Origin of the sequence: Glycomyces niveus, assembly GCF_017592475.1 — a bacterium.
GTDB classification, from domain to species: Bacteria; Actinomycetota; Actinomycetes; order Mycobacteriales; family Micromonosporaceae; genus Glycomyces; species Glycomyces niveus.
The window spans coordinates 151126-207687 of sequence record NZ_JAGFNP010000011.1 but is presented as its reverse complement, the minus strand read 5'-3'; the positions used below and the strand labels follow the sequence as shown (position 1 = coordinate 207687).

At 69.8% G+C, this 56562-nt stretch carries 56 protein-coding genes (2 of these 56 cut by a window edge); 6 read left to right on the top strand and 50 right to left on the bottom strand.

Translation table 11 applies throughout. The annotated features are described in order from the left end of the window. The 30 genes from J5V16_RS18925 to J5V16_RS18780 form a co-directional block, all read right to left on the bottom strand. Nucleotides 1-1104 carry the 5' portion of a phosphoglycerate kinase gene (locus J5V16_RS18925; RefSeq protein ID WP_208498433.1) on the bottom strand. Its footprint begins 93 nt before the window's first position, so the window shows 1104 of its 1197 coding nt (coding positions 1-1104); its start codon is at nucleotides 1102-1104; its stop codon lies off the left edge, out of view. A 7-nt stretch (nucleotides 1105-1111) separates the two neighbouring features. Then, nucleotides 1112-2107 carry a type I glyceraldehyde-3-phosphate dehydrogenase gene (gene gap / locus J5V16_RS18920; protein WP_208498431.1) on the bottom strand — a complete coding sequence of 332 codons (996 nt, stop codon included), beginning with the start codon at nucleotides 2105-2107 and terminating at the stop codon, nucleotides 1112-1114. A 283-nt stretch (nucleotides 2108-2390) separates the two neighbouring features. After that, nucleotides 2391-3377, bottom strand: coding sequence for a DNA-binding protein WhiA (whiA, locus tag J5V16_RS18915; RefSeq protein ID WP_208498423.1), 987 nt, complete (start codon nucleotides 3375-3377; stop codon nucleotides 2391-2393). 3 nt (nucleotides 3378-3380) lie between these two features. Beyond that, nucleotides 3381-4298 (bottom strand): gluconeogenesis factor YvcK family protein, encoded by a 918-nt coding sequence (locus J5V16_RS18910; RefSeq protein ID WP_208498422.1) that lies wholly within the window; start codon nucleotides 4296-4298, stop codon nucleotides 3381-3383. Between the two features lie 91 nt (nucleotides 4299-4389). Then, nucleotides 4390-5289 (bottom strand): RNase adapter RapZ, encoded by a 900-nt coding sequence (rapZ, locus tag J5V16_RS18905; RefSeq protein ID WP_408612492.1) that lies wholly within the window; start codon nucleotides 5287-5289, stop codon nucleotides 4390-4392. Nucleotides 5290-5382: 93 nt separating this feature from the next. Beyond that, entirely contained in the window at nucleotides 5383-7266 is a 1884-nt protein-coding gene (uvrC, locus tag J5V16_RS18900) for an excinuclease ABC subunit UvrC (protein ID WP_208498419.1), read from the bottom strand. 37 nt (nucleotides 7267-7303) lie between these two features. Continuing rightward, on the bottom strand, nucleotides 7304-8236 hold the full coding sequence (locus J5V16_RS18895) for a serine protein kinase RIO (protein ID WP_243901422.1): 933 nt from the start codon (nucleotides 8234-8236) through the stop codon (nucleotides 7304-7306). Nucleotides 8237-8457: 221 nt separating this feature from the next. Continuing rightward, a complete protein-coding gene (locus J5V16_RS18890) occupies nucleotides 8458-9243 on the bottom strand; it encodes an ABC transporter permease (protein ID WP_208498418.1) in 786 nt (261 codons plus the stop codon). A gap of 2 nt (nucleotides 9244-9245) precedes the next feature. Next, nucleotides 9246-10064: an ABC transporter permease gene (locus J5V16_RS18885; RefSeq protein ID WP_208498416.1), complete on the bottom strand. Its 819-nt coding sequence runs from the start codon at nucleotides 10062-10064 to the stop codon at nucleotides 9246-9248. Nucleotides 10065-10129: 65 nt separating this feature from the next. After that, complete coding sequence (locus tag J5V16_RS18880) at nucleotides 10130-10579, bottom strand: type II toxin-antitoxin system VapC family toxin (protein ID WP_307793018.1); 450 nt, start codon at nucleotides 10577-10579, stop codon at nucleotides 10130-10132. A 16-nt stretch (nucleotides 10580-10595) separates the two neighbouring features. Further along, nucleotides 10596-11402, bottom strand: coding sequence for an ABC transporter permease (locus tag J5V16_RS18875; protein WP_208498414.1), 807 nt, complete (start codon nucleotides 11400-11402; stop codon nucleotides 10596-10598). Then, nucleotides 11392-12180, bottom strand: a complete 789-nt coding sequence (locus J5V16_RS18870; RefSeq protein WP_208498412.1) for an ABC transporter permease — start codon at nucleotides 12178-12180, stop codon at nucleotides 11392-11394. The genes J5V16_RS18875 and J5V16_RS18870 overlap by 11 nt, the downstream gene beginning before the upstream one ends. Before the next feature lies 1 nt (nucleotide 12181). Beyond that, nucleotides 12182-13003 (bottom strand): ABC transporter permease, encoded by an 822-nt coding sequence (locus J5V16_RS18865; RefSeq protein ID WP_208498410.1) that lies wholly within the window; start codon nucleotides 13001-13003, stop codon nucleotides 12182-12184. Next, nucleotides 12996-13775, bottom strand: a complete 780-nt coding sequence (locus J5V16_RS18860; RefSeq protein ID WP_208498409.1) for an ABC transporter permease — start codon at nucleotides 13773-13775, stop codon at nucleotides 12996-12998. The genes J5V16_RS18865 and J5V16_RS18860 overlap by 8 nt, the downstream gene beginning before the upstream one ends. A 14-nt stretch (nucleotides 13776-13789) precedes the next feature. Then, nucleotides 13790-14788 (bottom strand): ABC transporter ATP-binding protein, encoded by a 999-nt coding sequence (locus J5V16_RS18855; RefSeq protein ID WP_208498407.1) that lies wholly within the window; start codon nucleotides 14786-14788, stop codon nucleotides 13790-13792. 51 nt (nucleotides 14789-14839) lie between these two features. Further along, nucleotides 14840-15793, bottom strand: coding sequence for a hypothetical protein (locus tag J5V16_RS18850; protein WP_208498401.1), 954 nt, complete (start codon nucleotides 15791-15793; stop codon nucleotides 14840-14842). Continuing rightward, nucleotides 15790-16251 (bottom strand): hypothetical protein, encoded by a 462-nt coding sequence (locus J5V16_RS18845; RefSeq protein ID WP_208498399.1) that lies wholly within the window; start codon nucleotides 16249-16251, stop codon nucleotides 15790-15792. The genes J5V16_RS18850 and J5V16_RS18845 overlap by 4 nt, the downstream gene beginning before the upstream one ends. A gap of 43 nt (nucleotides 16252-16294) precedes the next feature. After that, entirely contained in the window at nucleotides 16295-17212 is a 918-nt protein-coding gene (locus J5V16_RS18840) for a hypothetical protein (RefSeq protein ID WP_208498397.1), read from the bottom strand. Then, nucleotides 17209-17673: a hypothetical protein gene (locus J5V16_RS18835; protein WP_208498396.1), complete on the bottom strand. Its 465-nt coding sequence runs from the start codon at nucleotides 17671-17673 to the stop codon at nucleotides 17209-17211. The genes J5V16_RS18840 and J5V16_RS18835 overlap by 4 nt, the downstream gene beginning before the upstream one ends. A gap of 42 nt (nucleotides 17674-17715) precedes the next feature. Then, nucleotides 17716-18105, bottom strand: coding sequence for a thiol-disulfide oxidoreductase DCC family protein (locus J5V16_RS18830; RefSeq protein WP_208498394.1), 390 nt, complete (start codon nucleotides 18103-18105; stop codon nucleotides 17716-17718). A gap of 31 nt (nucleotides 18106-18136) precedes the next feature. Beyond that, entirely contained in the window at nucleotides 18137-18955 is an 819-nt protein-coding gene (locus J5V16_RS18825) for a shikimate dehydrogenase (protein WP_208498392.1), read from the bottom strand. Then, on the bottom strand, nucleotides 18955-20133 hold the full coding sequence (mltG, locus tag J5V16_RS18820; RefSeq protein WP_208498390.1) for an endolytic transglycosylase MltG: 1179 nt from the start codon (nucleotides 20131-20133) through the stop codon (nucleotides 18955-18957). Before mltG ends, J5V16_RS18825 begins: the two co-directional genes overlap by 1 nt. An 8-nt stretch (nucleotides 20134-20141) precedes the next feature. Continuing rightward, nucleotides 20142-20633 carry a Holliday junction resolvase RuvX gene (ruvX, locus tag J5V16_RS18815; RefSeq protein WP_208498388.1) on the bottom strand — a complete coding sequence of 164 codons (492 nt, stop codon included), beginning with the start codon at nucleotides 20631-20633 and terminating at the stop codon, nucleotides 20142-20144. Then, nucleotides 20634-23315, bottom strand: coding sequence for an alanine--tRNA ligase (gene alaS, locus J5V16_RS18810; RefSeq protein ID WP_208498386.1), 2682 nt, complete (start codon nucleotides 23313-23315; stop codon nucleotides 20634-20636). Nucleotides 23316-23335: 20 nt separating this feature from the next. Then, the gene (locus J5V16_RS18805; protein WP_208498384.1) at nucleotides 23336-23623 is read right to left on the bottom strand and encodes a hypothetical protein; all 288 of its coding nucleotides are present in this window, start codon (nucleotides 23621-23623) and stop codon (nucleotides 23336-23338) included. A 33-nt stretch (nucleotides 23624-23656) separates the two neighbouring features. After that, entirely contained in the window at nucleotides 23657-24163 is a 507-nt protein-coding gene (locus J5V16_RS18800) for a DUF948 domain-containing protein (protein ID WP_208498382.1), read from the bottom strand. Next, nucleotides 24156-25046 carry a hypothetical protein gene (locus tag J5V16_RS18795; protein ID WP_208498380.1) on the bottom strand — a complete coding sequence of 297 codons (891 nt, stop codon included), beginning with the start codon at nucleotides 25044-25046 and terminating at the stop codon, nucleotides 24156-24158. Before J5V16_RS18795 ends, J5V16_RS18800 begins: the two co-directional genes overlap by 8 nt. Beyond that, nucleotides 25039-26403, bottom strand: coding sequence for a replication-associated recombination protein A (locus J5V16_RS18790; protein WP_208498378.1), 1365 nt, complete (start codon nucleotides 26401-26403; stop codon nucleotides 25039-25041). The genes J5V16_RS18795 and J5V16_RS18790 overlap by 8 nt, the downstream gene beginning before the upstream one ends. Nucleotides 26404-26533: 130 nt before the next feature. Further along, on the bottom strand, nucleotides 26534-27427 hold the full coding sequence (locus J5V16_RS18785) for a hypothetical protein (protein WP_208498376.1): 894 nt from the start codon (nucleotides 27425-27427) through the stop codon (nucleotides 26534-26536). Nucleotides 27428-27524: 97 nt separating this feature from the next. Next, nucleotides 27525-29714 (bottom strand): immunoglobulin-like domain-containing protein, encoded by a 2190-nt coding sequence (locus J5V16_RS18780; RefSeq protein WP_208498375.1) that lies wholly within the window; start codon nucleotides 29712-29714, stop codon nucleotides 27525-27527. A 259-nt stretch (nucleotides 29715-29973) separates the two neighbouring features. Between J5V16_RS18780 and J5V16_RS18775 the strand changes: the two genes are divergently transcribed. Next, a complete protein-coding gene (locus tag J5V16_RS18775; RefSeq protein WP_208498373.1) occupies nucleotides 29974-31044 on the top strand; it encodes a PQQ-dependent sugar dehydrogenase in 1071 nt (356 codons plus the stop codon). A gap of 63 nt (nucleotides 31045-31107) precedes the next feature. Here the strand turns inward: J5V16_RS18775 and J5V16_RS18770 are convergent, their stop codons facing one another. The 6 genes from J5V16_RS18770 to metF form a co-directional block, all read right to left on the bottom strand. After that, the gene (locus tag J5V16_RS18770) at nucleotides 31108-32475 is read right to left on the bottom strand and encodes a serine/threonine-protein kinase (protein WP_208498371.1); all 1368 of its coding nucleotides are present in this window, start codon (nucleotides 32473-32475) and stop codon (nucleotides 31108-31110) included. Between the two features lie 183 nt (nucleotides 32476-32658). Continuing rightward, nucleotides 32659-34446, bottom strand: a complete 1788-nt coding sequence (gene aspS / locus J5V16_RS18765) for an aspartate--tRNA ligase (RefSeq protein WP_307793015.1) — start codon at nucleotides 34444-34446, stop codon at nucleotides 32659-32661. 290 nt (nucleotides 34447-34736) lie between these two features. Then, complete coding sequence (locus J5V16_RS18760) at nucleotides 34737-35165, bottom strand: SAV_6107 family HEPN domain-containing protein (RefSeq protein WP_208498367.1); 429 nt, start codon at nucleotides 35163-35165, stop codon at nucleotides 34737-34739. A 347-nt stretch (nucleotides 35166-35512) separates the two neighbouring features. Beyond that, nucleotides 35513-35893 (bottom strand): tetratricopeptide repeat protein, encoded by a 381-nt coding sequence (locus J5V16_RS18755; protein ID WP_208498365.1) that lies wholly within the window; start codon nucleotides 35891-35893, stop codon nucleotides 35513-35515. A 44-nt stretch (nucleotides 35894-35937) separates the two neighbouring features. Then, nucleotides 35938-36546, bottom strand: a complete 609-nt coding sequence (locus tag J5V16_RS18750) for a hypothetical protein (RefSeq protein ID WP_208498363.1) — start codon at nucleotides 36544-36546, stop codon at nucleotides 35938-35940. Between the two features lie 118 nt (nucleotides 36547-36664). Next, the gene (gene metF / locus J5V16_RS18745) at nucleotides 36665-37570 is read right to left on the bottom strand and encodes a methylenetetrahydrofolate reductase [NAD(P)H] (RefSeq protein WP_243901419.1); all 906 of its coding nucleotides are present in this window, start codon (nucleotides 37568-37570) and stop codon (nucleotides 36665-36667) included. Between the two features lie 66 nt (nucleotides 37571-37636). Between metF and J5V16_RS18740 the strand changes: the two genes are divergently transcribed. Both J5V16_RS18740 and J5V16_RS18735 read left to right on the top strand, forming a co-directional pair. Further along, on the top strand, nucleotides 37637-38719 hold the full coding sequence (locus tag J5V16_RS18740) for a polyprenyl synthetase family protein (RefSeq protein WP_208498361.1): 1083 nt from the start codon (nucleotides 37637-37639) through the stop codon (nucleotides 38717-38719). Between the two features lie 150 nt (nucleotides 38720-38869). Next, the gene (locus J5V16_RS18735; protein WP_208498359.1) at nucleotides 38870-39550 is read left to right on the top strand and encodes a hypothetical protein; all 681 of its coding nucleotides are present in this window, start codon (nucleotides 38870-38872) and stop codon (nucleotides 39548-39550) included. A 34-nt stretch (nucleotides 39551-39584) separates the two neighbouring features. On the opposite strand, the gene J5V16_RS18730 is transcribed toward J5V16_RS18735, so the two are convergent. The 8 genes from J5V16_RS18730 to J5V16_RS18695 form a co-directional block, all read right to left on the bottom strand. After that, entirely contained in the window at nucleotides 39585-40760 is a 1176-nt protein-coding gene (locus J5V16_RS18730; protein WP_208498357.1) for a PrsW family intramembrane metalloprotease, read from the bottom strand. Further along, nucleotides 40757-41350 (bottom strand): hypothetical protein, encoded by a 594-nt coding sequence (locus tag J5V16_RS18725; RefSeq protein WP_208498355.1) that lies wholly within the window; start codon nucleotides 41348-41350, stop codon nucleotides 40757-40759. The genes J5V16_RS18730 and J5V16_RS18725 overlap by 4 nt, the downstream gene beginning before the upstream one ends. A gap of 118 nt (nucleotides 41351-41468) precedes the next feature. Continuing rightward, nucleotides 41469-42566: a branched-chain amino acid aminotransferase gene (locus J5V16_RS18720; RefSeq protein WP_208498353.1), complete on the bottom strand. Its 1098-nt coding sequence runs from the start codon at nucleotides 42564-42566 to the stop codon at nucleotides 41469-41471. 181 nt (nucleotides 42567-42747) lie between these two features. Beyond that, nucleotides 42748-43785, bottom strand: coding sequence for a 3-isopropylmalate dehydrogenase (locus J5V16_RS18715; RefSeq protein WP_208498351.1), 1038 nt, complete (start codon nucleotides 43783-43785; stop codon nucleotides 42748-42750). 220 nt (nucleotides 43786-44005) lie between these two features. Beyond that, on the bottom strand, nucleotides 44006-45604 hold the full coding sequence (gene serA, locus J5V16_RS18710; protein ID WP_208498350.1) for a phosphoglycerate dehydrogenase: 1599 nt from the start codon (nucleotides 45602-45604) through the stop codon (nucleotides 44006-44008). Between the two features lie 205 nt (nucleotides 45605-45809). Then, entirely contained in the window at nucleotides 45810-46346 is a 537-nt protein-coding gene (locus tag J5V16_RS18705; RefSeq protein ID WP_208498348.1) for a regulatory protein RecX, read from the bottom strand. Continuing rightward, entirely contained in the window at nucleotides 46321-47373 is a 1053-nt protein-coding gene (gene recA / locus J5V16_RS18700) for a recombinase RecA (protein ID WP_205325792.1), read from the bottom strand. The genes J5V16_RS18705 and recA overlap by 26 nt, the downstream gene beginning before the upstream one ends. 135 nt (nucleotides 47374-47508) lie before the next feature. Further along, nucleotides 47509-47712 (bottom strand): DUF3046 domain-containing protein, encoded by a 204-nt coding sequence (locus J5V16_RS18695; RefSeq protein ID WP_208498346.1) that lies wholly within the window; start codon nucleotides 47710-47712, stop codon nucleotides 47509-47511. A gap of 112 nt (nucleotides 47713-47824) precedes the next feature. On the opposite strand from J5V16_RS18695, the gene J5V16_RS18690 reads away from it, so the two are divergent. Beyond that, entirely contained in the window at nucleotides 47825-48397 is a 573-nt protein-coding gene (locus J5V16_RS18690; protein ID WP_208498345.1) for a TetR/AcrR family transcriptional regulator, read from the top strand. A gap of 254 nt (nucleotides 48398-48651) precedes the next feature. Then, nucleotides 48652-49110, top strand: coding sequence for a DoxX family protein (locus J5V16_RS18685; protein WP_208498343.1), 459 nt, complete (start codon nucleotides 48652-48654; stop codon nucleotides 49108-49110). A 53-nt stretch (nucleotides 49111-49163) separates the two neighbouring features. Here J5V16_RS18685 and J5V16_RS18680 read toward each other — a convergent pair whose 3' ends face one another. Beyond that, on the bottom strand, nucleotides 49164-50048 hold the full coding sequence (locus J5V16_RS18680; RefSeq protein ID WP_408612498.1) for a transketolase family protein: 885 nt from the start codon (nucleotides 50046-50048) through the stop codon (nucleotides 49164-49166). A gap of 62 nt (nucleotides 50049-50110) precedes the next feature. Continuing rightward, a complete protein-coding gene (locus J5V16_RS18675) occupies nucleotides 50111-50785 on the bottom strand; it encodes a thiamine pyrophosphate-dependent enzyme (protein WP_208498339.1) in 675 nt (224 codons plus the stop codon). An 84-nt stretch (nucleotides 50786-50869) separates the two neighbouring features. Between J5V16_RS18675 and soxR the strand changes: the two genes are divergently transcribed. Next, nucleotides 50870-51301 (top strand): redox-sensitive transcriptional activator SoxR, encoded by a 432-nt coding sequence (gene soxR, locus J5V16_RS18670; protein WP_243901418.1) that lies wholly within the window; start codon nucleotides 50870-50872, stop codon nucleotides 51299-51301. A gap of 187 nt (nucleotides 51302-51488) precedes the next feature. Here the strand turns inward: soxR and J5V16_RS18665 are convergent, their stop codons facing one another. The 4 genes from J5V16_RS18665 to J5V16_RS18650 form a co-directional block, all read right to left on the bottom strand. After that, the gene (locus tag J5V16_RS18665) at nucleotides 51489-53591 is read right to left on the bottom strand and encodes a DEAD/DEAH box helicase (RefSeq protein WP_243901417.1); all 2103 of its coding nucleotides are present in this window, start codon (nucleotides 53589-53591) and stop codon (nucleotides 51489-51491) included. Nucleotides 53592-53847: 256 nt separating this feature from the next. Beyond that, nucleotides 53848-54873, bottom strand: coding sequence for a GNAT family N-acetyltransferase (locus J5V16_RS18660; RefSeq protein ID WP_208498335.1), 1026 nt, complete (start codon nucleotides 54871-54873; stop codon nucleotides 53848-53850). A gap of 78 nt (nucleotides 54874-54951) precedes the next feature. Then, nucleotides 54952-55965: a GNAT family N-acetyltransferase gene (locus J5V16_RS18655; RefSeq protein WP_208498334.1), complete on the bottom strand. Its 1014-nt coding sequence runs from the start codon at nucleotides 55963-55965 to the stop codon at nucleotides 54952-54954. Nucleotides 55966-56031: 66 nt separating this feature from the next. Beyond that, a protein-coding gene (locus tag J5V16_RS18650) for a GNAT family N-acetyltransferase (protein WP_208498331.1) crosses the window boundary here: on the bottom strand, nucleotides 56032-56562 show its 3' portion. It continues 489 nt past the right edge of the window; the window shows 531 of its 1020 coding nt (coding positions 490-1020); the start codon falls outside the window, past its right edge; the stop codon is at nucleotides 56032-56034.

Genomic DNA, 56562 nt, shown 5'->3' with positions numbered 1-56562 from the left:
CTCGGGCAGGCCGAGGGTGCGGACAGCGGCGGCGGAGTCGCCGCCGCCGACCACCGAGAACGCCTCGGAGTCCACGAGCGCCTGCGCGACGGTCTTGGTGCCGGCGGCGTAGTCGGGGAACTCGAAGACGCCCATGGGGCCGTTCCAGAACACGGTCTTGGCCGCGGCGATCCGGTCGGCGAAGAGCTTCGCGGACTCGGGGCCGATGTCGAGGCCCATGCGGTCGGCCGGGATCGCGTCGACGCCCACGGTGAGCGGCTCGGCGTCGGCGGCGAACTCGGCCGCGGTGGTCGTGTCGACCGGCAGCAGGAGCTCGACGCCGAGTTCGGCGGCGCGCGCGAGGTAGGACCTGCAGGTCTCGACCTGGTCCTTCTCGAGCAGCGACGACCCGACCTCGTAGCCCTGGGCCGCGAGGAAGGTGAACATCATGCCGCCGCCGACGATGAGCGTGTCGACCTTGTCGAGCAGGTTGTCGATGACCGCGAGCTTGTCGGAGACCTTCGCGCCGCCGAGGATCACCACGTACGGCTGCTCGGGCTTGCCGGTGAGCTTCGAGAGGACCTCGACCTCTTTGGCGATGAGCCAGCCCGCGTAGTGCGGCAGGATCTGCGCGACGTCGTAGACGGAGGCGTGCTTGCGGTGCACGGCGCCGAAGGCGTCGTCCACGTACACGTCGCCGAACGCGGCCAGCTGGCCGGCGAACTCGGCCCGCTGGGTGTCGTCCTTGCTGGTCTCGCCCTTGTTGAAGCGCAGGTTCTCCAGCAGGAGGACGTCGCCGTCGCCCTGGGCGACGGCCTTGTTCTCGGCGTCCGTCCCGACGGTGTCGGTCGCGAAGGCGACCTCGCGGCCCAGGACCTCGCCGAGGCGCTGCGCCACGGGGGCCAGCGAGAAGGCGGGGTCGGGCTCGCCCTTCGGGCGGCCCAGGTGCGAGCACACCACCACGCGGGCGCCGGCCTCGGCCAGCGCCTTGACGGTGGGCGCGACGGCGCGGATGCGGCCGTCGTCGGTGATGTTCTTGCCGTCGAGAGGAACGTTGAGGTCGGCGCGCACGAGTACGCGCCGACCGTTGACGCCCTCCTTCAGGAGTTCGTCCAGCGTCTTCATGAGACTGCTAGCCGACCAGCTTGACGAGGTCCACGAGGCGGTTCGAGAAGCCCCACTCGTTGTCGTACCAGCCGAAGACCTTGACCTGGTTGTCGATGACCTTGGTCAGGAGGCCGTCGATGATGCACGAGTGCGGGTCGGTCTCGATGTCCTTGGAGACGATCGGGTCCTCGGTGTAGTACAGGATGCCCTTGAGCGGGCCCTCGGCGGCGGCCTTGAGCGCGGCGTTGACCTCTTCGGCAGTCACGTTGCGGGAGGCCTCGAAGGTGAGGTCCGTGATCGAGCCGGTCGGGACCGGGACGCGCAGCGAGTAGCCGTCGAGCTTGCCGTTGAGCTCGGGCAGCACCACGCCGACGGCCTTGGCGGCGCCGGTGGTGGTGGGCACCACGTTCAGGGCGGCGGCGCGGGCACGACGCGGGTCGCTGTGCGGGCCGTCCTGGAGCATCTGGTCCTGGGTGTAGGCGTGGATCGTGGTCATCAGACCCTTTTCGATGCCCACGGACTCGTTGAGAACCTTCGCCATCGGCGCCAGGCAGTTGGTGGTGCACGAGGCGTTCGAGATGATGTTGTGCTTCTCGGCGTCGTACTTGTCGTTGTTGACGCCCATCACGATGGTGATGTCCTCGTTCTTCGCCGGAGCGGAGATGATGACCTTCTTGGCGCCGCCGTCGAGGTGGGCCGAGGCCTTCGTGCCGTCGGTGAAGAAGCCGGTGGACTCGATGACGACGTCCGCGCCGACCTCGCCCCAGGGCAGGTTCTTCGGGTCGCGCTCGGAGAACGCCTTGATGGTCTTGCCGTTGACGGTGATCTCACCGTCGCCGACCTTGACCTCGTACGGCAGGCGGCCGAGGATCGAGTCGTACTTGAGCAGGTTGGCGATGGTCTTGAGGTCGCCAAGGTCGTTGAAGGCGACGATTTCGATGTCGGCGCCAGAGGCGAGAACCGCCCGGAAGAAGTTGCGCCCAATGCGGCCGAAGCCGTTGACGCCCACACGGATGGTCACGTGGCCATCTCCTCGCTTGAACAGGATCGAATATCTGACTGAGACCGGGAGCGGTCTCGTACGCGATCCGTTCAGCCGAATAGCGACGGTGGAACAGATCGCTGTTCGGCCTCGTCGCCGAGCACTCTTTGACCCTACCGCTGCGGTTCCTGAACCTGTCGCGGCCGGTTCCCCCCGATCATGTCACACCCGGAACAGGGGTGTGACATCGCGGTTAAGCGTAGCGGTTGATCGCCCGCCGGTGCGGGTTTCCGCGCGGGGCGGCGGGCGGGTCCCGCGGGCCTCACGCGACGAGCATTTCCTCTTCGGCGACAACGTCGTCGGGGCCGGGGATGCCGTGCTCCTGGGCGCGTTTGGCGGCCATGTTGATGAGCCGGCGGATGCGCCCGGCGATGGCGTCCTTGGTCAGGGGCGGGTCGGCGAGGGCGCCGAGCTCTTCGAGGGAGGCCTGGCGGTGGTCGAGGCGCAGGCGCCCGGCGGAGGCCAGGTGCTCGGGGACGTCGTCGCCGAGCACCTCGAGGGCGCGGGTGACCTTCGCGGCGGCGGCGACGGCGGCGCGCGCGGAGCGGCGCAGGTTGGCGTCGTCGAAGTTCGCGAGGCGGTTGGCGGTGGCGCGCACTTCGCGGCGGACGCGCCTCTCCTCCCAGGTCAGGACCGAGGAGTGGGCGCCGAGGCGGGTGAGGAGCTCGCCGATGGCGTCGCCGTCGCGGATGACGACGCGGTCGACCCCGCGCACGTCGCGGGACTTGGCGGCGATGCCGAGGCGGCGGGCGGCCCCGACGAGCGCGAGCGCGGACTCGGGGCCGGGGCAGGTGACCTCGAGCGAGGAGGAGCGGCCGGGCTCGGTGAGCGAGCCTCGCGCGAGGAAGGCCCCGCGCCAGGCGGCCTCGGCGCAGCACGGGTAGGCGCCGACGACGTGGTTGGGCAGGCCCCGGACGGGGTAGCCGCGCTGGTCGGTGAGGCCGATCTGCTTGGAGAAGGCCTGGCCGTCGGCCATGACGCGCAGCAGGTAGTGGTTGTTGCGGCGCAGCCCGGCGGCCACGAGGACGTGGATCTCGGACTCGTAGTGGTAGAGCTTGTCGATCATGCGCTTGGCGCGGCGGGCGACGTTCCCGGCGTCGACCTCGGCCTCGACGACGACGTTGCCCTGGCCGACGAGGTGGAGACCCCCGGCGAAGCGGAAGAGCGCGCCCAGTTCGGCGCGCTGGCAGCAGGACTTCGTCACCTCGATGCGACTGAGTTCGTCCTTGACCTCCGAGGTCATCGCCATTCGTTAACCACCATCTTCGACCAGCAGGTTTCCCAATACGGCAGCCAGCGCGGCGACATCGTGCGTCACGCCGTCGGAGGCGAGGTCCGCCGCGACCAGCCGGGCCTCCAACGATTGTGCCGCACTGTTCAACGATCCGGGATCGGCGAGGGTTCGGGTGTCGCCTGAGACTACGTAGTGAAACCGGACACCTTCGGCGTATCGGCGCAGCGTGTCGACGTGACCGGCGAGTGTCAGGCCGTCCGTCTCCTTCTCCTCGGAGAGGTTGAGGACCACGATGCGGCGGGCCTTCGCGGCGCCGATGGCCTCGCGGAGGTCGGGCAGGAGCAGGTGCGGGATGACGGACGTGTACCAGGAGCCGGGGCCGAAGACGTGCCAGTCGGCCTCGGCGACGGCGTCCAGTGTCTCGGGGCAGGCGGTGGCGGCGGCGGGGAGGAGGCGCACGTCCTTGACGCTGCCGTCGGCGACGGCGATGTCGTGCTGGCCGACGATCGTGCGGGTGCCGGGGCCTTCGGCGAGGTCGGCCTCGATGTCGAGCGGGGTGCAGGACATGGGGAGGACGCGGGCGCGGGAGCCGAGGAGGCGGGCGGCGAAGTCGAGGGCGTCGACGGGGTTGGCGTGGAGTTCGAGGAGGCCGGTGAGGACGACGTTGCCGACGGGGTGGCCGGTGAGGAAGTCCTGGCCGCCGAAGCGGTGGGAGAAGAGCCGCGCGGTCTCGGAGCGGTCGGGGTCGGCGGTGGCGACGAGGGCCTTGCGCAGGTCGCCGGGGGGCAGGACCGGGCGGGTGGCGCGGATGTCGCCGGTGGAGCCGCCGTCGTCGGCCACGGTGACCACGGCCGTGAGGTCGAGGTCGAGCTTGGAGAGGGCGCGGAGCGAGGCGGACAGGCCCCTCCCGCCGCCGAACGCGACGACGCTGGTCATGCGGTCACCTCGGGGATGGGGCGGCGGGGTACGGGGGCGTCCGGGGGACCCGCGGGCGCGGCGGCTCGATCGGGTCCCGCGGGCGCGTCGGTCACTCGTTGCCCCGGTCGCGGTGGTGGGTGTTGGCGGGGAACCCGGCGGCGTTGAGGCGCTTCGCCAGCGATTCGGCGATGGCGACGGAGCGGTGCTTGCCGCCGGTGCAGCCGATGGCGATCGTCATGTAGCGCTTGCCCTCCCGTTCGAACCCTTGCGTGGTGCCGAGCAGCAGGGAGGCGTAGGCGGCGACGAACTCCTCGGCGCCGTCCTGGCCGAGGACGTAGTCGGCGACGTCCTGGTCGGTCCCGGTGTGCTCGCGCAGGGTGGGAACCCAGTACGGGTTGGGAAGGAATCTTACGTCGGCGACGTAGTCCGCATCCCGCGGGATGCCGTACTTGAACCCGAATGACATGCAGGTGAACTGGAGTCCCGGGGTGGAGGGGGCGAGGAAGGCCTCCTCGACGCGCGAGCGCAGCTGGTTCTCGTTCAGGTGCGTGGTGTCGAACAGGGTGTCGGCCGAGCCGCGGGCCGGCTCGAGGATGCGGCGCTCGGCGGCGATGCCGTCGGCGAGCATGCCGTCCCCCTGGAGCGGATGGGCGCGGCGGACCTTCTCGAAGCGGCGGATGATGATGTCGTCGTCGGCGTCGACGAACACCAGGTGCGGTTTGAAGCCGCCCTTGCGGAGGTCTTCGATGACGCCCACGAGGTCGGTCATGAACGCGCGCGAGCGCACGTCGAGGACCATCGCGGTGCGCCGCACCTCTTCTCCCCCGGCCGCGGCCAGCTCGGCGGCCTGGCCGACGAGTGATTCGGGGAGGTTGTCGATGACGTAGTAGCCGACGTTCTCCAGTGCGCGGGCCACGGTCGAGCGGCCGCCGCCGGAGATCCCGGTGACGATCACGAGGTCCAGTTCGCTGCGGTCGGTCCCGCCCTCTTGCACTGCTGCCACACCCATAAGTCCAGTATCCCCGAGTTCGTTCCTGCCGCCGTGGTGACACGGCTTCGACGTGCTTGTCGAGCTGACAAGCGTATTACTACCCAGCGCTTCTCAAGCCCCGTTGTCATCGGGATTACGCAGATGTGTCTGCAAGGCCTCGGCCAGTTTCGGACCGATGCCCGGAACCGCCTCCAGATCGGACAATTCGGCCTCGCGGATGCGCTTGACGGAGCCGAACTGCTTGAGGAGGGCCTTGCGCTTCGACTCGCCGAGGCCGGGCACGCCGTCGAGGGCCGAGGTGATGAGCCCCTTGCGCCTCCTGGTGCGGTGCAGGGAGATCGCGAAGCGGTGGGCCTCGTCGCGGACGCGCTGCATGAGGTACAGGGCCTCGGAGGTGCGCGAGAGGATCACCGGGTAGGCCTCGCCGGGGAGCCAGATCTCCTCGAGGCGCTTGGCGAGCCCGGCGAGGTTGATCGTGTCGATGCCGAGCTCGGCGAAGACGGCCTCGGCGGCGGCGACCTGCGGCTGGCCGCCGTCGACGACGAGCAGCTGCGGCGGGTAGTGGAAGCCGCGCTTGGGCTCGTCGTCCTCCTCGGTCGGGGAGCCGGCCGGCTGGTCGGCGAGTTTGGAGAGGCGCCGGCGCAGGGTCTCCTGGAGGCTGGCGAGGTCGTCCTTGCGCTCGCCTTTGATGACGAAGCGGCGGTACTCGCTCTTGCGCGGCAGGCCGTCCTCGAAGACGACCATCGACGCGACGACGTCCTCCCCTTGGGACTGCGAGACGTCGTAGCATTCGATCCGCAGCGGCGCCTCGGGAAGGTCGAGGGCGTCGGCGAGCTCTTCGAGGGCCTTGGAGCGGGCCGTCAGGTCCCCGGCGCGCTTGAGCTTGTGGCGCTGCAGGTTCTCGATCGCGTTCTTCTCGACGGTCTCGGCCAGCGCGCGCTTGTCGCCGCGGCGGGGGATGCGCAGGTCGACCTTCGCGCCGCGGCGCTCGGACAGCAGCTCGGCGAGGGCCGGGGCGTCGTCGGGGAGGGCCGGGACGAGCACTTCGCGGGGCACGACCTCGTTCTGCTCGCCGTAGAACTGGAGGCAGAAGCTCTCGACGATGCCGGCGAGGTCGACCGGTTCGGGCTTGTCGATGACCCAGCCGCGCTGGCCGCGGATGCGGCCGCCCCGGACGTGGAAGACCTGGACGGCGGCCTGCAGCTCGTCGTCGGCGACGGCCATGACGTCGCAGTCGACGTCTTCGGCGAGGACGACGACCTGCTGCTCGAGGACCTTGTCGAGGGCGGCGAGGTCGTCGCGGAGGCGGGCGGCCCGCTCGAACTCGAGCGCTTCGGAGGCCTCCTGCATCTCGTTGATGAGGCGGCGGCGGACGGGGGCGTGGTCGCCGGACATGAAGGCGCAGAAGCCGTTCACGAGTTCGCGGTAGTCCTCGGCGGAGATGCGGCCGACGCACGGGGCGGAGCACTTGCCGATGTCGGCGAGGAGGTTGGGGCGGCCGATCCGGTTGCAGCGCTTGAACTCCGTGTCGGAGCAGGTGCGGATCGGGAAGACCCTGGTGAGGAGGTCGAGGGTCTGGCGGATCGCCCACGCGGAGCCGAAGGGCCCGAAGTAGCGCACGCCTTTGCGGCGGTTCCCGCGCATGACGGTGGCGCGCGGGAACTCCTCCCCCACGGTGACGGCGAGCCAGGGGTAGGACTTGTCGTCCTTGAACATGACGTTGAACCTGGGGTCGTACTCCTTGATCCAGGTCCATTCGAGCTGGAGGGCCTCGACCTCGGTGTTGACGACGGTCCACTCGACGCTGCGGGCGGTGTTGACCATGCGGCGGGTGCGCTCGTGCAGCCGCGTCTCGTCGGCGAAGTACGAGTTCAGCCGGTTGCGGAGGTTCTTGGCCTTGCCGACGTAGATGACGCGCCGGTCGCGGTCCCGGAAGCGGTAGACGCCCGGCGCGGTCGGGATGGTGCCGGGGGCGGGACGGTAATCAACTGCCACACCACAAGGATATGACCCGCCCCCGACACTCCCGTGCCTACGGCATGGCCGCCAAGGCCTTCAGCTCCGCCTGGAGGTCTTCGACCTCGTCGCGGGCGATGCCGCGGGCGGTGAACCACGAGCCCAGGTTCTCGACGTCCCTGGTGAGGAAGTCGAAGCCGAGCGGGTTCGCGTACAGGTCGACGACCTGCGGCAGGTCAAGCACGATGAGCCGCCCGTCGTGGACGACGGTGTTGTACGGCGAGAGGTCGCCGTGGGCGAAGCCGAGCTCGGTCATGCGCCGCAGCGCCTCGCCGGCCTGCTCCCACAGGCTCTCGAGTTCGACCTCGTCGGGCTTGGTCTCGGCCAGGCGGGGCGCGGCGGCGCGGCCGTCGCCGATGAACTCCATGAGGACTTCGCGGCCGAGGATCTGGACCGGGTACGGCACCGGCACGCCGGCGTTGTACATGCGCTTGAGCGCGTCGAACTCCGCGGCGGCCCACCGGCCCGCGGCCTGCTCGAGGCCGAAGGTGGTGCGCTTGGCCATGGCGCGGGCGTCGCGCGAGCGCTTCGCGCCGCGCCCGGCCGTGTAGTCGCCGGCCCGGTTGAACTGGGTGTGCTCGGCGCTGCGGTAGCGCTTCGACGCCATGATCACGGCCCGGTCGGTGCCGGGGACGGCGCGTTCGATGAGGAAGACGTCGGCTTCCTTGCCGGTCTTGAGGACGCCGAGTTCGTAGTCGACGGCCCCGTGGTCGGTGATGACCCACTCGGGGCGGGGCTCGGGGCCGCGCTGCAGCGGCTCGGAGTCCCACCAGATCGACCACCGGTCGCCGGTGGGCGGGCCGTCGTCCTGCGGCATCTCGTCGAACTGGGTGCGCATCTCCTCGAACCGGGCGTGTTCCTCGGCCGAGAAGAGCTGGCTGTTCTTGGAGGTGCGGCGACCGCGCTTGGTGGATTGGAAGGATTCGGAAAAGTCAGACTTGCGTGCCAAGGTGGCGAGCTCCTGGAGGAAGATCCGTCGCTCGCTGCGGAATCAGCGCGAGCCGACGGGAGGTGAACTGAGTTTCAAGGCATGGGCGCGAACAACGACAGCCATCAGTAACACCTCCAATCCTCAAGAGCCCCAAGGCGACACGCCTCGGGCAACAGCTGCGAGTCTAACGGAGGCCCGCGAAGCCGCGCAACTGGTTTTTTCGCGTGAGCCCAGCCACATCAGTGGCCTGCGGATTCGTAGCGGGTGAGGCCCGCCTTCGCGACCAGGACGGCCGCCGCGAAGCACACGAGGGCGACCGCGGGCGGCACCGCCAGCCACCAGAGCGGCAGGTCGCCGGTGAGGATGCGCACCGGGATGTAGTTGACGAAGGCCAGGGGCACGACCCAGGTGAGCAGGGTGCGCACCGCCTTGGGGTAGATGGTCAGCGGGAACCGCGTGGCGGTCTCCTGGGTCTGGGCGGTCAGCCAGGCGAAGACCGGGCTGGGGCCCTTGAGCCAGAAGTTGGCGCAGTTCATGATCGTGATGACCGTCAGCTGCACGACCACGGCGCACAGGAGGAGCAGCGCCGCGGCGGGGAGCATCGACAGCGGGATGCCCGCACCGCCCCAGCCGATGGCGATCATCGTCGCGCCGGTGGTCATGTTGGCGGCCGACTGCATCCCGATGGCGCTCGAGCCGATCTGCATCATCACCGGGGCCGGGCGGACGATCGCGTAGTCCATGCCCCCGTCGACGATCATGCGGCCGAGCTTCCACATCCCGTCCCAGCCGACCTCGGTCACCGAGTCGGTCAGGACCATGAAGCCGATGAGCAGGAGCATCTGCGGGAAGCCCCAGCCGTCGAGGGTGGTGACCTGCGCGAAGATGACCGCGATGAAGGCGATCTGCGCAGCCTGCTGGATCAGCGCGACCGTGACCATCGTCCAGAAGTCGGCCGGGTACTCCGTGATCGAGCGGAACTGCGCCGCGATGAGGCGCGCGTAGACCGATGCCGTGTGCCGCATGTTCAGCCTCCGTGGATCGTGACGGCGCGGACCGCGCGGCTCCACAGCCAGCGCCCGAGGAGCCAGAGCGCGACCACCCACGCGGCCTGGGCCGCGATGAGCCCGAGCGCGCCCAGCGTGTCGACCCGGCCCAGGTAGATCTGGGACGGGGTGGTCGTGAAGTGGACGAACGGCAGGCACCAGGCGAGGGCCTGGAGGGGCGCGGGCATGATCGCCAAGGGCACCATCGCCCCCGAGAAGAACGCCACGACGGTCTGCCGCGCCCACATGATGCCGTGGTAGCTGCGGGTCCAGAAGCACAGCATCGTGGACAGGTAGACGACGCTGAAGGCGATGGGCGCGATCAGGGCGACGCTGGCGAGCGTGAGCAGCCCGGCGGCGAACGAGGCCGGCGGCAGGGGCGTGAAGAAGACCAGGGCGATGACCAGCCCGACGACCATGGTCGGCAGGGAGCCGGCGAGGCCGCCGTAGAACTCGGCGGCCCGCGCGCGCTGGAAGTCGACGGGTTTGAGCAGGTCGATCGCGACGCTCCCGTCGAGGATGCGCTGCGCGGTGTCGGAGCCGCTGAACACGAAGGTGGCCGTGACGAAGGCGATCACGTAGTACGTGCGCATCGCGTCCCAGTCGTACCCCGCGACCGACCCCTGCTCGGCCAGGATGGTCCCCCACAGCGTGAGGGACACCAGCAGCTCCCCGCCGCCGAGCACGACGCCGAAGATCCAGTTCATGCGGTAGGCGAGGCGGCGCTTCAAGGCCACCGTGGCCAGCGCGAGGTCGACGGAGAACGCGCTGGGGCGCGCTGGCAGGGGTGCGGAGGTCAACGGCATCAGTCCCGGAGGCAGAGGAGGAGGGCGAGAGGACAGCTTGCCCGGCAAGGCATTGCCAGTCAAAGCCATTTCCGAAACGCGTCCGCCACACCGGCTCCCGCCGGGCCGGGAGCCCTGGCTAAGTTCGAGCAGTCGACGTGGATGCAGGCGATCTGGGCGCGGATAGCGGTGTCGGCCAGGCCCTTGTCCCCGGTCAGCAGCGTCGCGTCGAACTCCTTGGCGAGCGCGGCGTAGCAGGCGTCGTGCGCCGACAGATTGTGGAACCAGCGCACGGCCTCCAGCAGCAGCCGGGGGTGCTCCAGCGGGACCCGCCGAATCGGCGCCGCCGCGAGGCGGGCCGCCGCGGTCCGCAAGTCCCCCATGGTCAGATGATTCCCGAGCAGTCGGCCGCGGAGCGCCGACAGCACCTCCGCATCGAGATGCGCCGGGGCCATCGCGTCCGGGTCGCGATTGAGGTGGGCGGCGATCGCGTCGGTCTCCTTGTTACCGGTGAGCAGCGCAACGACGATGCTCGCGTCGACGCGGTCAGTGGCCGGCGGAGTCGTAAGCCTTGACGCCGGCCCGGAAGACCAGTACCGCGAGGAGGACGGTGGCGGCGGCCGCGAGGGGCGGGGCGGCGAGCCAGATCGGATCGAGTTTGCCGGTGAGGATCTGGGCCGGGATGAAACTGGCGAAGGCCAGCGGGAGGCCGAAGGTGAAGACGAGGCGGACCGCCGCCGGGAAGATCGTGAGCGGGAAGCGCATCGCCTCGTTCTGGAGCTCGGCGAGCATGAACGCGGCCACGGGGGTGCGGCCCTTGACCCAGAAGTTCACCGCGTTCGCGATCGTCAGCAGCGCGGCCTGGATGACGGCCGCGCACAGCAGCAGGAAGAGCGCCAACGGGACCGCGGCGGCGCTGATGCCCGCCCCGATCCAGCCGACGGTCATCATCACCAGGCCCAGGGTCACGTCGCCGAAGACCTGCATGCCCACGTGCTTAGAGCCGACCTGGATCAGGACCGGCGCGGGCCTGGTGAGCCGGTAGTCCATGTCGCCTTCGACGATGAGCTTCCCGGTGTCCCAGATGCCGTCCCAGAACAGGGCGGTCGAGCCCCACGAGACGGCGAGGAACCCGGCCAGCAGCAGCATCTCGTGGTAGTTCCACCCCGCGATGGCCTTGACGTTCGCGAACAGGATGCTCAGGAACGAGAACAGCATGAGCTGCCAGGTGGTCCCGGAGAGGGCCATGACCCAGAAGTCGGCCGGGTACTCCGCGATGGAGCGCAGGTAGGCGCCGATCGAGCGGCGGTAGACGCCCGCGGCGTGCAGGGCAGGGTGGGCGCTAGCCGCCATGGACGGTCACCTTCTTGACGAGCTGCCGCCAGATGAGCCGGGCGGCCACGAGCAGGCCGACGGCCCAGGCCGCTTCGGCGGCGATGAGGCCGAGGGCGCCCGCGGTGTCGACGCGGCCCAGGTAGATCGAGGCGGGCGTGGTGGTGAAGTGGACGAACGGCATCGCCCACGAGAGGCCCTGGAGCCAGCCGGGCATGAGCGCGATCGGGATCATCATCCCCGAGAAGAACGCCACCATGCTGTCCTTGGCCCACTGGATCCCGAGGAACCGCTGGGTCACGAAGCAGCACAGGATCGCCAGATAACTGATGCCGAACGCCAGCGGGAAGATGAACAGCAGGCTGAAGACCGTCAGCGCGGCCGCGAGCGGCGACGCCGGGCCCGCGGGCCGGAACACCAGGACCGCGATGGCCGTGCCGAGGACCGCCGCCGGGACGGAGGCCACCATCCCGCCGATGTACTCGGCGGCCCTCGCCCGCTGGAAGTCCACCGGCTTGGTCAGGTCGATGGCGACGAGGCCGTCGAGGATGCGGTTCGCCATGTCCCACTCCGCGCCCGCCCACGCCAGCGTCCCCGTGAGGAAGCCGATGACCAGGTACGCCTTCATCGCCTGCCAGTCGTAGCCGCCGAGCTCGCCGTCGCCGAGCAGGTGGTTCCACACCGCGAGGCCCGCCAGCAGCGCCCAGCCGCCGAACAGGACCGAGAACAGCCAGGTCGTCTTGTACGCGATCTTGCGCTTGAACGCGATCGTCGCCAACGCGATGTCGACGCTAGCCACGTCAGTGCCCCGCGGAGTCGTAGGCGCGCAGGCCGAGCCGGTACACGCCCACGGCCAGCAGCACCGAGCCGAGCACGGCCGCCGGGACGCCGGCGAGCCACCACGCGGGCATGTGCCCGGTCACGACCGACACCGGCACGAAGTTGACGAACGCCACCGGCACCAGGAACATGGCCACGAGCCGCACGCCGCTCGGGAAGATCCCCAGCGGCATCTTCATCGCGTTGCCCTGCAACTCGATCAGCAGGAACGCGAAGATCGACGCCTGCCCCTTGATCCAGAAGTTCACCGCGCACAACGCCGTCACCAGCGCCGACTGGATGATCCCGGCGCACACGACGGCCAGCACACCGATCGGCACCGCGGCGAGGCCGATCCCGGCCCCGATCCAGCCGTAGACGAGCATCGCGGCCCCGAAGACCACCTCGCCGATCGACTGCATCCCGATGTGCGAGCTGCCGACCTGGATGATGACGGGCGCGGGCCGGGTGATGCGGTAGTCGATGTCGCCCTTGATGACCATCGAGCCTGTGCTCCACGCGCCGTCCCAGAACAGCGCGTTGCAGCCGCCCGCGACGCTGAGGAGCCCCGAGAGCATCAGCATCTCGTGGTAGCCCCACCCGGCCACGTCGGGCACGTTCGCGAAGAGCACCGCCAGGAACGCGAACTGGAGGATGTTCCAGACCGCTCCCGCCGAGGCCATCACCCACAGGTCCGCCGGGTACTCGACGATCGAGCGGATCTGCGCGAACCAGGTGCGCCAGTAGACGGCGAGCGCGTGCCGCGCGGGCACGCCGCGCTTGAGCGTCATCAGGTCAGCCACCGTGGACCGTCACTTTCTTCACCGCGGTGCGGAAGACCAGCCAGCCGAGCGCCCACAGGCCCACGGCCCAGGCGGCCTCGGCCGCGAGGAGGCCCAGGGCGCCCAAGGTGTCGACGCGGCCCAGGTAGATCGCGGAAGGCGTAGTCGTGAAGTGCGGGAACGGCAGCGCCCAGGCGACGGCCTGGAGCCAGCCGGGCATGAACGCCAGCGGGATCATGAGCCCCGAGAAGAAGCTCAGCAGCGCCTCGCGCAGCCACATGATGCCCATGTAGCGCTTCGTCCAGAAGCACACCAGGGTCGAGAGGTACGTCAGCCCGAACGCCAGCGGGAACATCAGCGCGAAGCTCACGAGCGTGAGCAGCCCGGCGAGCGGCGACGCCGGGCCTGGCGGCTCGAAGAGCAGCCAGGCGGCGACAACGCCCATGACCGCGGTCGGGAACGTCGAGAGCATCGACCCGATGTACTCCGCGGCGCGGGCGCGCTGGAAGTCGACCGGCTTGGTCAAGTCGACCGCGATGTGCCCGTCCAGGATGCGGTCGGCCATGACCCAGTCGGCGGCGCCGAAGACCATGGTCGCGGCCACGAACCCGATGATCGTGTAGGCCCGCATCGAGTCCCAGTCGTACCCCGAGAGGGTGCCGGAGCCGATGAGGTTCTGCCACATGACCATCGCGATGAGCATGGAGCCGCCGCCGATGGCGAGGCCGAAGAACCAGTGCGACTTGTACGCGAGTCTTCGCTTGAACGAGATGACCACGAGCGCGCGGTCCACCGTGAGACTGTGCGTCACTTGGTGAGCTCTCCCGCGTACAGGCGGCGGATGACGTCCTCGATGCTCGGCTCGGAGAGGGACAGGTCCCTCGGGGCGAGCTGGGCGGTCAGGGAGCCGAGTACTTCCGCGGTGGTGAAGCGGCTCGACTCGTACGTCACGGTGACCTCGGAGGGCGCCTCGCCGGCGGTCCACTCGTAGTCCGGGAACTTCTCGGCCAGCTCGGGCACGTTCGCGGCGCCCTCGAGGTAGAGGTTCACAGCCTTGGTGGTGATGTAGTGGGCCTTGAGCCGCTCGATCGAGCCGTCGTAGGCGATGGCGCCCTTGTCGATCACGACGATCCGCTCGCACACCTCCTCGATGTCGGCCAGGTCGTGGCTGGTCAGCAGGAGCGTGGTCCCGTCGTTCACGAGCTCGCGCAGGAACGCGCGCAGGCGGTCCTTCACGGAGATGTCGAGGCCGATGGTCGGCTCGTCGAGGTAGACCATCTTCGGGTCGTGGATGAGCGCGCACGCCAGGTCGGCGCGCATGCGCTGGCCGAGCGAGAGGGTGCGGGCGAGCGCGGGCATGAACTCGCCGAGGTCGAGCAGCTCGTCGAACTTCTCGATGCGGGCCTTGTAGTCGGCGTCCGAGACGCCGTACATGTGCTTGAGGAGCTTCAGGGACTCCTCGACGGGCAGGTCCCACCACAGCTGCGTGCGCTGGCCGAAGAGGACGCCGATGTCATGGGCGTTGGCGATGCGCTCGGTGTGCGGGTCGCGGCCCATCACCCGAACGGTGCCCTCGGAGGGGCGCAGGATGCCGGTGAGGAGCTTGACCGTGGTGGACTTGCCCGCGCCGTTCGGGCCCACATAGGCCACCGACTCGCCCGGTTCGATGGAGAGGTCGATGCCGTCGACCGCGGTGTAGTTCTTGTACTTGCGCTGCATCAGGTGCTTGACGGCGCCTTTGAACCCCGAGGCCTTGTCAGGTCTGCGGAAGGTCTTGGTGAGGGCTCGGGCTTCGAGAATCGGCATGCCCCCACCGTAGGAAAATCCGGTGGGAGCGGGCCACTCGTTTTCCGCCTCTCAGGACGCCGGCTCGGCCTCCCGCGCGGCCTCGCCGGGCCGCGTTTGCGCCGGTACCGCCTTGCGGGCCTTGAGTTTCCGGCGGATCAGGCCGGGCAGCCGGGGCGCATTGCGAATCAGCTCACGCGGATTGATCCGCTCGAGCGGGAGGAAGCAGGCCATGGCGACCATATGGGGCAGGAAGCTGATCTCGACGGCGAGGAACACCGTGAGGTGGAAGCAGTAGAAGAACGCCACGATGCCGTATTTGAGGCGTTTGGCGGCCACGAACATCACGACGGGGCTGAGCAGTTCGAATCCGACCATGCCCCATTGGGAGAGGCGCAGCAGCCCGGGGTACTCGAGGAGCCAGTTCGAGTACTCGGTGCCGCGCCGCAGGATCGCCCACGTCATGGTCGCGGAGTTGACCCATTCCCAGCCGCCGTAGCGGATTTTGGCCCAGGCCGCGAAGAAGTACGTGCAGACCACGCCGATCTGGACGAGGTTGAAGCCCCAGCCCACGTGCTCGGAGAGGTTGCGGCGGTCGCCCCAGCGGGCCTTCGGCATGGTGGGCAGCAGGAACAGGAGGATGAGGAAGCCGAACTTGCCGTGGTCGACCTTCCCGTAGGACATCGCGATGATCATCCACTCGAAGTAGGCGATCGCGACGATCCAGCCGAACAGGCGCGGGGCCTTGTTGAACATCATCGGGACGGAGGCCGCGAGGAGCACGACGAGGGTGCCGACGACGATCTCAAAGTTGGGGACCGGGAAGACCGGCAGCACTCGGGCGATGAACAGCGGCTGGTAGAGCTCGCCGGGGACGTGGCGGTGGCCGATGATCCACGGCATGTACCACCACCAGTCGACCCAGATGAACGCTCCCGCGAGGAAGCGCATCGCGGCGACGCGGCCGAGCGCGACGGGCTGGAAGAACCAGCCGGTGGCTTTCTGCGCCAAAGGGAGGGGCGTCATGCGTCGGCCCCTTCGCGGGTGTACGTGGCCTCGACGACCTCGACGACCTCGCCGGTCTGGTGGCCGTCCTCGAGCCGGTACTGGCGTTCGATGATCTCGACGGTGACGATCTCTGGCTTGTCGGGGTTGGTGTTCTCATACGCCTGCGCGAGATACTCGAGCAGCGAGGGGTCCTCGATGAAGCGGCTCTTCTGACCTTCGACCTCGGCGCGGCGGAAGCCGGTGGCGGCCTCGGTGAGGCTGAACCGCTCGCCCTCCTCGTTGACGGCCTCGACGCGGGTCGAGCCGGCCCAGCCGTCGAGCTCCTTCGAGAACGAGTACATCTTGAAGGGCGCGAAGGGGAAGAAGTCGTCCCCGCCCCAGAAGGTGGTGGCGGTGACGAGGGCGAGCACGACCATCGAGATCGTGATCCGCAGGGCCCGCCCGGCGGGGCGGACCTTCGCGTACTGAGTATCCACGGCAAGAGTATGGCACGGGTGTACCACTGGGGGCGGCGCCGCGTCAGCCGGTCGCGGTCAGCTCCGGATCGCTCCCACTGGGGTTCCGCCCGTCCGGAGTCCGCTTGCGGCCCTTGAGCTTCGCGCGGGCGCGGCGGGCGAGGTCCTTCGGATCGACCCGCTCCAGGGGCAGGAAGCAGGCCATGGCGAACAGGTGCGGGAGGAAGCTGATCGTGAGCGCGGCGAAGATCGCCACGTGGAACGCGTAGAAGAACGCGACGATCCCGTACTGCAGCCGCTTCCACGGGTAGATGAAGAGCACGAGCGGCGTGAGCAGTTCGAACGCGATCATGCCCCACTGGGCGACGGTGAGGAGCTGCGGGAAGTCGAGCAGCCAGTCGGAGAAGACGGTGCCGCGCCGGATGATCGCCCACGTGAACACCCCCGAGTTCGCCCATTCCCAGCCGCCGTAGCGGAACTTCGACCAGGTCGAGAGGAAGTAGGTGCACACGACGGCGATCTGCACCAGGTTGAAGCCCCATCCGACGCGCTCGGAGACGTGCTCGCGGTCGCCCCAGCGGGCCTCGGGCATCGTGCACAGCACGAGCAGGAGCACCATGAAGCCGAAGCTCGCGTGGTCGACCTTGCCGTACGAGTTGTAGATGAGCATCCACTCGAAGTACGCGATGAACAGGATCCACCCGAACAGGCGCGCGCGGTAGCCGAACATCACCGGCAGCGCGGCCGCCAGCATCACGACGAGGGTGCCGGTGACGATCCAGTAGTTCGGGGCGGGGATCGGCAGAACGCGGCCGATGAGCAGCGGCTGGTACAGGTCCTCGGGCAGGAACCGGTGCTGGATGATGAACGGCTTGTACGCCCACCACTCGATCCACACGAACAGCCCGGCGAGGAACCGCATGGCGGCGACCCGGCCGAGGGCCACGGGCGTGAAGAAGAAGCCGTTCACATAGCCGGTCACGGCGCGTCCCCTTCGGTCCAGGCGGCGGCGATCTCGACGGTCTCGGCGCCGGTGCGCTCGCCGTCGCGCAGCTCGTAGCTGACGATCCGCACTTCGGCCGCGACGATCTCGGGACTGTCCGGGTGGGCGTCCTCATAGGCCTCGGCGACGAGCGCCAGGAGCGTCGGGTCCTCGCGGAAGCGGCTCAGCTGGCCCTCGAGTTCGGCGCGGCGGAACCCGGTGTCGTTGTCGCCGATCGGGAAGCTGCGGCCGGTCGCGTCGGTGAGGATCAGGCTCGTGCTGTTCGCCCAGCCGTCGGGGTCGTGCGCATGCGAGTACATCTTGAACGGCGCGAACGGGAAGAAGTCGTCGGCGCCCCACAGCGAGGTCGCCATGAGGGCGAGGACCATCGCGAGGGTCGCCGCGATCCGCGCGAGCTTCCCTCGGCGCGTCAGCGGTGGCTCGGCGACGTCTTTCGGCACCGGGCGAGTATGCCATACCGAGTATCGGTCCCCGCCAAGGCATCAGGCTCCGGCGAGGCGGTCCCGCTCGGCCTGCGGCAGCGAGCATGCGGCGGTGCCGCCGGGCAGCTTGTGGCGGTTGCGGGAGATGAGCCGGTAGAGCGGCCACGTGAGCCACGAGACGGGCTTGAGCGAGAGCGCCCAGCCGGCCGGCTTCCAGTACCACTGGGCGCGGCGCAGCAGCACCGCGATCGCGTCCGGTCCGGCCTGCTTGAGGCCCGGCTCGACCCAGATGACGGCCGCCTCGGCCTCTTCCTGGGTGACCCCGAGCGATTCGAGGTCGGCCCACTGCCACGGGGTGACCTTCGCGGCGGTGCGGACGCGCCGCTCCAGGAACCGGGCGGACTGGGAGCAGAACGCGCAGTCGCCGTCGTAGATGAAGGTGTGCTCCATGCCGCCTCGATTCAGCTCCGGGGGATGCGGGTCATGCGTGCTTTCTCGACGGTACCGCTCCGTACAGCGCCTCGCGCATCGCCGTGACCGGCGCCTCGTCCACACCGGTGAACTGGGTCCACTGCCGCACCGCTTGCGCGAGTAGCAATGCGAGCCCGTCGAGGACCTGCACGCCCTGCTTCTCGGCGTCGGCGGCGAGCGCCGTCGGCCACGGGTCGTAGAGGATGTCGAACAGGACCGCGCCGGGCTTCCAGATGGGACGGATGCCGTCCGTGACGCCCTTCGGCACGGTCGCGATGACCAGGTCGGCACCGCCGACCTCGGCCGCCTGTTCCCAGCCGCGGGCCTCGAGCCGCAGCCCGAGCGCCGAGGCGACCGGTTCGAGCTCGGCGATCGCCTCCCGCCGGCGGGCGTAGACCTGGACGGCGGTGGCGCCCAAGGACTGCGCGGCCGCCAGCGCGGCGCGCGCGGAACCGCCGGCCCCGAGGATCGCGACCTCTTCGGCCGCGGTCAGCCCGACCTCGGCCAGCGCGTCCACGATCCCGGGCGCGTCCGTGTTGTCGGCGAGGCGGCGCCCGCCGCGCAGCACGAGCGTGTTGGCCGCGCCGATCGCCTCGGCGACCGGCGTGGCATCGTCGGCGACGGTGAGCGCGATCTCCTTGAGCGGCATGGTGAGCGAGAGACCGGCCCAGGTCTCGTCGAGCGAGTCGACGAAGCGGGCGAGCGCGGGCTCGTCGCATTCGTGCCGAGTGTAGGTCCAGTCGTGCAGCCCGGCCGCGACGTACCCGGCGTTGTGGATGACCGGGGACAGCGAGTGCTCGATGGGCTTGCCGAGGACGGCCGCGCGCATCAGGCCATCCCGTTTTCGCGGGCGATCTCGGTCGCGTCCTGGTGCTCGGTGTAGGTGTTGGAGAAGATCGCGCGGCCGTCCTTGTAGGCGGTCACGAAGTACAGCCAGGTGCCGTCCTCGGGGTTGACGGCGCCTTCGAGCGCGGCCTGGCTGGGGCTGGCGATCGGGGTCGGGAAGTAGCCCTCCTGGACGCTGGCGGCCCAGCGGTTGTTCTCGTCCCACATCTCGTCCCCGGTCATGTCCGCGGACGGGATCGGCTCGAGGCCGTCGAACTCGCGGCCGTAGTTCCAGATGGCCTCGCTGCCGAGGCAGTTGCAGCCGAGTTCGTCGACGGCGCCGTCGGCGTAGAGGCGGTTGTACATGACCTGGGCGATCTTCGCGTCGTCCTCGGGCGTGCCGGATTCGGACTGGATGATGGAGGCGACCTGGAGGGCCATCCACGGTTCCAGGTCGAGCGCTTCGGCGCTCTCCTTGAAGTCGATCTCATCGACGACGGCGTTGAACTTGGCGACCATGGCCTTGAGCATGTCAGTGGCGGTCGCGCCCTCGTCGAACTCGTAGGTCGAGGGGAACAGGAAGCCCTCGATGGAGACGATCTGATCGGTCTTGAAGTTCTCGAACCAGTACTCGGGGACGCCGAGCGCCACCGGGTCCTTCGCGACCTCTTCGAACTCCTCGACGGGGATGCCGTACTTCTCAGAGAGCTCGGCGTAGATCTCGAAGGAGGTCTTGCCCTCCACGACGGTGAAGCCGTTGACGATCCGGTTCTCGGGTTTCGTCAAGTGGTCGAGGGCGGAGGCGGCGGACATCTCCTCCTCCATGAGGTAGGTGCCCGGCTGGATGGAGGTGCCGGCGTTGTCGTTGTCCTCGGAGGCGTTCACGAACGCCTTCGCGGAGGCGACGACGCCTACCTCTTCGAGGTGGTTGGCGATGTCGGAGACGAACCAGCCCTCCTCGACGGTCACGGTGACCTCGGTGCCGTTGCCGTCACCGGAGAAGTCGTCGGCGATGAAGTAGTCCTTGATGACGTTGTTGTACGCCCACCAACCGCCCACGCCGATGATGGCGAACAGGGCCACGACCAGGGTCATCGCGATCAGGGACTTGCCGGAGTCCTTGCGGCGGTGGCTCCTGGGAGCATCCGTCCGCTCGTCCTCGGTCCGGAAATCGCCGAGCATCCTGTTCTCTACCTCCGCCGCTGGTCCAACCATTGCTGGAGGATCTCCACCGCGGCCGCCTGGTCGACGATGGAGCGCTTCCGCCTGCCGCGCACGCCGCCTTCGTTCATCTTGCGTGTCGCGACGGCGGTGGTCATGCGCTCATCGGTCAGGGTCACCGGTACGGGTGAGACGTGCTCGGCGAACCGCTGCACCCAGGCTCGGGTGTGGGCGGCGGCCGGCCCCTCCTCACCCGAAAGAGTAACGGGTAGGCCGACGACGATTTCGACAACCTCGTACTCGCGGGCCGTTTCGGCGATTTCCCGGATATCGCTCGGAATGTCCTCACCAGCGGTTTTGAGGTCACGACGAACTGTCGCGACTGGAGTGGCGAGGAGTCCGTCCGGGTCGCACACGGCGATCCCGACGCGCGCCTTGCCCAGATCTACGCCTAGACGCCGGCCCCGCACCCACTCTCCCTTTGAAGAGCGTGCGGGCTCGGGGCCGGACGCTGCGTCCATCTAGGCGGTGATCGCGCCGGTGACGGCGGCGAGCAGCTGCGCGGCCTGATCGGCCGGGACGCCGCCGCCCTGGGCGACCTCGTCGTTGCCGCCGCCCTTGCCGGACAGCGCGGCCTTCACGAGCGCCTGCGCGGAGACATGCTGCGCCTGCGCGGCCTTGTTGGCCGCGACGACGATGCTGGCCTTGCCGCCGGCGGTCGCGACGACCGCGGCGACGCCGGGCTGGTCCTCGGGCAGGTGCCCGCGGATCTGCATCGCGAGGTTGCGGACGTCGCCGCCCTTGGTGCCCTCGGGCGCCTGCACGGCCGCGACCTTGACGGCCCCGACCTGCTTCGCGGCGGCCGCGAACTCGGCGGCGCGGCCGGAGACGGCCTTCGCCTGCAGGTTCGCGAGCTCGCGCTCGGCGTCCTTGGTGCGCTGGAGGATCGCGCGCACCCGCTCGAGCACGTCGCCGCGCTGGGCGCCGATCTCCTCGGCGATCTGCGTGACGAGGTCGCGTTCGCGGGCCAGGTACTTGTAGGCCTCCATGCCGGTGGCGGCCTCGACGCGGCGCTGGCCGGAGCCGACCGAGGACTCGCCGGTGAGGACGAGCGGGCCGATCTGGGCCGAGCGGGACACGTGCGTGCCGCCGCAGAGCTCGCGCGACCAGGGGCCGCCGATCTCGACGACGCGCACGGTCTCGTCGTAGGTCTCGCCGAACAGGGCGACCGCACCGAAGTCCTTGGCCTCCGGGAGCGTCATGTACTGGACGGCGACCGGCAGGTCGTCGCGGACCGCGCGGTTGGAGACCTCTTCGATCTCGCTCTTGGTCTCGTCCGAGAGCTTCGCGCGCCACGAGAAGTCGAGCCGCAGGTAGCCGGGGCGGTTGAACGAGCCGGACTGGAGCGCGGTCGGGCCGAGCACCTCGCGCAGGGCCGCGTGGACCACGTGCGTGCCCGAGTGCGCCTGGCGGGCGCCGAGGCGCCACTCGGGGTCGACCGAGGCCTCGACCTTGTCGTCGAGCACGAGCTCGCCTTCGAGGACGCGGACCTTGTGGACCACGAGCTTCTTGACCGGGCGCTGCACGTCGAGCACCTCGGCGAACAGGCTCGGGCCGACGAGCTTGCCGGCGTCGGCGTGCTGGCCGCCGGACTCGGCGTAGAACGGGGTCCGGTCGAGGACGACCTCCACGATGTCCCCGGCCTTCGCGAGCGGGATCGGCTGGCCGTCCTTGAGGACGCCGATCACGCGCGACTCGGTGTCGAGGGTCTCGTAGGCCTTCCAGTCGGTGGGGCCCTGCTCCTGGAGGAGCTGCCAGTACGCGGACAGGTCCGCGTGGCCGGTCTTGCGGGCCGCCGCGTCCGCCTTCGCGCGCTGGCGCTGCTCGGTCATGAGCTGGCGGAAGCCCTCCTGGTCGACCGAGAGGCCCTGCTCCTCGGCCATCTCCAGGGTCAGGTCGATCGGGAAGCCGTACGTGTCGTGCAGCTCGAACGCCTTGGAGCCGGAGAGGGTCTTGCCGCCTTCGGACTTGGTCTCGGTGACGGCGGTGTCGAGGATCGTGGTGCCGTGCTTGAGGGTCTTGAGGAACGCCTCTTCCTCGCCGTACGCGTAGGAGGAGATCCGCTCGAAGTCGGTGCGGAGCTCCGGGTACGCGGCGGACATGCGCTCCATGGCGACCGGCAGCAGCTCGGGCATGGCGGGCTTGTCGTAGCCGAGGAGGCGCACGGCGCGGATCGCGCGGCGCATGAGGCGGCGCAGCACGTAGCCGCGGCCCTCGTTGGAGGGCACGACGCCGTCGCCGATGAGCATCAGCGAGGAGCGCACGTGGTCGCCGATGACGCGGAAGCGGATGTCGTCCGGGTGGGACTCGGAGGCGGTGTGTGAGGTCGAGACGCCGTAGCGCTTGCCCGTCAGCTCCGAGGCCTTGTCGATGATCGGCCGGACCTGGTCGGTCTCGTACATGTTGTCGACGCCCTGGAGGAGCGCGGCCATGCGCTCCATGCCCATGCCGGTGTCGATGTTCTTCTTCGGCAGGTCGCCGGTGACCTCGTAGCCCTCCTTGGCGGGGCCGCCGCCGCGAAGGTTCTGCATGAACACGAGGTTCCAGAACTCGAGGTACCGGTCCTCGTCGACCTCCGGGCCGCCCTCGGGCCCGTAGTCGGGGCCGCGGTCGTAGTACAGCTCGGAGCAGGGGCCGCAGGGGCCGGGGATGCCCATCGACCACATGTTGTCGGCCTGGCCGCGGCGCACGATACGGTCGAGCGGGAGCCCGATCTGCTTGTGCCAGATGTCGATCGCCTCGTCGTCGTCGAGGTAGACCGTGGCCCAGATGCGGTCGCCGTCGAGGCCGAGGCCGCCTGACTCGAGCGAGCCGGTGGTGAGGTCCCAGGCGAAGCGGATCGCCTGCTCCTTGAAGTAGTCCCCGAAGGAGAAGTTGCCGTTCATCTGGAAGAACGTGCCGTGGCGGGAGGTCTTGCCGACCTCGTCGATGTCGGGCGTGCGGATGCACTTCTGCACCGACGTGGCGCGGTTCCATTCGGGGGTCGCCTGGCCCAGGAAGTAGGGCACGAACGGGACCATGCCCGCGGGCACGAACAGCAGGTTCGGGTCCTCGAAGGCGGGCAGCGGTGCGCTGGGGACCACCGTGTGGCCGTTGGACTCGAAGAACTTCAGAAACCGGCGTTGGATTTCAGCGGTCTCCATGGGGCACCTCCTTCAAGGGTCTAGTACAGGCGGCCGGGCGCGGCCGGGTCGTTCTCGTCGTCGTTGAGCAGCGGCTGGATGTCCTCGCCGCGCTCGATCGCGTCGAAGAGCTCGGCCTCTTTGGCCTGCTTCGCCTCCGACACGTCCGCCCAGAACGCTTTGAACGATTCCTTCATTTCAGCACCGGCGCCGCTCACCCGCTCGGCGACCCCGCCGGGAGTGACCGACTCCGCCGCCTTCGTGACCTTGCGGACCACGATCACGCCGACCGCGATGCCGATGCCTACCCAGATCATCCGTTTCAACACGGTGACTCCTCAACCTGATTATTCGCGCGGCGGCTATTCGGCGGACTTCCGGCGGGACTTCGCGGCCCGCTTGGCCTCGCGCTTGGACTGGCGGGAGGCCTCGACCATGCGGCGCACCTGCTGCTCGTCGACCTCCTGGTTGCGCTTCTTCACGGCGGTGCGCAGGCCGAACCCGAACGCGGCGGCCTTGATCAGCGGCGAGCCGACGGCCGAGACGACCAGGCTGGTGATGTTGGCGACGTTGGAGGAGATGTGCGCGGCGTTCCCGGTGATCGCGCCGACCTTCTCCAGCTCGCCCTCGACCTGCGTGAGGTTGCCGTTGACGTTGTCGAGCGTGGTGTTGACGTTCCGCAGGATCGGGCCGATCTCGTGGTCGACCTTGTCGAGCGTCTTGTTGACGCGGTTGAGGGTCGCGGTGGCCTTGTTGATGAGGCGGAAGGCGAGCATCACGCACAGGAGGAAGAAGCCGAGCCCCGCGAGCAGGACCCCCAGCTCCCAGACACTCCCGGTCCATCCTGCCGCCAAGGTCTCCTCAGGCACGGTCTCCCCCTGTCGCGATTCCCCGGTGTCCGACACCGGCGATGAAGTGTGTGGTCCCGTCGCTCTCGCGGCTCGCAGGCTTCGCCGAGGCTGCTTGCGAACCGTCAATCGGCGCTGAGACCCCCCTCGCGCGGCCAGCGGCCCCGCCGAGACGGGGGCGGCGCGGCGCGGACGAACCGGGGGCTCTCGCACAAGAGCAACGCGGTGTCGACCTTACCTTGCGGGACCGGACATCCGGCGCAACGGGGCACGTCGGTCCACAGTCCAGTCCGCGAGGGAGATTCAGCCCGCCGACTCGCCGCGCCCGCGGCGAGCTTGCTAGCCGTAAATCGGCACTGTGTTCGGCGGCGAGGCGCGGCAGGGCCGCCTGCTGCGCGATGACGGCCGTGACCTCGGCGCCGACGCACAGCTCGTAGCGGTCGCCGCAGTCGACCGGGACGACCCACAGCTCCAGGTACAGCTCGTCGCGCACGTAGCAGCCCTCCTCGCCGAGGCCGCCGACGCACTGCTCGGGATCGGCGGGGGTCCAGCCCGCGTTGAGGACCGCCTGCCAGTACTCGTTCGCCGTGTCGTCCACTGTGCCTTCAGAAGTCCACGTGCGCATCCGCACCCGGCACTCCCCCAGGCACCAGCGGGAGCCGTACGTCTCGTCGTGCACGCTCACCGCGGCCCAGCCCGGCACCGCGAGCTCGTCCACCGCCCGGCGCGTCGGATCGACCGAGAACGCCCGGCCCAGCCACAGCACGGCCGCGACCAGGAGCACCGCGAGGACCGCGATCACCGCCACGGTCATGCGCAGCCGCTCGATGCGCGCCCCCGACCGCTCCAGGTCCGCCGCGATGCGTTCCGACGCGCGCCCGGGGCGGCGCGGCGGTTCAACCATCGGCCGGCCTGCGCACGATCCGGCGCAACTTCTCCAGGCGCTCGCCGATCTCGGCCTCGCGGCCGTGCCGCGTCGGCCGGTAGTAGTCCCGCCCGGCCACCACGTCGGGCGCGTACCGCTGCGGGACCACACCGCGCGGATCGGCGTGCGGGTAGACGTACCCCTTGCCGTGGCCCAGGTTGCTCGCACCGCCGTAGTGGGCGTCGCGCAGGTCCACCGGGACCGGGCCGATCTTCCCTTGGCGCACATCGCGCATCGCCTCGTCGATCGCGGTGATGACCGCGTTCGACTTCGGCGCGGTCGCGAGGTGCGCGACCGCCTGCGCGAGGTTGATCCGGGCCTCCGGCAGGCCGATCCGCTCCACTGCGGTCGCGGCGGCCGTTGCGGTCAGCAGCGCGGTCGGATCGGCCATGCCCACGTCCTCGGACGCGAAGACGACCAGGCGGCGGGCGATGAACCGCGGGTCCTCCCCCGCCACGATCATCCGCGCGAGATAGTGCATCGCGGCGTCCACATCCGAGCCGCGGAGGCTCTTGATGAACGCGCTCGCGACGTCGTAGTGGCCGTCCCCGTCGCGGTCGTAGCGGACCGCCGCCGTGTCGATCGCGGCCTCCACCACGGCGACCGTGATCTCGGTGCCGCCCTCACCCGCCACGGTCAAAGCCGCGGCTTCCAAGGCGGTCAACGCTTTGCGGGCGTCGCCGGCGGCCGTGCGCACCAGGTGGTCGCGGGCCTCCTTGTCCAGGGTGACCGTGCGGTTCAGGCCCCGCTCGTCCTCGACGGCGCGGTCCACGAGCTCGCCGATGTCGGTCGAGTCAAGCTCACGCAGAGAGAGGAGCACGCAGCGGCTCACGAGCGGGGCGACCACTGAGAAGTAGGGGTTCTCGGTGGTCGCGGCCAGGAGCGTGATCGTGCGGTCCTCGACCGCGCCGAGCAGCGAGTCCTGCTGCGTCTTGGTGAAGCGGTGCACCTCGTCGATGAACAGGATCGTCTGCGGGCCGCCCGTGCGGCGGACGCGGCGGGCCTCGTCGATCGCGGCGCGCACGTCCTTCACCCCGGAGTTCAGCGCCGACATCGCCCGGAAGCGCCGCTCGCCTTGCGCCACAAGGTGGGCGATCGTGGTCTTGCCCGTCCCGGGCGGACCCCACAGGATCACCGACATCGGCTGACGGCCTTCCACCACCTGGCGCAGCGGCGAACCGGGGCCGAGCAGGTGGTCCTGCCCCACGAGCTCGTCGAGCACGCGCGGGCGCATCCGCACCGCCAACGGCTCGTCCCCCGAGGCCGAGCCGGTGCCCAGAATCCCCGAAGCCTGCGGTTCGGGCGGGGTGCTGTCGAACAAACCTGGAGCGTCCATATCGCGATCAGCGTAAGGCATGGGCATGAGCACTCCGCAGATCAGCGTCCGAACCGGGAGGTTCACCGCGTACGAGAACGAAACGGCCGCCGCACCGGGTCCGGTGCGGCGGCCGTTCAGCTCGCGGAGGTTACATGCCGCCGCCCATGGCGGAGGTGAACTCCTCGAAGTCGTGCAGGTTGGTCGACTCGGGGGCCTTGATGTCGTAGGTCCCGCCGATCTCGGTGATCTCGCTGGTCATCTCCATGGTCATGCCCTCGATCTCGGGCATCGCCATGGTCATGGACTTGAGCAGGCCGTCGCCGTCGAGCGTCACGGTCACCTCGGTGCCCTCGATCATCGCGGCCGCGTCGGAGCCCGCGTCCGAACCGGCGCCGAGGCCGGCGCCGCTCAGGCCCGCCAGCGCCTCGGAGTCGGCGCTGAGCGTGCCGGTGTAGACGCCGTCGCCGGTCTCCTTCACGTCGGTGAGGCCGGTGAGGATGAGCTCGGTCTGCTGCGCGAGGTCCATGCCGCCGTACTGGGCGTAGGCCTCGGCGATCGCGTCCTCGGAGGTGAGGTCCATGGTGAACCAGGCGTCCTCGCCGTAGCTCTCGGCCATGGCGTCGAACATGCCGCCGGAGAGCTGCATGTACATGACGTCGTCGACGACGACGGTCTCGGTGTGCATGTCGCCGAACATCGCCTCCATCTCCGGCGGGACCTCCTCGCCGGAGGCCTCGATCATGGCGCTCATGAAGATGTCGGCGCTGGCCTTGGAGCTCTCGCCTTCGTAGGCGCCGGTCATGACCATGAACTCGGTGCCGTCGACGGTCATCGAGGCCTCCATCTGGTAGGAGGAGGCGTTCAGGTTCTCGACGGAGGCGAGGATGGCCTCACCGGGGCTGAGCGCGGCGGCCGCGTTCTCTTCGGCTGCGGTGGTCGCGCCTTCTGAGGGCTTCTCTTCGCTGCCGCAGGCGGAGAGGCCGAGTGCGACGGCGGGGATGGCGAACGCGCCGACGAGGCGGGTCGCGGTACGGGAAGACATGGGTGCTCCTGAGTATCGGGGGGATCTGAGTTCCGGTTCAGAGCTTAAGGGACGGCCTCCACACCCGCTGGTCTGGAAGCCGCCCCTGACTGAATCGTTACCAGGCCTTTTGCAGCCGTTCGTACTCGGCGGCAGTGATCGGAAGCACGGTGCCGTGGCGCGGACTGGACGGCAGGTCGTACTCGGCGACCGGGGTCCATTCACCGGAGGCGAGATCGGTGGTCTCGAACGGGACGTAGCCGCGTCCGCCGAACTCGTCGATGAAGAGGTACCACTTGTCCTCGGTGTTGGACTTGAAGACCAGCGGGCCTTCGCCGGCGCCGATGGCGCCCGAGCCGATGCAGTCGGCGAGGAACTGCCATTCCGCGTCGGCGGCGAGCGAGGAGGCGGTCTCGGCGAGGATGAACTTGCCGCACGGGGTCGAGGCCGAGTTCGAGCGCTCGTCCTTGGTGAAGCGGTAGTAGACGCCGTCGTCCTCGATCATGGTCGAGTCGATCGTGGAGTAGCCCTGGTCGACCCAGACATGCGCTTCGGAGAAGTTGACGAAGTCACGGGTCGTCGCGTACATCATGCGGTGGTAGAAGCCCTCGGAGTGGTCCTCGGTGGTGAACAGCGGCGACGCCCAGTAGACGACGTACGCGTTCTGCTCGGGGTCCCAGTAGGCCTCGGGCGCCCAGGTCGCGCCGGCGTTCTCGGGCGAGACCTCGACGAGGCGGCCTTCGCTCCAGTTCACGAGGTCGTCGCTCTCCCACACCATGATGGAGAGGCTGCCGTGCCGCTGGGCCCGGTTCCAGTCGCCGTTGCCGTTGATCTTGAGGTCGGTGGCGATGAGGAAGAACCGGTCGCCTTCGGGCGAGCGGATGAGGAACGGGTCGCGGACGCCCTGCTCGCCCTGGTCGGAGGTGAGGATGGGCTGCGCGTCGTTCAGTTCCGTGAAGCTGAGCGGGTCGTTGCCGTCGCTGAGCGCGCCGTAGACCTGCTCGCCGGTGGGGGTGCCCTCGCCGGTGAAGTAGGTGAAGAAGTAGCCGGTGTAGTCGGCTTCGGCGGGCAGCGGCGGGACGGTCGCGATGAAGGTGAGCTTCTCGGTCTCCTTGCCGCGCTTGACCGTGGCCTTGAGCTTGACGGTGTAGGTCTCGCCGCCGGGCTCGGCGCGGTGCACGAGGCCGTCGTTGGCGATGACGGCGCGGTTGTCGGACTTCCAGGTGATCTGGGAGCCGTTGGCGCCTGCGGCGGGCAGGTGGATCGCCGAGCGGACGTCGTCGAGGTTGGGGATGGCGATGGCGGCGGCGTCGAGGGCGACCGCTTCCTCGTCGTCGTATTCGGCGAGCACGGTCGCCGTGAAGTCGCGTTGTTCTTGCACGGAGCCGAGGATAACGGTTGCCGTGAGGTTGACGGACGCGTCGTCGGCGTCCATGGCCGGACGCGTGACCGTCCCGTCAGTGCCTATGACCTCGGGATCACTTGAGGCCCAGGTGATCTGGGAGCCGTTCGCACCACGGGACGGCAGGTCGAGATCGGCGGTGACGGCACTCGTGTCGCCGAGGTCGATCGCGTCGGCGTCCTGGGCGGCCTTCTCGGCGCTGATGTGGGCGGCCTGCGCACCGATCTCGGCGCCGGTCAGCGCGCCGTCATAGATCCGGAAGTCGGCGAACTTGCCGTTGAGGTAGCGGTCGCCGCTGTACAGGGAGCGGCCGAGGTAGTTGGCGGTGGTCACGCCGGCGCCGATGTCGCCGGGCTTGATGGTGACCCCCTCGTTGCGGGCCACTTCCTGGCCGTTGAGGTAGAGGACGGCGGTGCCGCCGGCGAGGGTGTAGGCCAGGTGGTTCCAGGTGCCGCGCGCGAGGTTCTGGCCGGTCGAGGCGTTCTGCTCGCAGGCCCAGTGGCAGGTGGAGATCGAGGTCCGGTAGCCGTTGCCGGTGGTGAAGAGGTAGCCGTCGCCCCAGTCGCCGCTGGAGTTGCCGAGGCCGTAGATGAAGTACGGGCTGGCCTGCTCGGGCTCGATGTACACCTCGGCGGTCACGGTGACCGCGTCGAGGCCGGCCAGGAGGTTGTCGGGCATGTCGACGTAGTCGTCGACGCCGTCGAGATCGAGGCCGTCGTTCCAAGTGCCACCGACGAGGACGCCGTCGTGGCCGTGGCCGGAGGCGTCGGCGACGACACTCCCGCTCGTCTCGTCGAACTGGTACCAGAGCAGCGGCCCGTCGGCCGGGGCGGCGATCGCCGCCGATGCCGGAACCGTCACCGCCGCAACGGCGACGAGGGCTCCGATGAATCGCTTAGACGTCACTGTCCAACCTTCTTCACTCGAGTCGATCGCACAGGTAGACACCTGAGTGACCGATAACCAACAAGGGGTTGGCGCCAGCTTATTCCAACCATCGACATAAGTGAACGTGAGAATGTCACGATTCTCGATCGATTCCGGTGGACCCTCTCGCCTGGACATTCAGACCAAATCCTGCCTACGATGGCAATTTCATAGATATCCCTCTATATCAGCTTTTCTTCGCTTTCTGACCCGGCACCAAGAGAGACAAGGAGCAGCGATGCGACGCAGACTGCCCGCCATCGGCGCGGCCCTCGCGGGCCTGGCCCTGGCCGTCGGCACGGCCACGGCCTCGGCCCAGGAAGCCCCCGGCCCCGGGGCGCTCCAGGACCCCGCCTTCGACTTCCGAACCGGCGACACCGTCGCCACCGGCCTCACCATCCCGTGGGGGCTCGGGTTCCTCCCCGACGGATCGGGGATCGTCGCCGAACGCAACTCCGGCGACGTGCTGCGCATCGGCACCGACGCCGACCCGGTGGTCCTCGGCACCCTCGACGTCGTCGGGGGCACCGGCCAGTTCGACGAACGCGGGCTCCTCGGCCTCGCCATCTCCCCCACCTTCAGGACCGACGGGTGGGTGTACGCGTACCTCTCGACCGCCGAGGACAACCGGGTCGTGCGGTTCACCTTGGACCGCTTCGAACCCGAGCCGATCATCACCGGCATCCCCGCCGCGCTCAACCACAACGGCGGACGGCTCTCCTTCGGTCCGGACGGCAAGCTCTACATCACCACCGGCGACGCGAACGACACCGCGAACGCCCAAGACCTCGACAGCCTCGGCGGAAAGATCCTGCGCGCCAATGCAGACGGGTCCGTGCCCGAGGACAACCCGATCCCCGACTCCCTGGTCTACACCTGGGGCAACCGCAACGTGCAGGGCCTCTCCTGGGACGCCGACGGCGGCCTCTACTTCTCCGAGCTCGGCCAGAACACCTGGGACGAGCTGAACTACGCCGAACCCGGCGCGAACTACGGCTGGCCCGAGGTCGAAGGCACCGGCGGTGCGCCGGAGTTCGTCGACCCGCTGGTCACCTGGACCACGGCCGAGGCCTCGCCTTCGGGTGCGGAGGTCGTGGGCGACACGATGTACGTCGCGGCGCTGCGCGGCCAGCGCTTGTGGACGGTCCCGGTCGCGGGAGGCGAAGCGGGCGAACCGGTCGCGGTCCTGGAGGGCACGCTCGGTCGCATCAGGACGGTCGAACTCGGCCCGGACGGCTGGCTGTGGGTCGCCACCTCGAACGGCAACGGTCAAGACAAGGTGGTGCGGTACCGGCCGATCGGCGGGTGACGCCAACTATGAATCGACCCCCGAGCCAAGCCCGGGGGTCGTTTCGGTGCATCGGTCCCGAGGCTAAGCGTTATTGCTCGCTTCGACAGTCGGCGATTCGGTTTCGTCCGGTGGCGTCGTTTCCTCATCGGGCGGCGTCGTCTCGCCGGCGGGAGAGGAAGTCTCGGAGTCGGGTGAGGACGTCTCAGTGTCTGGTGACGAGGCGTCTTCGCTCGGCGTCTCTGAGGTCTCCTCCGGGGTGGTCGGCTGCCAGTGGTCGTCGTCGTCGTCTTCGGTGGTGGTCTCCACCATGGAGGGCGACTCCGCTTGGCTGACCTGCGAAGGCGACGGGGACTCGGAGTTCTCAGTGATCTGCGGTTCGTCCCCGCGGTATTGGTTCCACCAGATCAGCAGACTGATGAGGACCAGGATCGCGACGACGGCCGCGGTGATGATCCACGGTGTGGCGTTCTGCTTCTCGTCCTGCTGCGCCATCTGGCCGGTCGGCTGCTCGGCGGTGTTCCCGCCGCCCACACCGGCACCGATCAGCGCCGTCTGGTCGGAACCGAAGTACTGGGTCGGCTGGCCGTCGGGCGGCGTCGTGGGCGAGATCGGGATGCCGCCGGTGACGACGCGGCCTTCGCGGGCGGAGCGGGCCATCTCGGCGGCCGAGGTGTAGCGGGCGCGCGGGTCCTTCTGCAGGGACTGGAGCACGACCTGGGCGACCCCGGCGGGGATGTCGCGGGAGAGCGGGGGCGGGGCCTGGGTCATGTGGCCGTTCATGACCGCGACGGGCGTGTCCGAGACGAACGGCGGGCGGCCCATGAGCATTTCGTAGGCGACGATGCCGAGCGAGTAGAGGTCGCTGGCGCCGGTGAGTTCGGCGCCGTTGAGCTGCTCGGGGGAGGCGTACGCGAGCGTTCCCATGACGGTGCCGGTCTCGGTGAGGCCGGAGGCGCCGCGGGCGGCGGAGATGCCGAAGTCGACGATCTTGGCCGCGCCGGTCTCCTCATCCACGAGGAGGTTGGCGGGCTTGATGTCGCGGTGGATGATGTCGTGGCGGTGGGCGGTCTCGAGGGCGTCGGCGGCGGCGGCGACGATCTGCATGACCTCGGCGGGCGGGAGCGGTCCGCGGTCGCGCAGGATCTCGGCTAGCGAGCGGCCGCGCACGAGTTCCATGATGAGGTAGGAGACTTCGCCGTCGTCGTTCGTCTCTTCGCCGTAGTCGTAGAGCGCGACGATGCCCGGCGACTGGAGGGCCGCGACGGCGCGGGCCTCGAGCTGGAAGCGAGCGCGGAACTTGTCGTTACTGGACAGTCCAGCATGGAGGATCTTAATCGCTACAGTGCGGCCGAGCCTGGTGTCGGTGCCTTTCCAGACCTCCCCCATGCCGCCTGCGGCAAGCCGCTCGTCCAATCGATAGCGACCCGCCACCAAGGTCCCGCTCTGCACGTCGAACCCGCTCCTCTTACTCCTGCTTCGGCCGGATGTTACATATAGCAGCCGTCAGCGGACCACGGCCGCCGCCTTCACGGACTCCTGCCAGTCGGAATTGGCTGAGGGGCAACCGGGCACGCATCGAACGAACGGCGGCCCGGGCCGTAGACCCGGGCCGCCCACAACGACATCGTAGGACTAACCGGCAAGCGGTTCGGAACCCGCTTCCTCCTCCGGCACGAAGTCGATGCCGGCCTCGGCGCGCTGCTCGGGGGTGATGCGGGTGGGAGCCGAGGTCAGCGGGTCCATGCCGCCGCCCGACTTGGGGAACGCGATGACGTCGCGGATCGAGTCGGACTTGGCGAGGAGGCCGCAGACGCGGTCCCAGCCGAGGGCGATGCCGCCGTGCGGCGGCGCGCCGTACTTCAGGCCCTCGAGGAGGAAGCCGAACTGCTCCTTGGCCTCCTCGTGGGAGAGGCCGAGCACGTCGAAGACGCGGCTCTGGACCTTGGCGTCGTGGATACGGATCGAACCGCCGCCGAGCTCGTTGCCGTTGCAGACGATGTCGTACGCGTAGGTGAGCGCGTTCGCCGGGTCGGTCTCGAACTTGTCGACCCACTGCGGGTTCGGCGAGGTGAACGGGTGGTGGATCGCGGTCCAGCCGCCGTTCTCGGTGGGCTCGAACATGGGGGCGTCGATGACCCAGCAGAAGGCCCAGGCCTCGGGGTCGATGAGCCCGGTGCGCTTGCCGACTTCGAGGCGGGCGGCGCCCAGCAGCTCCTGCGCCTCGCGGCGGTCGGCGCCGGCCGCGAAGAACACGGCGTCGCCGGCCTTGGCGCCGACGGCGTCCGCCAGCCCGGCCAGGTGCTCCTCGGAGAGGTTCTTGGCGACGGGGCCCTTCGGCTCGCCGGTCTCGGCGTTGAAGGTGATGTAGGCGAGGCCCTTGGCGCCGCGCGCCTTGGCCCAGTCCTGCCAGCCGTCGAGCTCCTTGCGGGTCTGCGAGGCGCCGCCGGGCATGACGACCGCGCCGACGTAGCCGCCCGCGTCGATCGCGCCGGCGAAGACGCGGAACTCGGTGCCGCGCAGGTAGTCGGTGAGCTCGACGAGCTCCTGACCGAAGCGCAGGTCGGGCTTGTCCGAGCCGTAGCGGTCCATGGCGTCGTGCCAGGTCATGCGCGGGATCGGCAGCTGGATCTGGTGGTCGGCGAGCTCGGACCAGAGGGCCTGGACGACGCGCTCGCCCAGGTCGATGATGTCGTCCTGGTCGACGAAGGAGGCCTCGATGTCGAGCTGGGTGAACTCGGGCTGGCGGTCGGCGCGGAAGTCCTCGTCGCGGTAGCAGCGGGCGATCTGGAAGTACTTCTCGAAGCCGCCGACCATGAGGAGCTGCTTGAACAGCTGCGGGGACTGCGGTAGGGCGTACCAGGTGCCGGGCTGGAGGCGCACGGGCACGAGGAAGTCGCGGGCGCCCTCGGGGGTCGAGCGGGTCAGCGTCGGGGTCTCGATCTCGACGTAGCCGTCCTCGACCAGGAGGTTGCGGGCGATGTGGTTCGCCTTGGAGCGCAGGCGGATCGCGTGGCTCGGGCCGGTGCGGCGCAGGTCGAGGTAGCGGTGGCGCAGACGGATGTCCTCGGAGACGTCCACGTGGTCGTCGATCTGGAACGGCAGCGGCGCGGACTCGGACAGCACCTCGAGGACGGTCGCGTTGATTTCGATCTCGCCGGTGGGGAGTTCGGGGTTCTCGTTGCCTTCGGGGCGGCGCGCGACGGTGCCGGTGACGGAGACGCAGTACTCGTTGCGGAGCTTCTGGGCCGCCTCGGCGGCCTCGGAGTCGCGGAAGACGACCTGGACGACGCCCGAGGCATCGCGCAGGTCAACGAACTCCACCCCGCCGTGATCGCGGCGACGCGCCACCCATCCGGCGAGGGTGACTTGCTGGTCGACGTCAGCGGCACTCAGCGTGCCGGCGAGGTGTGTCCGATACACGGGTTCAAAACTCCTCGAAGGAAACGGTTGGTCGATTGACCGGCGGAGCCGGTACGGACCCCGGGGCTCGCCCGGAACGCCCGCGCCGAGGCCCGCTCCGCGGGCCGGGGCCAATGACATTCTCTCGAGAACCCGGTGCCAGCAGCAATCGTATAACCGCCCGCACCGCAGCGAACCGCCCGTGCCGCCCGCCACGGCCGACGTCACCCAGGTCACCGCAGTGTGAGCTGACGAGGCGAGGACGGGCGGTGCACACGGTCGGAGCGCGAGCGCGCTACTGCGCCTCTATTTCAGCGCGCGAGCGCGCTGAAGCCGAGCAGTCTCACCACCACGTCGAGGAAGCGGCGGGCGTCGGCGACGATGGCGTCGGCCTCTTCCGGGGTGACGATGTCAGGGATGCCGGCCTGCGCGAGGACCCGTTTGCGGGCGGTGCGGGCGAAGTGCGACGCCCACTCCTCCAGCTCCGGGGCGACGCCGCGCAGCAGCTCCCAGGTGCTCGACGGGCGGCCGGGCCGGCGGCGTCCGGTGGCGTCGCCCGCCCGCACGGCGAGGACGGCCACGGCCACGCGGAGGGCGGCCAGGTGGGCCTCGGCGTAGCGTTCGCCGGGGCGGGTGCGCTCGGCGGCGTCGTCGAGGTCGACTCGGGCGGTGGCGAGGAGCTGGAGCGGGGACCGGTTGGGTAGTTGGTCGGCGGGGATGCGCAGACGGGAGTTCTGCACGGTGCCCGCTTGCACCAGTCGGGGGCCGCTCGCGCCGCGGGTTCCCACGGGCGAGGCGGATCGGGTTACAGCGGGTCGAGAAGCTGCCATGACGTGGGCCTCCTAAACCTGTTCGAACTTGCGTTCGAGAAATATGGAACCACAGGGGTCCGACATTTCCAACCCCCATCGTCGCCCGAAATCAGCAAATCGCTACGGAGTGTCGCGCATCCGACAGGACTGTCGTTGCGCGGCAATGCGAAAGGGGCCGCGAACCTAACGGTTCGCGGCCCCTTACGTTCACCTGCGGCACACCTGTTGTTCGAACAAACGCGGGCGGCCGCGCTAAGCCGCCCGGGTCCGGGCGGCTACTCGGTGATCTCGTCGATCATGCGGAGGTGACCCCGCGCCTCGTCGGCGCGGCCGAGCCGCTGCAGCGTGCGGCCGAGCAGCAGGCGGGCGTAGAAGTCCGCCGGGTTGGCCTCGACCATCTTCTCGGAGAGCTCGAGCGCCTTGTTCAGCTGCGCGGACTTGAAGTAGGCGCGCGCGGCGACGAGCATGACGTCCGGGTGGTCCGGGTGGTCGCGCAAGAGCGGCGCGAGGAACTGCAGGGCTCCCAGCGGGTCCTTGAGCGCGAGCATCTCCTCGGCGTCGCGCAGCCGCCGGGTCTCCTCGGGGATCTGGCGCGGCCGCGAGTCGGAGTCGATGAACGCGGCGATCTGGTCGTCGGTGATTTCTTCGTAGCGCATTCCGTCGACAACGCAACGACCCCTCGGATCATTCCCGCCCCTGCTCAGTCGTTGCGCAGCGCCGTCGACACCACGATCACCAGCTGCAGCAGGCCCAGGGCCGCCAAGAGCATCCACGCGGTGACCGCGATCGTGATCGCGCCGCCGATCCACTGCTCGTACTGGCCGCCTCCCGCGACGGCGATCACTCCCGCCGCGCCGAAGCCCAGGGCCACCACGATCTCGCGGACCGACCGCTCCCCCATGGTGATCATGCCGAGTTCGCGCAGGCCGACCTGCCTCGCGCGGTTGCGCGTGAGCACGTACATCCAGCACAGCGCGCCCGTGAGCGTGACGCTCCATCCCGGCGCGCCGAGGAACCACAGCGCGAGCAGCCAGGCCCCCTCCGAGAGGCGCGCGGCCAGCGGCTCGAACACCAGGACCCGCCGGGACAGGCTCGTCGAGCGCGCCGCCAGCAGCGCGTACGACGCGTCCGCCAGCGCCGTGACCGCGATGAGCGGCAGGGAGACCAGGATGATCGGTCCGCCGAGGAGGACGCAGACCGGGATGAGGAGGCTGGCGGAGAGGCCGACGCCGACGACGGCGCCGGGAGGGAACCGGGTGGAGAGGATAGCCCTGCCCACAAGGGAGTCGGGGGCCACGCGGGTACGCATGGATGTTGTTGTAGCAGATGGCATCAAACGCGCATTCGCAGCATCGAACATAGAAGAGCACTCTACGTGTTCGCGGGGTGACCGCAATCCCTCGATCGGGTAGCCGACACTCGCCTCGCTAGGAGCGCAAGTTCTCCCAGACGCGGCGTGTGGAGCGCGAGTGGTTCAGGGTGGTGAAGTGCAGCCCGGGGGCGCCTTCGGCGAGGAGCCGGGCGCCCATGTCGGTGGCGACTTCGACGCCGATGTCGCGGATGGCGTCGCGGTCGTCCTCGACGGCGCGAAGGCGTTCGGCGAGCGCTTCGGGGAAGGTCATGCCGGTGAGGACCGCGAACCGCTCGATCTGCTTGATGTTCGTGACGGGCATGATGCCCGGGACGATCGGGATGTCGCACCCGGCGGCGGCGACGGCGTCGCGCAGGCGCAGGTAGTCCTCGACGTCGTAGAAGATCTGGGTGATCGCGAAGTCGGCGCCCGCCCGGCACTTCTCGACGAAGTACCGCACGCCGGTCTCCCAGTCGGCGTCGCGCGGGTGGCCTTCGGGGAAGGCCGCGACGCCCACGCTGAAGTCGCCGGACTCCTTGATGAGTTCGACGAGCTCGCGGGCGTGGAGGACGCCTTCGGGGTGCTGGACCCAGTCGGCGCGGGGGTCCCCGGGCGGGTCGCCGCGCACGGCGAGGATGTTGCGGACCCCGACGTTGGCGAAGTGGCCGATGAGGTTGCGCAGCTCGGCGATCGAGTGGTTGACGGCCGTGCAGTGGGCCATCGTCAGCAGGGTCGTCTCGGAGTTGATCCGGTCCGTGGTCTCGACGGTCTTCTGCCTGGTCGAGCCGCCCGCGCCGTAGGTGACGGAGACGTAGTCGGCGCTCAGGCCCTCGAGGGCGCGGATGGTGCGCCACAGGACGGTGTCGGCGTTCTCGTCGCGGGGAGGGAACATCTCGAAGGAGAACTTCGGCATGCCGGAGCGCAGCAGATCACCGATCTTGGCGGTCTTCTGCGGCATCACGCTGGGCACTCCGAGAGTCATGCCTGCAAATGTAACGGCCCGGGTACACGTGTGCTGACCTGCACTGGCGACCACCCAATAGTTGGGATGGAACGGCATGAGCCTAGGGTTCGACCCGTGGAGCTCAACGACCGCATCGACGCCGCCCTGACCGTGTTCCTGGACCGGCAGGCCGCCGTGATCTGCGGGATCGACGACAGCCTCGCGGCGTACGCGGACGCGGTGCGCGACTTCGTGCTGCGGGGCGGCAAGCGCCTGCGGCCGGCGTTCGCGTACTGGGGCGCGCGGGGCGCGGGGCTCGCCGATTCGGACGAGCTCGTGGCGTGCGCGGCGTCGCTGGAGCTGCTGCAGGCGTCGGCGCTCATGCACGACGACCTCATCGACGGCTCGGACACCCGGCGCGGCATGCCCTCGATCCACCGGCGGTTCGCGGCACTGCACGAAGCCGAGGGATGGTCGGGACGGCCCGGCGGGTTCGGGGCGGCAGCGGCGATCCTGCTCGGCGACCTGTGCCTGGCGTGGTCGGACGAGCTGTTCTGCTCGGCGGGGATGCCGTTCGCGGCGGTCGCGGCGGCGCGCCGCGACTTCGACCTGATGCGCACCGAGGTGAGCGCCGGGCAGTACCTCGACGTGCTCTCGGAGGTGCGGCGGGACGTCTCGGAGGCGACGGCGGCGAAGGTGGCGCGGTACAAGTCCGCGAAGTACACGATCGAGCGGCCGATGCTCATCGGGGCGTCGCTGGCGGGCGCTCCGGAGCGGATCCGTGCGCACTACTCGGCGATCGGGCTGCCGCTGGGCGAGGCGTTCCAGCTGCGCGACGACGTGCTCGGGGTGTTCGGCGACCCGGCGCAGACCGGCAAGCCCGCCGGGGACGACCTGCGGGAGGGCAAGCACACGTTCCTCATCGCGCGGGCGTCGGCGGCGGCCGACGCGGCGCAGCGGGCGGCCCTGGACGCGGGACTGGGGAACCCGGAGCTCGACGAGGCCGGCGTGCGGCGGCTGCGGGCGATCCTGATGGACACCGGGGCGCTGGCGGACACGGAGGAGCGGATCGCGGCGCTGGCGGCGGAGGCCGAAGCGGCGCTTGAGGAGTCGCGGGCCGACGTGGACCCGGCGGCGCTGCAGGTGTTCGCGGGACTGCTGGTCAGGGCCGTGAAGCGGGACTTCTGAGCACCGCTTCAATAGCAGTCCACACTGGATTCCGGGCGCCGATCGGCGCCGGTTCACCCGAACGGGCCGATTCGCACCCGCACGGGTGACGCAACGGTTACCACCCGTCCCCTCGCTCGTTGATCCGAGTGAAGGACACGGACATGGACGGTGGACACAGTGGGACTCTTCGGCGCCATCGGGCGCGAGACCAGGGGCGCGTTCCGTTCGCTCGGATACGACCTGCGCCGGTCGCGGCGCTTCCGGCGGGTCGGCGCGATCGCGGTGGTGGCGGTCGCGGGCGGCATGATCGCGACCGGGGCGCTGCTCCGCGAGCCCGTGCCGGGCCTGCAGGGCCTGGCCGACGATGGCTCGGACATCACCGAGGGCTGGTTCGGCCTGGGCGCGGACACGACCGGGCAGGACGCGGAGTCGGCCGAGGAGTCGGCTTCGCAGTCGCCTTCGCCCGCGACGGAGAACGCCGAACCCGAGGCGTCGTACAGCACGCCTTCCCATGAGGCGGGGGGCAGGCATCTCGGCGACGCGCCCGGACTCGTGCCGGTGGACGGCGGGGAGAGCCCCGACCCGGTCGAGGAGGGCTCGCCGACACCGACGCAGGAGCCCACCGAGGAGCCGACGGAAGAGCCCACCACGCAGGGGCCGACCGAGACGCCCACCGAGGAGCCCACCACGGCGGAGCCCACGACCGAGGAGCCGGCGCCGAGCGCCTCCCTGCCCACGAGCACCGCCCCCACAGGCGGCGACCCGACCCAGCCGACCACTGAGGCGAGCGCCGAGCAGGTCCCGCGCCACACGACCGCGCCGGTCCCGCACAAGCGTCCCGTCGACTGAAACCGTTGCGGCCCTGGGCCTTCACGACCCGGGCTCAGGTCCCCTTGGCCTCGGCCAGCTCGGCCCTGATCGCCGCGATGTTGCGCTTGACGGCCGCCACGTCCGGCCCGTCCTCGACCGACTCGCCCCGGCGCTGGTCGCGGGCCACGAGCGTCGCGAGGTTCACCAGCTCCCGGTGCAGCTGGCCGAGCAGGTGCGAGGCGTCCTTGCCCCACTGCTTGTGCGCGTGCTGCCGGGCCTTGCGCCGGCTGCGCAGCGAGCGCATGTCCGTGAGGTCGTCGGTGGTGATCACCGCCTCGTCCTGATCGGACATCGTGGTGACGAACCAGTGCCATTCCGCGCGGGCCGCGAAATGGTAGAGCACGAAGAACAGGCCGAGAATGATCAGGCCCTTGCCGTAGCTCAGCGGAATTCCCAGCGCCGGGGGCATGCTCGACGGCAGCGGCATGTTCCACAGGCCGTGCATGCCCAGGGCCAGCGCGTACAGTCCGACCGCGACCCCCAGGCGGGTGCTGAGCCGGCGCCGGGTCTGGGTCACGAAGAACGCGATGCCGAGCCCGGCCGCGCCGGTGTACAGCGGGTGCGACCATGGCCCGGCGACGAGGACGCGCGTGAAGGTCACCGTCAGCGCCCCCGTCAGGTCCGAGTTCGGGTTCAGGCCCGCGTACTTGATGGCGTACGTGAGGTTCTCGACGACCTGGAAGCCGAGTCCCACGAGCGCTCCGTAGATGAGGCCGTCGATGGAGCGGTCGAAGTGCTCGCGCACGATGAGGACGAGCATGACCACGCCCATGGCCTTGAGCCACTCCTCGTTGAGCGGGCCCGCGATGGGCGGCCCCCAGGTCCGGGCCCACTGCGCGTCGGTGAACTCGGCGAGGACGACCAGCGCGGCGTCGTTGGCGAACATGGCGAACGCGACCGCGGCGAGGCCGCCCCAGCACATCGCGGCGGCGCGCACCGTGGGAGGTTCGCGCTCGAACAGGTCGAGGCGGGCGAGGATGTCGAGGAAGAAATACGCGAGGACCGCGTTCACGCCGATCGAGGCCCACAGGGCGGTCGCGATGTCGCCGTAGTCGGGGGCGAGGACGCGGCCGAGCGCGAGCAGGCCGTAGACGAGGCACGCGACGAACAGCCAGTAGGCGGGGCGCCGGATGCGGATGAACGCGCCCTGGCTCTCGACGACGACGCGTTCGGTGCGGACGGCGTTCACTTCCCCTCCAGTTCGAACGCGTCGATGAAGGGGTCGGGGTCGAACGTGGCGCTGTTCGGGTCGTCGCCGGGCGCGAGGAGGATGAGGATCGCGGCCGCGCCGCCGTCCTCGCCGACGACCGTGATCGATCCGGCGGTGTCGGGGCCGACGATGTCGGCGCGGAACCCGGAGAGGCCGGACGCGGCGTTGGCGTAGGGGCGCTCGTTGTTGTAGGCGTAGCCGCGTTCGGCGATGATCGGGTCGGCGCGGCGGGCCAGGAGCTTCTCGAGGTTCTCGACGTGGGTGTCGACCTCGACGGCGACGGTGAGGGCGCCCTTGCGGAAGTTCTGGCGCTGGTCGGCCATGTGGATGCCCGGCGAGGTCCAGCCGTCCCCGGGGAGCTTGAACTCGAGGCTGGCGCCGGTGACGGGATAGGACTGGAGGTAGAGGGTCTCGCCGGCGTCGATGTCCAGCACCGAGTCGCCCAGGGCGCGTTCGATGCCGATCCAGAACACCAGCGGCAGCGCGATCGCCGCGGCCGCGACCACGGCCTGCCACATGCGGCCCTGTTCGACTCCGAACCGGTTCAACCGGATGGTGGCGTCGCCCAAAGTCCCCTCCCCGAGCCTTGACACGCGTGGATATCAAGGTACGGGAAGGGGACGGGGATTGGTCCCGAATGCCGCGACCGAGGGACGAACCTCCCTGTCGCGGAACGGGGTGCGTCCGCTAGACGACCTTGGTGGTCCAGCCGTGGGTGTCCTCGGTGCGGCCGTGCTGGAGGTCGAGGATGGTCTGGCGCAGCTGCATGGTGAACTTGCCGGCCTCGCCGCCGTTGACCTTGAACTCGCCGCTGCGGCCCTTGACGGTGCCGACCGGGGTGATCACGGCGGCGGTGCCGCACGCGAAGGCCTCGGAGAGGACGCCGCTCTCGGCGTCCTCGCGCCAGCGGGCGAGCGAGTAGTCGGTCTCGCGGACCTCCCAGCCCAGCTCGGTCGCGAGCGTGAAGATCGCGTCGCGGGTGATGCCGGGAAGGATCGTGCCGAGCTTCGGCGTGTACAGGACGCGCTCGTTCTCGTAGACGAAGAAAAGGTTCATGCCGCCGAGCTCGTCCACGTTCTCGTACTTGACCGCGTCGAGGAAGACCACCTGGTCGCAGCCGTGCTCGATGGCCTCGGCCTGCGGGAGCAGGCTCGCGGCGTAGTTGCCGCCGCACTTGGCCGCGCCGGTGCCGCCGGGCCCGGCCCGGTTGAACTCCTCGGAGACCCACAGGTTGAGCGGCTTGGGGCCGTTCTTGAAGTAGGCGGCCGCCGGGGAGGCGATGACCAGGTACGTGAACTCCTTGGCGGGGCGCACGCCGAGGAACGCCTCCGAGGCGAACATGTACGGGCGCAGGTAGAGGCTGGACTCCTCCTGGCTGGGCACCCATTCGCCGTCGACGGCGAGGAGCTCGCGGATCGAGGCGAGGAACCACTCCTCGGGCAGCTTCGGCATGGCCATGCGCTGCGCCGAGAGGTTGAGGCGGTGCGCGTTGGCCTCGGCGCGGAACAGGCCGATGCCCCCGTCGGGGTAGCGGTAGGCCTTGAGGCCCTCGAAGATCTCCTGGGCGTAGTGGAGGACCGCCGCGGCCGGGGAGAGCGTGAGCGGCCCGTACGGCTTGATCGTGGCGCTGTGCCAGCCGCGCCCCTCGGTCCAGGTCATCTGGAACATGTGGTCGGTGAACACGGTGCCGAACACGGGGTCGGCGATGAGCGCGTCGCGCTCCGCGGCCGGGGTCGGGTTCGGGTGCGGCTCGTGCCGCAGGTCGGGAAGACCGTCGCTGGTCATGGATCTGTCCTTCAAATGCAAATGGCTCGGGTGTGCGGCTGTATCTGGTCCTGATGCCTAACTTACCGCTCGTTCAGGTGGACGGGCGGCGCGCGGCCCGGTCGGCTTTGACACGGAAAACGCCCGGCGAACGCGCTCTTGTCAGAGCGATGGCCCGCCGGGCGTCGAAGCTGCTTGGGTGTTAGCTGAGCTGTCCGGCGACGTCGGCGGCTACTCGGTCGCCTACCTCGCCGGTGCGGATCTTGGTGCCGGAGTCGCGGCCGGCCAGCTCCCGCTCGACCGCGGCGTTCACCGCGGCCGCGGCGTCGCTGCGGCCCAGGTGCTCCAGCAGGAGCGCGGTCGAGGAGATCGCGGCGACCGGGTCGGCGATGCCCTGCCCGGCGATGTCGGGGGCCGAGCCGTGCACGGGCTCGAACGTCGACGGGTGCGTGTGGTCGGGGTTGATCGAGCCGGTCGCGGCCAGGCCGATGCCGCCGGTCACCGCCGCCGCGATGTCGGTGAGGATGTCGCCGAACAGGTTGTCGGTGACGATGACGTCGAACGTGTGCGGCCGGTTCACCAGGAACATGGCGGCGGCGTCGACGTGCTGGTACTCGGTGGTCACGTCCGGGTACTCGGCGGCGACCTCGTCGAAGGTGCGCTTCCAGAGACCGCCGGCGTGCACGAGCACGTTGGTCTTGTGGACCAGGGTCAGGTGGCCGCGGCGGCGCTTGGCGCGCTCGAACGCGTCGCGGATGACCCGCTCGGTGCCGTAGCGGGTGTTCAGGGACTCCTCGGTGGCGATCTCCGCGACCGAACCGGTGTGGAGGTTGCCCCCGGCGCCGGTGTACAGGCCTTCGGTGCCCTCGCGGACGACCACGAAGTCGATGTCGCCGGGCTTCACGTCGGCCAGCGGGGTGGCCGCGCCCGGGTAGAGGCGGCTCGGGCGCAGGTTCACGTACTGGTCGAACTCGAAGCGGAGCTTGAGCAGCAGGCCGCGCTCGAGGACGCCCGGCGGGACCGACGGGTCGCCGATGGCGCCCAGGAGGATCGCGTCGTGCTCGTCCAGTTCGGACAGGACGCTCTCGGGAAGGATCTCACCGGTGCGGTTGTACAGGCGGGCGCCCAGGTCGTACTCGGTCGACTCGTAGCCGGGAAGGGCCACGGCGAGCACCTTCTGCGCCTCGGCGATGACCTCTTGCCCGATCCCGTCGCCCGGGATGACCGCGATCCTGCTCATGCTGCCTCTCTGGTTTCGTCCTCAGTCGCTGACGCGAACTGGTGCGCCGCTTCCGGTCTGCGACCGGCCCGTCCCCTCCCGGGGCTGTACCGCCGGGGTGGAACGCGGAATGCGGGCGAATGCGTTCACCTTAACGCACCCGTCCCGCATTCCGACGAACGACTCTCAGCAGGTGGAACCGGTCCGGGGAACACCGTGATCGGCGTCCCCGGACGGGGCACTAGTCCTGCAGGGTCACCGACTTGACGCCGCTCGCGCCGACCGCTTCCTTGATGCGGCCCAGCACCTCGGCGGGCACCGGCGCGTCGAGCGCCATCGCCATGACCGCCTCGCCGCCGGCGGCCTTGCGGGCCACCTGCATCGCGGCGATGTTGATGCCCAGGTCGCCGAGCGCGCCGCCGATGAGGCCGACGACGCCGGGACGGTCGGTGTAGCGCAGGAACAGCAGCGAGCCGTCCAGGTCGATGTCGAGCTCGAACCCGTCGATCTCGGTCAGGCGCAGGCCGCCGTGCGGGCCGGGGCTGATCGTGCCCGAGACCGTGAGGCTGCGGCCGTCGACGAGCGCGCCGCGCAGCGTCAGCAGCGTCTGGTACTCCGGGGACTCCTTGGTCGCGAACAGGCCGACCTCGACGCCGCGCTGGTCGGCCACGAGCGGCGCGTTCACGTAGGTGACCGAGTCGGCCACGTCCACGAACAGGCCCTTGGTGGCCGCGAGCTGGAGCACGGTCACGTCGTGGTCGACGACGTCGCCGCGGACCTCGACCGTGAGCGACTGGACCGGGGCGCCGGTCAGCGCGTTGAAGGTGCGGCCCAGGCGCTCGGCGAGCGGCAGCAGCGGGCGCACGTCCTCGTGGACGACGCCTCCGGCCTGCACGTTCGCGGCGTCAGGCACGAACTCGCCGGAGAGGGCGAGGCGCACGCTCTTGGCGACCGCGAGGCCGGCGTTGTCCTGCGCCTCGCGGGTCGAGGCGCCCAGGTGCGGGGCCGCGACCACGTTGTCGAGCGCGAACAGCGGCGAGTCGGTGCACGGCTCCTTGACGAACACGTCGAGGCCGGCGGCGGCGACGCGGCCGTCCTGTAGCGCGGCGGCCAGCGCCTCTTCGTCGATGAGCCCGCCGCGGGCGGCGTTGACGATCCGCACGCCCGGCTTGACCTTGTTGAACGCGTCCTCGCCGAGGATCCCGACGGTCTCGGGGGTCTTCGGCAGGTGGATCGTGATGAAGTCCGAGGCGGCCAGCAGCGTGTCGAGGTCGACGAGCTTGACGCCGAGCTTCGCGGCGATCGCGGGCTGGGCGTACGGGTCGTAGGCGACGACGTCCATGTCGAAGGCCTGCATGCGGGTGGTGACGAGCTGCCCGATCTTGCCGAAGCCGATGACGCCGAGGGTCTTGCCCTGGATCTCGACGCCGGTGAACTTCTTGCGGTCCCAGCGCCCGGCGCGCAGCGAGGCGTCGGCGCGGGCGATGTGGCGCGCGCTGGCGAGCAGCAGCGTGATGGCCTGCTCGGCGGCGGAGACGATGTTGGAGGTCGGCGCGTTGACGACCATGACGCCGCGTTCGGTGGCGGCGGGCAGGTCGACGTTGTCGAGCCCGACGCCCGCGCGGGCGATGACCTTCAGCTTCGGCGCGTGCTCGAGCGCCGCGGCGTTGATGGTGGTGGCGGAGCGGACGATCACGGCATCGGCCTCGACCAGCGCGGCGTGGAGGGACTCCACGTTCGTACCGTCGATCTCCCGGACGTCGAAGTCGCCGGAGAGGACTTCGACCGCGGCGGGCGCGAGTGGGTCGGCAATGACCACGACGGGTTTCGGTTCGGTCATGGATACCTCGCAAAGGTAAGGAGAGACGGAGGACCGGGCGCGGCGCTGCGTCGTCGCGGCCCATCGTATGTCGAACGCGTTAACGGCTCCTTACCGACCTGCCGTATTCCGGATGATGGAACGCCCCGCGCACGTCGGACCCCACAGGTCACGGCCGGGACGGCCCGCACTTCACGAGCCTAACCCCGCCTCGTGAGACCCGGGGCTACTCGAAGTGGGCGTCCTCGTCGAGGAGCTCGGCGGCGTCGCTCTCGGCCTCGGCGAGGACCTGCTTGACGACCGGGATGGCGATGCCGGAGCCGTAGCCTTTGCGCGCGAGCATGCCGACGAGTTTGCGGAGGACGGCGTCGTCGCTCTGGCCCGCGAGGGACCGGTAGCGGCGCCGGGCCAGCTCGAGGGCGGCCTCGCGCTCGTCGTCGTCGCTGACCTGCTCGACCGCCGCGTCCACGAAGTCGGGGTCGACGCCTTTGCGGCGCAGTTCCCCCGCGAGGCTCCGCTTCGACAGGCCCCGGCTGCGGTGGCGCGACTCGACCCAGGCGCGGGCGAACACCGCGTCGTCGATGAGGCCGACCTCGGCGTACCGCTGCAGGATCTCGGTGACGACCTCCTCCTCGAAGCCCTTGCGGCGCATCGAGTCCCCGAGCTCGGAGCGCGTGCGGGGCCGGCCCGACAGCAGTTGGAGGCAGTACTGCCGGGCCGCCTCGGGATCGTTCGGCTTAGAAGTCGACCGGGGGTTCTTCAATCTCGTCCTCGATCGGGGCGTCGGCCGCGGCGGCGTCGACGCCCAGCTTCTCCTTGATCTTCTTCTCGATCTCCAGGGCCAGGTCCGGGTTCTCCTTGAGGTTGGTCCGGGCCTTCTCCTTGCCCTGGCCGAGCTGGTCGCCCTCGTACGTGTACCAGGCGCCCGACTTCTTCACGATGCCGTGCTCGACGCCCATGTCGATGAGCGAGCCCTCCTTGGACACGCCGTGCCCGTAGAGGATGTCGAACTCGGCCTGGCGGAAGGGCGAGCCGACCTTGTTCTTGACGACCTTGACGCGGGTGCGGTTGCCGACGGCCTCGCCGCCGTCCTTCAGCGTCTCGATCCGGCGGATGTCGAGGCGCACCGAGGCGTAGAACTTGAGCGCCTTGCCGCCGGCGGTGGTCTCGGGCGAGCCGAACATGACGCCGATCTTCTCGCGCAGCTGGTTGATGAAGATCATCGTGGTGCCGGTGGTGTTCAGGCCACCGGTGATCTTGCGCAGGGCCTGGCTCATGAGCCGGGCCTGGAGGCCCACGTGCGAGTCGCCCATCTCGCCCTCGATCTCGGCGCGCGGCACGAGCGCGGCCACCGAGTCGATGACGATGAGGTCGACGGCGCCGGAGCGGACCAGCATGTCGGCGATCTCCAGGGCCTGCTCGCCGGTGTCCGGCTGGCTGACGAGGAGGTCGTCGACGTTGACGCCGAGCTTCTCGGCGTAGATCGGGTCGAGCGCGTGCTCGGCGTCGATCATCGCCGCGACCCCGCCCTCGGCCTGCACGTTCGCCATGGCGTGCAGCGCGATGGTGGTCTTACCGCTGGACTCCGGCCCGTAGATCTCGATGATGCGGCCCTGCGGCAGGCCGCCGACGCCGAGCGCCACGTCGAGCGCGATCGAGCCGGTCGAGATGGTCTTGACGTTCTGCTTCGGCTTCTCGCCCAGCCGCATCACTGAGCCCTTGCCGAACTGCTTGTCAATCTGCGCCAAGGCGAGATCGAGCGCCTTGGACTTGTCCTGAGCGGAGTTCATCCCGCCTCCCCTGGTTCCTGTCTGCTTAGCCATGGTGAATACGGTAGTCGCCCCCACCGACAACCTAGGACAACGGCTTGTTCGAACAGGGCCCAACTCGCAGAGACGGGCATTCCTCAGGTCCCGATGTAGGGGTCAGCGCACCAGGCGCGAGGGGATCCGCTCGGGCCAGGCGCGGCAGACGGCCATCCACACGGCCTTGGCGTTCTCGCCCTCGGCGAGCGCCTGGTCGATGGTGCGGCCGCCGAGCTGGCCGAGGGAGAGGTCGGAGGCCACCGACCGGGCGTACGAGGCGCCGAAGGTCTCGTCCATCCGGTCCCAGAAGTCGCTCAGTTTCATGCGCCGCTCCCCCGCTTCCCGCACCGTCCGGTGCGTCGTTCCCGCCGTTCCACTGGGACAACCGTAGGCGACTCTTTGGGCCGGGGCCAAGCGCAGGTGGCAAGATTGCCGGGTGCCTCGCGTCAGCCAAGAACACCTCGACTCCCGCCGCCAGCAGATCCTGGACGGCGCCCGCTCGTGCTTCGCCAAGTTCGGATACGAGGGTGCGACGGTGCGGCGGCTCGAGGAGGCGACGGAGCTCTCCCGCGGGGCGATCTTCCACCACTTCCGCGACAAGGACGCGCTGTTCCTCGCGGTGGCGTCCGTCGACGCGGCGGAGATGGCGGCGACCGTGGCCGAGCGGGGCCTGGTGGGCGTCATGCAGGACCTGACGACTGGCGCGGACAAGCCCGAGACCGCGGGCTGGCTCGGGACGCAGCTGGAGGTGGCGCGGCGCCTGCGCACCGACCCGGAGTTCGCCGAGGCCTGGGGCCGGCGGCGCGAGGCGATCGCCGAGGCGAGCCGGGAGCGGCTGGAGCACCAGCGCGAGATCGGGGTGCTGCGCACGGACGTCGACATCGAGGTCCTGGCGGGGTTCCTGCAGCTGATGTACGACGGCCTGGTGCGCTACCTGGCGACGGGCCGCGACGACCTCGACATCACGCGCATCCTCAGGCTCGTGGAAGAGGCCGTGCGCCGCCACTAGGCGAGCGCGCGGAGCCGGAGGGGGCATTGTGCCCGTCTTCCGGACGTTTGTCACTGCGTCGCCACGACGCAAATCGCGCGCAGTATTCCTAGCATGCATACATTTACATTGATCATTACATTTTGCTAAACTCCTCCTTTAGTTGAATTATCAACGGAAGTCGCGCCGCTCCTCCGCTGGACCGTCCTCACCGACCACCGCCAGACGCCTCTCTCAGGCCCGACGCGACTCGACACCCCCTTTAGGAGGCAAGAATGATCACCCGACTCCAGCCGATCGGGCTCCTCATCGGACGCGTCGTGCTCGGCGTCGTCTTCATCGCGCACGGATGGCAGAAGTTCAACACCAACGGCATGGACGCCACAGTGCAAGGCTTCGACAGCTTGGGCATCCCGGCACCCACGCTGGCGGCGTACTTCACCGTGGGCGCCGAGATCATCGGCGGCGCGATGCTTATTTTGGGAGCGCTCCTACCGCTCGCGGGGCTCGCGCTCGCCGGGGTCATGCTCGGCGCGATGTACTTCGTGCACCCGCTCAACGGCGCCTTCTTCTCGCAAGAGGGCGGCTACGAGTACGTGCTCCTGCTGGCCGCGCTCTCGATCGCCATCGGGTTCTCCGGCGGCGGCGCGCTCGCGCTGGACTCGCTGTGGCTCAACAACGTCGGCGACAAGAAGGAGAGCGACGAACCGGCCCGCGCCGGGAGCATGGCGTAGGGACGCGACGAACCGGAGCCTCCGAGCGGTGCCCGCTCGGAGGCTCCGGTCGTTCAGGCCAGGAACGCGCGCACGCGGGCGCGGATGCCCTCCGCGTCGAGGCCGTGCAGGCGCTCGTGCTCGGCGGCGGTCCCGTAGCGGCGCAGCTCCTCGCGGCCCACGCCGAGCGACAGCAGCCGGTGCGGCCGGTCCTCGTACGCGCGCGAGACCAGCCACGCCGAGGTGCCTTCGAGATACGGCTCGACCACGACGATCGCGTCACCGGTCTCGGCGGCCAGCTCGCGCAGGCCCGCGGTGTCGAGCGGGCGCGGCGTGTTCGTGTAGGCCACGGTCACGTCGAGGTCGGCCGTCGCCTCCAGCACGTTGTCGAGCAGCGGGCCGACGACGGCCACGGTGGCGCGCTTGCCTTCCCGCAGAACCAGCAGCTTGCCGTCCGGCACCGCGTACGGGTTCTCGTTGTGCCGCAGGGAAAGGCGGATGTAGACGCCGTCTTCGGCTTGCACCGCGCGGTCGAGGAGCGGCGGCACCTCGGCGGCGTGGCCGGGGACGAACACCCGCCAGCCCGGGAGCGTGTCGAACAGTGCCACGTCGCGCGGGCTGAAATGGGTGAAGCTGCCCTCGGCCCAGTCGTACGAGGCGCCCACGGTCACCAGGACGCCGCTCGTCCCCTGGTGCTCGAAGTCGAGCTTCACCTGCTCGAACGCCCGCTCGATGAGGAACGGCGCGTAGGTGTGGGCCACGGGGCGCATCCCGGCCAGCGCCAGCCCCCCGGCGGCGCCGATGAGCAGCTGCTCGCGGATGCCGACGTTGATGACGCGGTCGGGGTGGGCCTTCATCGCGTCGGTGAACATGTCACTGGAGATGTCGGCGAGGACCACGGCGAGGCGCGGGTCGGCGTCGACGAGGTCGGAGAGGTGCGCGGCCCAGGCGTCGCGCATGGTCAGGGGCTGCAGGTCGTCTTCGAGCGGGTCGGCTTGGTACACCATCGGTCTTCTCCGTTTCAGGGGCGGTAGGCGGCGACCGTGACGTGCGGCCGGTCGGGGTGGGCGGTGGTGAAGGAGCGGTACAGGGCCTCGTGGTCGGTGGCGTCGACGGTGGCGGCGCTCCAGCCGTTCACCTCGAAGCGGGAGGCGATGCCGCCGGGCCAGCCGTGGGAGGCCGAGTCGTTGTCGGCGACGATGACGTCGAGGTTGGCGAGGCCGAGGGCGCCGGCGTAGGCGATGGCCTCGTGGTTGGAGCCTTCGTCGAGTTCGGCGTCGCCGACGAGGACGAAGACGCGGGAGCCGGTGCGGCCGGTGGCGCGGAGGCCGTGGGCGGTGCCGACGGCGAGCGGGAGGCCGTGGCCGAGGGAGCCGGCGGACATCTCGACGCCGGGGATGAGGGTCGCGTCGGGGTGGGAGCCGAGGCGGGACTCGAGGGTGGCGATGCCGTCGAGCCAGGCGGCGGGGAAGAAGCCCTTGGCGGCAAGGACCGCGTAGAAGGCGCTGGGGCCGTGGCCCTTCGAGAGGAGGAAGCGGTCGCGGTCGGGGTCGTCGGGGCGGTTCGGGTCGACGCGGAGGACGCGGTCGTAGAGGACCCAGAGGGCGTCGAGGGTGTAGGTCTTGACGATCGGGTAGCGCACGTCGGTCACGGAGCGCAGTGCCAGTTCCCGTACCTGTTCGAAGGTGGTGTCCATGGAGAGCATCATGTAACTTCAAGTCGACTTGAAGTAAAGACTGGAGTGGGCAGGGACACAATGGTTTCGCATGATCCGGGGACGATGCTGTCGATCGGCGACTTCGCCGCGCGCGCGGGGGTCAGCACCTCGGCGCTGCGCTACTACGAGTCGCTCGAGCTCATCCATTCGGAGCGCACGGGCGGCAATCAGCGGCGGTACCGCCGGGCGGAGCTGCGGCGGGTGGCGTTCATCCGGGCGGCGCAGTCGATCGGGCTGTCGCTGGACGAGATCAAGGCGTCGCTGGACCGGCTCCCGGAGGGGCGCATCCCGGACCGGGCGGACTGGCGGCGGCTGTCGACGGAGTGGAGCCGGCGGATCGAGGAGCGGATCGCGCATCTGCGGAACCTGCAGGAGGAGCTGGACGGCTGCATCGGCTGCGGATGCCTCTCGATCAGCCGGTGCGCGATCTACAACCTGTCGGACAAGGTGGCGGAAGAGGGTGCCGGCCCGAGGCTGGGTTTCCAGGCGGAGTAGCGGGTCCGGCCCCCGGGGTCGGGGAGGTCGGGGCGGAGCGCCCCGATTGCCGAGTGTGAGCTCCGGGTGCGACATCGGGCCGTGGCGGAGGCGTGGGCGTCGGGCGGGGGCGATTGGAAGGTCGGGCGGAAATGCGAAGCGGCCCTGGGGAACTGGGTTCCTCAGGGCCGCTTCGGTCGGTCAGTGCTTACCAGCGGTCTCGGCGTTCGCGGTCGCCGCGGAAGCCGCCGCGCTCGCCGCGGTCGTCGCCGCGGAAACCACCGCGGTTGCCGCGGTCGTCGCCGCGGAAGCCGCCACCGCGGTTGTCACGGTCGCCGTAGCTGCGACGCTCGCCGCTGAAGCCACCGCTGCGGCTGTCGCTGCGGAAGCCGCCACCGCGGTTGTCGCGGTCGCCGTAGCTGCGGCGCTCGCCGCCGCCGTAGCCGCCGCCGCGGTTGTCGCGGTCGCCGTAGCCACCCCGGCCGCCGTCACGGTTGCCCTGGTAGCCGCCCTCGCGGTTGCCCTGGTAGCCGCCCTCGCGGTTGCCGCGGTACCCACCGCGGTCGCCGCCTTCGCGGTTGCCCCGGTAGCCGCCACGGTCCCCGCCTTCACGGTTCCCGCGGTAGCCGCCACGGTCCCCGCCCTCGCGGTTGCCGCGGTAACCGCCACGGTCGCCGCCCTGGCCGCGATAGCCGCCGCCACGACGCTCGCCGCCACCGCGGTCGTCACGCTCGCGGCGCGGGCCGCGGTCGTCACGGCGCTTGGACGGGCCTTCGACGATCTCGCGCTCGGCCTGCTCGCGCAGACGGGCGGCCTCGGTGCGCAGGCCCTCGGCGTCCTCCTTCAGGCGCTCGATCTGGCGCTCGAGGCGCTTGATCTCCTCGTCGCTGCGGGCGGCCTGGTGCTCGGCCGAGACCGCGCGCAGGTCGGTGAAGTTCCGGGCGCCCATGAGCTTGGTGAGCTCGGCGTCGAAGTTGTCGTTGACGTAGTGGCGCTGGGCCTCGACGCCGGCGCGCTCGATGAGGCTGAACATGCTGCGGTTCTGGTGCGGCAGCACCAGGGTCGCCACGTGGCCCGACTGCCCGGCGCGGGCCGTGCGGCCGGCGCGGTGCAGGTAGTCCTTGTGGGTCTTGGGCGGGTCGACGTGGAGGACCATGTCGACGCCGTCCACGTGGATGCCGCGGGCCGCGACGTCCGTGCAGACCAGCGCGTCCAGGCGCCCGTTCTTGAAGCGGTCGAGGACCTTCGAGCGGTCCTGCTGCGACATGCCGCCGTGCAGGCCCTCGGCGTTGACGCCGGCCTCGCGTAGCTCCTCGGCGATGCGGTCGACGGCGAGCTGGGTGCGGACGAACACCATCGTCAGGCCCGGGCGGGACGCGACGGCGGCGGTCATCGTGGCCTTGTCGCGCGGGCCGATGAGCATCAGGTGGTGGGTCATGGTGGTGACCGAACCGGCCGGCGGGTCGACCGAGTGGACGACGGGCTCGGACAGGTACTTGCGGACGAGGACGTCGATCTCCTCTTCCAGCGTGGCCGAGAACAGCATGCGCTGGCCCCCGGTCGGCAGCTGGTCGAACAGCTCTTCGACCTCGGGCAGGAAGCCCATGTCGGCCATCTGGTCGGCCTCGTCGAGGATCGCCAGCTCGACGTCCTCGAGCGAGCACTCGCCGCGGCGGATGAGGTCGCGCAGGCGGCCCGGGGTGGCGACGAGCATGTCGACCCCGGCGCGGAGCGCGTCGATCTGGCGGTTGAACGCAGTGCCGCCGCAGACGACCTTCATGTCGATGCCGACGGCGTCGCCGAAGGTCTGCAGCGACTCGGCGACCTGGATGGCCAGTTCGCGGGTCGGAGTCAGGATGATCGCGCGGGGGCGCTTGGCCTTGGTGCGGCCGCCGGCGGCGAGGCGCGCCAGGGTCGGCAGGCCGAAGGCCAGGGTCTTGCCCGAACCGGTCTGGCCGCGGCCGAGGATGTCGCGCCCGGCGATGGCGTCCGGAATCGTCGCGGCCTGGATCGGGAAGGGCGTGATGATGCCCTGCTCGGCCAGCGCGGCGGTGATCTTCTCGGGCAGGCCGAGCTCGTCGAAGGACGGGCCGGTGTAGGCCGGGACCTCGTCGGCCTCGACCGTGAAGTCCGCGGGGATCTCCGCTTCGGCCGCAACGGCTTCGGTGGACTCGGCCGCGGGGGCCGCGGTGGTCTCGACCGTGTCTTCGACGGTGCTGTCGACGGCGGCCGGGGCCTCGGCGGCGACGGCCTGCGCGTCGGTGGTTACGGGGGTTTCAGGAGTTTCGAGTGCCATGTCGGATTCACTCATGGCAGCATCCGGCACAGTTTTGTCAAGGGTCATGGTTCGCCTTCCGCGAGAACGACTTCGTAAGTGACGCACGTTCCGCGGAGATTTGGTTCACCATGAGCCGACGGTGATGGGGCGGGACGCGCCTGATCGGGCCACTAAGAGGGCCAGCTAAGAACAATAGCCGACCGCGGAGGAGGGACGCCACCTCCACGGCCGGCTTGTGCCTAGAGACACCATTTCGAGGCCGTATCCGTTTCCGGTGCGGCCTCGCGGTTCAGTCCTGGAACTTGCGCTGGAACTCGCCGCCGGCGTCGACGATCTCGTACCCGAGGGTGACGTTGATGTCGATCATAGGGGCGTTGACGTCGGCGTTGTCCGTCCAGATGGCGCGGATGTGCGGGAAGTTCTCGCGCACGAGCCGCAGGTTCACGATCTTGAGGAGCAGGCCGAGGCGGTGGCCGCGGTGGTCCTTGTCCACGATCGTGATGCCCTGGTAGGCGTCCGGGAACTCGCCGTCGTCGTGGATGAAGACGCACGTGTTGGCGACGACCTCGCCGGTGCCGCGGTAGCGGGCGACGGTCTGGACGAGCTTGAGGCCCATGGCCTCGTTGCGGTCGGACCTGGCGTTCTTCAGTTCGGCGTCGATGGTCTCGGGTTCGAGCTCGAGTTCGCCGAGCGGGACCTCCGCGAGGATCGTGGAGTCGATGCGCGCCATCGTCTCGACGAGCTCCTCGGGGGTGCGCCCGATCCACGAGATGATCTCGTAGTCGTCGCCGGCTGCCGCCTGGGCCTTCTCCAGGAGGGCCTGCTCCGTGTCAGCGTCGAGGGCGTCGACCGCGCAGCGGCGGTTGATCCACTGCAGCGCGAGTTTGAACCCGTGCTTCTCGGCGAACAACTGCCCGGCCTTGGACCGCTCCACACCGTCTTCCCAGGTCAGGTGCGTGTCGAGGGTGAGTTCGGTGCGGCCGCGCTCGCGCGCGTACGCGATGAAGTGGTCCACCAGCGCCGAGCCGATGCCCTGGCGGCGGTGGTCGGGATGGACGTTGATCCAGGCCCAGCCGAAATGCAGGTTGGCGCGGTTCGGCAGGCCGATGCCCAGGACGGCGACGACCTGGCCGTCGGCGACGGCGACGAAGTGGGCCTCGTCCTCGTCCGGCGGCGGGTAGCTGAGGCCGGCGACGAAGCTGGCCCGGTGGGGGGCGGGGTTCTCGGGGTGGTCGGCCGCGTGGGTGGCGCGCATGACGTCGAAGGCGCCGGAGACGAGATCGCCGTCCGCGGGGTCGAGTTCGATGATTTCCATGTCGTCAGTGTGGACATCGGTGGCGACCTGGGGCAATCGAATTACGGTTTCCGCCACGCCGACCGGCGAGGCGGGCCGTCAGCGGTCGATGCGGCGCTGATAGATCGGGGTGTGCTCGACGGGGCGGTAGCCGAGCCGCTCGTTGATGGCGATCATGGGCGCGTTGACGTCGGCGTTGGCGGTCCACAACTCCGCGACCTGCGGGAACTCCTCACGAAGCTGGCGGAGGTTCGCGAGTTTGACGAGCAGGCCGAGGCGGTGGCCGCGGTGGGCGGGGTCGACGATCGTGATGAGGACGTGGCCGTGTGCGGCCGCCGGGTCGTCGTAGACGTCGACGCGGGTGTGGGCGGCGACGTCGCCGGTGCCTTTGTGGACGGCGACGGTGTTCACGCCGGTCTTGCGGTGGGCGGCGGTGGCGGCCTCCTTGGCACGCAGCCGCGCGGTGTCGACCTGTTCGGGCGCCATGCCGAGACCGCCCATCGGTACCTCGCGGAGGACCATGGAGTCCATGCGGCACATGGGGATCAGGAGCTCGTCGGGGACGGGTCCGGTCCAGCCGCGCAGCTCGTAGTCGGCGGACACGGCGAGCGCTTCGTCCCAGAGTCCCGGCTCGGATTCGGCGGGGGCGACGGGGACGCGGCGGCGGATGAGGTTGAGGGCGACGGCGAAGCCGTGCCGTTCGAGGAACCGCGCGCCGGCGTCGTCGCGGGCGGGGCCGCCTTCTACGGCGGTGATGGTGCTGAGCGCCAGGGTGTCGCGTCCCTCCGCGCGGCAGCGGTCGAGGGCGAAGTCGAGGAGGGCGGTGCCGTGGCCGCGGCGGCGGTGGGCGGGGTGGACGAGGAGCTGCCCGGTGACGCGCCGCGGGTCGGTGTCCTTGACCTCGGTCCTGAGGTAGCCGACGAGCGCGCCGTCGGCGGTGCCCGCGTAGTTGCGGGTCTCGTAGCCGGTGACGGGGTGCCGGATCGTCGCGGCGTACGAGGACTCGATGATCGGCTGGCCGCCGGGGGCGTCGGCGGCCCGCATCAGGGCGGCCAGCGCGGCGAGGTCGGCGATGCGGGCGGCGGCGGTCGGGCCGACTTCCTGGATCTGCACGGGTCGAGTATGACTTCCGTTGGGGCGCTGTGTGATTCGGGCCGGGCTGGCGCCCGGCCCGAGGCGTCAGAGCTCGATGAGGCGGCGGTAGGAGACGCGGGCGTCGACGGGGCGGAAGCCGAGCTGGTCGTTGATGGCGACCATATTGGCGTTCGTGTCGGCGTTGCCGGTCCAGACCTCGGTCACCCCGGGGTCGTGCGCGCGCAGCTGGCGAAGGTTCGCGAGCTTGGCGAGCAGGCCGAGGCGGTGGCCGCGGTGGGCCGGGTCGACGATGGTGATGGCCTGATCGGCGTGCGCTTCGCCGGCGTGGGCGTAGACGAGCGTGTTGGCCGCGACCTCGCCGGTGGCGCGGTGGACGGCGATGGTGCGGATGATGGTGTGGCCCTGGGCTTCGGCGCGCTCCTCGCGGGTGCGGACGAAGTCGGCGTCGATGGTGCGGGGGCGCAGGTCGACGTCGCCGAGGGGGATCTCGGCGAAGATCTGCGAGTCGATGCGGCCGAGGCCTTCGACGTACTGCTCGGGGCAGCGGCCGATCCAGGAGACGAGGTCGTAGTCGCTTGCGGCGCCGATGTTCTCGTCCCAGAGGCGTTCCTCTGC

Bases quoted from the DNA above. Each gene is read 5' to 3' on its own strand.
- whiA (WP_208498423.1), bottom strand. From the start codon at position 3,377: ATGGCGATGACCTCGGAGGTCAAGGACGAACTCAGTCGCATCGAGGTG.
- J5V16_RS18910 (WP_208498422.1), bottom strand. From the start codon at position 4,298: ATGACCAGCGTCGTCGCGTTCGGCGGCGGGAGGGGCCTGTCCGCCTCG.
- rapZ (WP_408612492.1), bottom strand. From the start codon at position 5,289: ATGGGTGTGGCAGCAGTGCAAGAGGGCGGGACCGACCGCAGCGAACTG.
- J5V16_RS18890 (WP_208498418.1), bottom strand. From the start codon at position 9,243: ATGCGGCACACGGCATCGGTCTACGCGCGCCTCATCGCGGCGCAGTTC.
- J5V16_RS18875 (WP_208498414.1), bottom strand. From the start codon at position 11,402: ATGGCGGCTAGCGCCCACCCTGCCCTGCACGCCGCGGGCGTCTACCGC.
- J5V16_RS18855 (WP_208498407.1), bottom strand. From the start codon at position 14,788: ATGCCGATTCTCGAAGCCCGAGCCCTCACCAAGACCTTCCGCAGACCT.
- J5V16_RS18850 (WP_208498401.1), bottom strand. From the start codon at position 15,793: ATGACGCCCCTCCCTTTGGCGCAGAAAGCCACCGGCTGGTTCTTCCAG.
- J5V16_RS18830 (WP_208498394.1), bottom strand. From the start codon at position 18,105: ATGGAGCACACCTTCATCTACGACGGCGACTGCGCGTTCTGCTCCCAG.
- J5V16_RS18825 (WP_208498392.1), bottom strand. From the start codon at position 18,955: ATGCGCGCGGCCGTCCTCGGCAAGCCCATCGAGCACTCGCTGTCCCCG.
- mltG (WP_208498390.1), bottom strand. From the start codon at position 20,133: ATGCTCGGCGATTTCCGGACCGAGGACGAGCGGACGGATGCTCCCAGG.
- ruvX (WP_208498388.1), bottom strand. From the start codon at position 20,633: ATGGACGCAGCGTCCGGCCCCGAGCCCGCACGCTCTTCAAAGGGAGAG.
- alaS (WP_208498386.1), bottom strand. From the start codon at position 23,315: ATGGAGACCGCTGAAATCCAACGCCGGTTTCTGAAGTTCTTCGAGTCC.
- J5V16_RS18795 (WP_208498380.1), bottom strand. From the start codon at position 25,046: ATGGTTGAACCGCCGCGCCGCCCCGGGCGCGCGTCGGAACGCATCGCG.
- J5V16_RS18790 (WP_208498378.1), bottom strand. From the start codon at position 26,403: ATGGACGCTCCAGGTTTGTTCGACAGCACCCCGCCCGAACCGCAGGCT.
- J5V16_RS18785 (WP_208498376.1), bottom strand. From the start codon at position 27,427: ATGTCTTCCCGTACCGCGACCCGCCTCGTCGGCGCGTTCGCCATCCCC.
- J5V16_RS18775 (WP_208498373.1), top strand. From the start codon at position 29,974: ATGCGACGCAGACTGCCCGCCATCGGCGCGGCCCTCGCGGGCCTGGCC.
- J5V16_RS18755 (WP_208498365.1), bottom strand. From the start codon at position 35,893: ATGCGCTACGAAGAAATCACCGACGACCAGATCGCCGCGTTCATCGAC.
- J5V16_RS18750 (WP_208498363.1), bottom strand. From the start codon at position 36,546: ATGCGTACCCGCGTGGCCCCCGACTCCCTTGTGGGCAGGGCTATCCTC.
- metF (WP_243901419.1), bottom strand. From the start codon at position 37,570: ATGACTCTCGGAGTGCCCAGCGTGATGCCGCAGAAGACCGCCAAGATC.
- J5V16_RS18740 (WP_208498361.1), top strand. From the start codon at position 37,637: ATGGAACGGCATGAGCCTAGGGTTCGACCCGTGGAGCTCAACGACCGC.
- J5V16_RS18720 (WP_208498353.1), bottom strand. From the start codon at position 42,566: ATGACCAGCGACGGTCTTCCCGACCTGCGGCACGAGCCGCACCCGAAC.
- J5V16_RS18715 (WP_208498351.1), bottom strand. From the start codon at position 43,785: ATGAGCAGGATCGCGGTCATCCCGGGCGACGGGATCGGGCAAGAGGTC.
- serA (WP_208498350.1), bottom strand. From the start codon at position 45,604: ATGACCGAACCGAAACCCGTCGTGGTCATTGCCGACCCACTCGCGCCC.
- recA (WP_205325792.1), bottom strand. From the start codon at position 47,373: ATGAACTCCGCTCAGGACAAGTCCAAGGCGCTCGATCTCGCCTTGGCG.
- J5V16_RS18695 (WP_208498346.1), bottom strand. From the start codon at position 47,712: ATGAAACTGAGCGACTTCTGGGACCGGATGGACGAGACCTTCGGCGCC.
- J5V16_RS18685 (WP_208498343.1), top strand. From the start codon at position 48,652: ATGATCACCCGACTCCAGCCGATCGGGCTCCTCATCGGACGCGTCGTG.
- J5V16_RS18680 (WP_408612498.1), bottom strand. From the start codon at position 50,048: ATGCGCGACGCCTGGGCCGCGCACCTCTCCGACCTCGTCGACGCCGAC.
- J5V16_RS18675 (WP_208498339.1), bottom strand. From the start codon at position 50,785: ATGGACACCACCTTCGAACAGGTACGGGAACTGGCACTGCGCTCCGTG.
- soxR (WP_243901418.1), top strand. From the start codon at position 50,870: ATGCTGTCGATCGGCGACTTCGCCGCGCGCGCGGGGGTCAGCACCTCG.
- J5V16_RS18665 (WP_243901417.1), bottom strand. From the start codon at position 53,591: ATGAGTGAATCCGACATGGCACTCGAAACTCCTGAAACCCCCGTAACC.
- J5V16_RS18660 (WP_208498335.1), bottom strand. From the start codon at position 54,873: ATGGAAATCATCGAACTCGACCCCGCGGACGGCGATCTCGTCTCCGGC.